Origin of the sequence: Pseudomonas batumici (assembly GCF_000820515.1) — a bacterium.
GTDB lineage: Bacteria > Pseudomonadota > Gammaproteobacteria > Pseudomonadales > Pseudomonadaceae > Aquipseudomonas > Aquipseudomonas batumici.
Window position 1 is genome coordinate 1 of sequence record NZ_JXDG01000029.1, and the last position, 47,966, is coordinate 47,966.

Annotated in this window: 56 protein-coding genes and 1 pseudogene; 24 read left to right on the forward strand and 33 right to left on the reverse strand. The window is 58.5% G+C overall.

The genetic code is table 11. The features are described from left to right. Positions 1-91 precede the first annotated feature (91 nt). The 4 genes from UCMB321_RS10935 to UCMB321_RS10950 form a co-directional block, all read right to left on the reverse strand. Positions 92-850 carry a DJ-1/PfpI family protein gene (locus UCMB321_RS10935; protein ID WP_040066414.1) on the reverse strand — a complete coding sequence of 253 codons (759 nt, stop codon included), beginning with the start codon at positions 848-850 and terminating at the stop codon, positions 92-94. A 274-nt stretch (positions 851-1,124) separates the two neighbouring features. Then, positions 1,125-2,303, reverse strand: coding sequence for an acetyl-CoA C-acetyltransferase (locus UCMB321_RS10940; protein WP_040066417.1), 1,179 nt, complete (start codon positions 2,301-2,303; stop codon positions 1,125-1,127). A gap of 14 nt (positions 2,304-2,317) precedes the next feature. Beyond that, positions 2,318-2,977, reverse strand: coding sequence for a CoA transferase subunit B (locus UCMB321_RS10945; RefSeq protein ID WP_040066419.1), 660 nt, complete (start codon positions 2,975-2,977; stop codon positions 2,318-2,320). Between the two features lie 37 nt (positions 2,978-3,014). Beyond that, on the reverse strand, positions 3,015-3,713 hold the full coding sequence (locus tag UCMB321_RS10950; RefSeq protein WP_040066422.1) for a CoA transferase subunit A: 699 nt from the start codon (positions 3,711-3,713) through the stop codon (positions 3,015-3,017). A gap of 141 nt (positions 3,714-3,854) precedes the next feature. Between UCMB321_RS10950 and UCMB321_RS10955 the strand changes: the two genes are divergently transcribed. From UCMB321_RS10955 to UCMB321_RS10975, 5 genes are all read left to right on the forward strand, one after another. Continuing rightward, positions 3,855-4,757, forward strand: coding sequence for a LysR family transcriptional regulator (locus tag UCMB321_RS10955; protein WP_040066425.1), 903 nt, complete (start codon positions 3,855-3,857; stop codon positions 4,755-4,757). Between the two features lie 69 nt (positions 4,758-4,826). Then, the gene (locus tag UCMB321_RS10960; RefSeq protein ID WP_040066427.1) at positions 4,827-5,369 is read left to right on the forward strand and encodes a DUF4174 domain-containing protein; all 543 of its coding nucleotides are present in this window, start codon (positions 4,827-4,829) and stop codon (positions 5,367-5,369) included. Positions 5,370-5,413: 44 nt separating this feature from the next. Then, entirely contained in the window at positions 5,414-6,184 is a 771-nt protein-coding gene (locus UCMB321_RS10965) for a class I SAM-dependent methyltransferase (protein WP_040066430.1), read from the forward strand. 79 nt (positions 6,185-6,263) lie between these two features. Continuing rightward, positions 6,264-6,659 carry a GFA family protein gene (locus tag UCMB321_RS10970; RefSeq protein WP_040066433.1) on the forward strand — a complete coding sequence of 132 codons (396 nt, stop codon included), beginning with the start codon at positions 6,264-6,266 and terminating at the stop codon, positions 6,657-6,659. Between the two features lie 159 nt (positions 6,660-6,818). Continuing rightward, entirely contained in the window at positions 6,819-7,604 is a 786-nt protein-coding gene (locus UCMB321_RS10975) for a sulfite exporter TauE/SafE family protein (protein WP_040066526.1), read from the forward strand. 3 nt (positions 7,605-7,607) lie between these two features. Here UCMB321_RS10975 and UCMB321_RS10980 read toward each other — a convergent pair whose 3' ends face one another. Further along, a complete protein-coding gene (locus tag UCMB321_RS10980) occupies positions 7,608-8,504 on the reverse strand; it encodes a LysR substrate-binding domain-containing protein (protein ID WP_040066435.1) in 897 nt (298 codons plus the stop codon). Between the two features lie 128 nt (positions 8,505-8,632). Here UCMB321_RS10980 and UCMB321_RS10985 point away from each other — a divergent pair, with 128 nt between their 5' ends. Together UCMB321_RS10985 and UCMB321_RS10990 are read left to right on the forward strand one after the other, a co-directional pair. Continuing rightward, on the forward strand, positions 8,633-9,331 hold the full coding sequence (locus tag UCMB321_RS10985; protein ID WP_040066438.1) for a pirin family protein: 699 nt from the start codon (positions 8,633-8,635) through the stop codon (positions 9,329-9,331). Positions 9,332-9,333: 2 nt separating this feature from the next. Next, entirely contained in the window at positions 9,334-10,200 is an 867-nt protein-coding gene (locus UCMB321_RS10990; protein ID WP_157015915.1) for an SDR family NAD(P)-dependent oxidoreductase, read from the forward strand. A gap of 82 nt (positions 10,201-10,282) precedes the next feature. Here the strand turns inward: UCMB321_RS10990 and UCMB321_RS10995 are convergent, their stop codons facing one another. The 3 genes from UCMB321_RS10995 to UCMB321_RS11005 all read right to left on the reverse strand — a co-directional run bounded on the left by UCMB321_RS10995 (position 10,283) and on the right by UCMB321_RS11005 (position 12,016). Continuing rightward, entirely contained in the window at positions 10,283-10,483 is a 201-nt protein-coding gene (locus UCMB321_RS10995) for a hypothetical protein (protein ID WP_040066439.1), read from the reverse strand. A 113-nt stretch (positions 10,484-10,596) separates the two neighbouring features. Beyond that, positions 10,597-10,788: a hypothetical protein gene (locus UCMB321_RS11000; RefSeq protein ID WP_040066442.1), complete on the reverse strand. Its 192-nt coding sequence runs from the start codon at positions 10,786-10,788 to the stop codon at positions 10,597-10,599. A 223-nt stretch (positions 10,789-11,011) separates the two neighbouring features. Continuing rightward, positions 11,012-12,016 (reverse strand): GlxA family transcriptional regulator, encoded by a 1,005-nt coding sequence (locus tag UCMB321_RS11005; RefSeq protein WP_040066445.1) that lies wholly within the window; start codon positions 12,014-12,016, stop codon positions 11,012-11,014. Positions 12,017-12,054: 38 nt separating this feature from the next. Between UCMB321_RS11005 and UCMB321_RS11010 the strand changes: the two genes are divergently transcribed. After that, positions 12,055-13,215: a DJ-1/PfpI family protein gene (locus tag UCMB321_RS11010; protein ID WP_245220778.1), complete on the forward strand. Its 1,161-nt coding sequence runs from the start codon at positions 12,055-12,057 to the stop codon at positions 13,213-13,215. A 57-nt stretch (positions 13,216-13,272) separates the two neighbouring features. Here UCMB321_RS11010 and UCMB321_RS11015 read toward each other — a convergent pair whose 3' ends face one another. The 4 genes from UCMB321_RS11015 to UCMB321_RS11030 all read right to left on the reverse strand — a co-directional run bounded on the left by UCMB321_RS11015 (position 13,273) and on the right by UCMB321_RS11030 (position 16,765). Next, positions 13,273-13,674, reverse strand: coding sequence for a nuclear transport factor 2 family protein (locus UCMB321_RS11015; RefSeq protein WP_040066447.1), 402 nt, complete (start codon positions 13,672-13,674; stop codon positions 13,273-13,275). Positions 13,675-13,732: 58 nt separating this feature from the next. Beyond that, the gene (locus UCMB321_RS11020) at positions 13,733-14,491 is read right to left on the reverse strand and encodes an SDR family oxidoreductase (protein WP_040066450.1); all 759 of its coding nucleotides are present in this window, start codon (positions 14,489-14,491) and stop codon (positions 13,733-13,735) included. Positions 14,492-14,675: 184 nt separating this feature from the next. Beyond that, entirely contained in the window at positions 14,676-15,581 is a 906-nt protein-coding gene (locus UCMB321_RS11025) for a LysR family transcriptional regulator (RefSeq protein ID WP_040066453.1), read from the reverse strand. A gap of 86 nt (positions 15,582-15,667) precedes the next feature. Further along, complete coding sequence (locus tag UCMB321_RS11030; RefSeq protein ID WP_040066455.1) at positions 15,668-16,765, reverse strand: alkene reductase; 1,098 nt, start codon at positions 16,763-16,765, stop codon at positions 15,668-15,670. Positions 16,766-16,915: 150 nt separating this feature from the next. Here UCMB321_RS11030 and UCMB321_RS11035 point away from each other — a divergent pair, with 150 nt between their 5' ends. Next, on the forward strand, positions 16,916-17,800 hold the full coding sequence (locus UCMB321_RS11035; protein ID WP_040066458.1) for a LysR family transcriptional regulator: 885 nt from the start codon (positions 16,916-16,918) through the stop codon (positions 17,798-17,800). A gap of 4 nt (positions 17,801-17,804) precedes the next feature. Here UCMB321_RS11035 and UCMB321_RS11040 read toward each other — a convergent pair whose 3' ends face one another. The 5 genes from UCMB321_RS11040 to UCMB321_RS11060 form a co-directional block, all read right to left on the reverse strand. Continuing rightward, on the reverse strand, positions 17,805-18,899 hold the full coding sequence (locus tag UCMB321_RS11040; protein WP_245220779.1) for a Gfo/Idh/MocA family protein: 1,095 nt from the start codon (positions 18,897-18,899) through the stop codon (positions 17,805-17,807). A 19-nt stretch (positions 18,900-18,918) separates the two neighbouring features. Continuing rightward, a complete protein-coding gene (locus UCMB321_RS11045; protein WP_040066463.1) occupies positions 18,919-20,130 on the reverse strand; it encodes an MFS transporter in 1,212 nt (403 codons plus the stop codon). A gap of 118 nt (positions 20,131-20,248) precedes the next feature. After that, positions 20,249-21,169: a LysR family transcriptional regulator gene (locus UCMB321_RS11050; protein ID WP_084614924.1), complete on the reverse strand. Its 921-nt coding sequence runs from the start codon at positions 21,167-21,169 to the stop codon at positions 20,249-20,251. Positions 21,170-21,190: 21 nt separating this feature from the next. Continuing rightward, positions 21,191-21,943, reverse strand: coding sequence for a maleate cis-trans isomerase family protein (locus tag UCMB321_RS11055; protein ID WP_040066464.1), 753 nt, complete (start codon positions 21,941-21,943; stop codon positions 21,191-21,193). A 25-nt stretch (positions 21,944-21,968) separates the two neighbouring features. Then, positions 21,969-23,288 carry an MFS transporter gene (locus UCMB321_RS11060; RefSeq protein WP_040066466.1) on the reverse strand — a complete coding sequence of 440 codons (1,320 nt, stop codon included), beginning with the start codon at positions 23,286-23,288 and terminating at the stop codon, positions 21,969-21,971. Between the two features lie 413 nt (positions 23,289-23,701). On the opposite strand from UCMB321_RS11060, the gene UCMB321_RS11065 reads away from it, so the two are divergent. The 6 genes from UCMB321_RS11065 to UCMB321_RS11090 all read left to right on the forward strand — a co-directional run bounded on the left by UCMB321_RS11065 (position 23,702) and on the right by UCMB321_RS11090 (position 29,628). Then, positions 23,702-24,694, forward strand: coding sequence for a lipase family protein (locus tag UCMB321_RS11065; protein ID WP_040066468.1), 993 nt, complete (start codon positions 23,702-23,704; stop codon positions 24,692-24,694). 396 nt (positions 24,695-25,090) lie between these two features. Next, positions 25,091-25,837, forward strand: a complete 747-nt coding sequence (locus UCMB321_RS11070) for a hypothetical protein (RefSeq protein ID WP_040066470.1) — start codon at positions 25,091-25,093, stop codon at positions 25,835-25,837. Between the two features lie 184 nt (positions 25,838-26,021). Continuing rightward, complete coding sequence (locus UCMB321_RS11075) at positions 26,022-26,501, forward strand: hypothetical protein (RefSeq protein WP_040066472.1); 480 nt, start codon at positions 26,022-26,024, stop codon at positions 26,499-26,501. After that, positions 26,498-28,129, forward strand: a complete 1,632-nt coding sequence (locus tag UCMB321_RS11080; protein WP_040066475.1) for a GMC oxidoreductase — start codon at positions 26,498-26,500, stop codon at positions 28,127-28,129. Before UCMB321_RS11075 ends, UCMB321_RS11080 begins: the two co-directional genes overlap by 4 nt. A gap of 19 nt (positions 28,130-28,148) precedes the next feature. Then, positions 28,149-29,216, forward strand: a complete 1,068-nt coding sequence (locus tag UCMB321_RS11085) for a ferritin-like domain-containing protein (RefSeq protein WP_040066477.1) — start codon at positions 28,149-28,151, stop codon at positions 29,214-29,216. Beyond that, entirely contained in the window at positions 29,209-29,628 is a 420-nt protein-coding gene (locus UCMB321_RS11090) for a putative quinol monooxygenase (RefSeq protein ID WP_157015917.1), read from the forward strand. Before UCMB321_RS11085 ends, UCMB321_RS11090 begins: the two co-directional genes overlap by 8 nt. A 146-nt stretch (positions 29,629-29,774) precedes the next feature. Here the strand turns inward: UCMB321_RS11090 and UCMB321_RS11095 are convergent, their stop codons facing one another. The 3 genes from UCMB321_RS11095 to UCMB321_RS11105 all read right to left on the reverse strand — a co-directional run bounded on the left by UCMB321_RS11095 (position 29,775) and on the right by UCMB321_RS11105 (position 31,841). After that, the gene (locus UCMB321_RS11095) at positions 29,775-30,479 is read right to left on the reverse strand and encodes a hypothetical protein (RefSeq protein ID WP_040066482.1); all 705 of its coding nucleotides are present in this window, start codon (positions 30,477-30,479) and stop codon (positions 29,775-29,777) included. A gap of 173 nt (positions 30,480-30,652) precedes the next feature. Beyond that, positions 30,653-31,066 carry a hypothetical protein gene (locus tag UCMB321_RS11100; RefSeq protein WP_040066485.1) on the reverse strand — a complete coding sequence of 138 codons (414 nt, stop codon included), beginning with the start codon at positions 31,064-31,066 and terminating at the stop codon, positions 30,653-30,655. A gap of 373 nt (positions 31,067-31,439) precedes the next feature. Continuing rightward, the gene (locus tag UCMB321_RS11105; RefSeq protein WP_040066488.1) at positions 31,440-31,841 is read right to left on the reverse strand and encodes a GFA family protein; all 402 of its coding nucleotides are present in this window, start codon (positions 31,839-31,841) and stop codon (positions 31,440-31,442) included. 327 nt (positions 31,842-32,168) lie between these two features. Between UCMB321_RS11105 and UCMB321_RS11110 the strand changes: the two genes are divergently transcribed. The 3 genes from UCMB321_RS11110 (at position 32,169) to UCMB321_RS11120 (ending at position 34,486) form a co-directional block, all read left to right on the forward strand. After that, complete coding sequence (locus tag UCMB321_RS11110) at positions 32,169-32,783, forward strand: hypothetical protein (protein WP_157015919.1); 615 nt, start codon at positions 32,169-32,171, stop codon at positions 32,781-32,783. Positions 32,784-32,792: 9 nt separating this feature from the next. Further along, positions 32,793-33,647 carry a hypothetical protein gene (locus UCMB321_RS11115; protein ID WP_040066493.1) on the forward strand — a complete coding sequence of 285 codons (855 nt, stop codon included), beginning with the start codon at positions 32,793-32,795 and terminating at the stop codon, positions 33,645-33,647. 134 nt (positions 33,648-33,781) lie between these two features. Continuing rightward, positions 33,782-34,486 carry a hypothetical protein gene (locus UCMB321_RS11120; RefSeq protein WP_157015921.1) on the forward strand — a complete coding sequence of 235 codons (705 nt, stop codon included), beginning with the start codon at positions 33,782-33,784 and terminating at the stop codon, positions 34,484-34,486. A gap of 270 nt (positions 34,487-34,756) precedes the next feature. On the opposite strand, the gene UCMB321_RS11125 is transcribed toward UCMB321_RS11120, so the two are convergent. From UCMB321_RS11125 to UCMB321_RS11145, 5 genes are all read right to left on the reverse strand, one after another. Beyond that, the gene (locus UCMB321_RS11125; RefSeq protein ID WP_040066498.1) at positions 34,757-35,620 is read right to left on the reverse strand and encodes a hypothetical protein; all 864 of its coding nucleotides are present in this window, start codon (positions 35,618-35,620) and stop codon (positions 34,757-34,759) included. Further along, the gene (locus UCMB321_RS11130; protein WP_040066501.1) at positions 35,613-36,026 is read right to left on the reverse strand and encodes a hypothetical protein; all 414 of its coding nucleotides are present in this window, start codon (positions 36,024-36,026) and stop codon (positions 35,613-35,615) included. The genes UCMB321_RS11125 and UCMB321_RS11130 overlap by 8 nt, the downstream gene beginning before the upstream one ends. A 357-nt stretch (positions 36,027-36,383) precedes the next feature. Next, complete coding sequence (locus UCMB321_RS11135) at positions 36,384-36,725, reverse strand: DUF6124 family protein (RefSeq protein WP_040066503.1); 342 nt, start codon at positions 36,723-36,725, stop codon at positions 36,384-36,386. Between the two features lie 764 nt (positions 36,726-37,489). Further along, positions 37,490-38,671 (reverse strand): alpha/beta hydrolase, encoded by a 1,182-nt coding sequence (locus UCMB321_RS11140; RefSeq protein WP_245220780.1) that lies wholly within the window; start codon positions 38,669-38,671, stop codon positions 37,490-37,492. Positions 38,672-39,060: 389 nt separating this feature from the next. Continuing rightward, positions 39,061-39,594 carry a carboxymuconolactone decarboxylase family protein gene (locus tag UCMB321_RS11145; protein ID WP_040066505.1) on the reverse strand — a complete coding sequence of 178 codons (534 nt, stop codon included), beginning with the start codon at positions 39,592-39,594 and terminating at the stop codon, positions 39,061-39,063. 139 nt (positions 39,595-39,733) lie between these two features. Here UCMB321_RS11145 and UCMB321_RS11150 point away from each other — a divergent pair, with 139 nt between their 5' ends. Next, positions 39,734-40,609: an AraC family transcriptional regulator gene (locus tag UCMB321_RS11150; protein ID WP_040066507.1), complete on the forward strand. Its 876-nt coding sequence runs from the start codon at positions 39,734-39,736 to the stop codon at positions 40,607-40,609. Between the two features lie 73 nt (positions 40,610-40,682). Here UCMB321_RS11150 and UCMB321_RS11155 read toward each other — a convergent pair whose 3' ends face one another. The 3 genes from UCMB321_RS11155 to UCMB321_RS11165 all read right to left on the reverse strand — a co-directional run bounded on the left by UCMB321_RS11155 (position 40,683) and on the right by UCMB321_RS11165 (position 42,247). Then, entirely contained in the window at positions 40,683-40,985 is a 303-nt protein-coding gene (locus tag UCMB321_RS11155) for a putative quinol monooxygenase (RefSeq protein ID WP_040066509.1), read from the reverse strand. Positions 40,986-41,224: 239 nt separating this feature from the next. Then, positions 41,225-41,638, reverse strand: coding sequence for an SgcJ/EcaC family oxidoreductase (locus tag UCMB321_RS11160; RefSeq protein ID WP_040066511.1), 414 nt, complete (start codon positions 41,636-41,638; stop codon positions 41,225-41,227). A gap of 12 nt (positions 41,639-41,650) precedes the next feature. Further along, the gene (locus tag UCMB321_RS11165; protein WP_040066514.1) at positions 41,651-42,247 is read right to left on the reverse strand and encodes an eCIS core domain-containing protein; all 597 of its coding nucleotides are present in this window, start codon (positions 42,245-42,247) and stop codon (positions 41,651-41,653) included. 185 nt (positions 42,248-42,432) lie between these two features. Here UCMB321_RS11165 and UCMB321_RS11170 point away from each other — a divergent pair, with 185 nt between their 5' ends. Continuing rightward, positions 42,433-43,101 carry a dihydrofolate reductase family protein gene (locus tag UCMB321_RS11170; RefSeq protein WP_209437158.1) on the forward strand — a complete coding sequence of 223 codons (669 nt, stop codon included), beginning with the start codon at positions 42,433-42,435 and terminating at the stop codon, positions 43,099-43,101. 33 nt (positions 43,102-43,134) lie between these two features. On the opposite strand, the gene UCMB321_RS11175 is transcribed toward UCMB321_RS11170, so the two are convergent. Together UCMB321_RS11175 and UCMB321_RS11180 are read right to left on the reverse strand one after the other, a co-directional pair. Then, positions 43,135-43,440, reverse strand: coding sequence for an NIPSNAP family protein (locus tag UCMB321_RS11175; RefSeq protein WP_040066516.1), 306 nt, complete (start codon positions 43,438-43,440; stop codon positions 43,135-43,137). A gap of 257 nt (positions 43,441-43,697) precedes the next feature. Next, a complete protein-coding gene (locus tag UCMB321_RS11180) occupies positions 43,698-44,318 on the reverse strand; it encodes an isochorismatase family protein (protein WP_040066518.1) in 621 nt (206 codons plus the stop codon). A 206-nt stretch (positions 44,319-44,524) separates the two neighbouring features. Here UCMB321_RS11180 and UCMB321_RS11185 point away from each other — a divergent pair, with 206 nt between their 5' ends. The 3 genes and pseudogenes from UCMB321_RS11185 to UCMB321_RS31730 form a co-directional block, all read left to right on the forward strand. Further along, positions 44,525-44,770 carry a type II toxin-antitoxin system ParD family antitoxin gene (locus UCMB321_RS11185; RefSeq protein WP_040066520.1) on the forward strand — a complete coding sequence of 82 codons (246 nt, stop codon included), beginning with the start codon at positions 44,525-44,527 and terminating at the stop codon, positions 44,768-44,770. 78 nt (positions 44,771-44,848) lie between these two features. Next, positions 44,849-45,394, forward strand: a complete 546-nt coding sequence (locus UCMB321_RS11190; RefSeq protein ID WP_040066522.1) for a riboflavin biosynthesis intermediates N-glycosidase — start codon at positions 44,849-44,851, stop codon at positions 45,392-45,394. Between the two features lie 125 nt (positions 45,395-45,519). Beyond that, positions 45,520-45,660 (forward strand): annotated as a pseudogene (locus UCMB321_RS31730) (dihydrofolate reductase family protein); the annotation flags it as partial. Here the strand turns inward: UCMB321_RS31730 and UCMB321_RS11195 are convergent. Both UCMB321_RS11195 and UCMB321_RS11200 read right to left on the reverse strand, forming a co-directional pair. Continuing rightward, positions 45,628-46,149, reverse strand: coding sequence for a hypothetical protein (locus UCMB321_RS11195; protein WP_245220781.1), 522 nt, complete (start codon positions 46,147-46,149; stop codon positions 45,628-45,630). The pseudogene UCMB321_RS31730 and the gene UCMB321_RS11195 sit on opposite strands and share 33 nt — an antisense overlap. Continuing rightward, positions 46,107-46,406, reverse strand: a complete 300-nt coding sequence (locus tag UCMB321_RS11200) for a type II toxin-antitoxin system TacA family antitoxin (protein WP_245220782.1) — start codon at positions 46,404-46,406, stop codon at positions 46,107-46,109. The genes UCMB321_RS11195 and UCMB321_RS11200 overlap by 43 nt, the downstream gene beginning before the upstream one ends. A 506-nt stretch (positions 46,407-46,912) precedes the next feature. Here UCMB321_RS11200 and UCMB321_RS11205 point away from each other — a divergent pair. After that, on the forward strand, positions 46,913-47,209 hold the full coding sequence (locus UCMB321_RS11205) for a hypothetical protein (RefSeq protein WP_040066544.1): 297 nt from the start codon (positions 46,913-46,915) through the stop codon (positions 47,207-47,209). A gap of 88 nt (positions 47,210-47,297) precedes the next feature. On the opposite strand, the gene UCMB321_RS11210 is transcribed toward UCMB321_RS11205, so the two are convergent. Beyond that, a partial coding sequence (locus tag UCMB321_RS11210; RefSeq protein WP_040066523.1) for a ribonucleotide-diphosphate reductase subunit beta occupies positions 47,298-47,966 on the reverse strand: 669 nt, incomplete at its 5' end.

Genomic DNA, 47,966 nt, shown 5'->3' on the forward strand with positions numbered 1-47,966 from the left:
GAAACACCGTACCGTGGGAGCCGGCTTGCTGGCGATGAGGCCGGTGAGTCCTGCATCGATCTTGCGGGTGCCATCGCCGGCAAGCCAGCTCCTACAGGGACGGCGTGGGTCTTAGCATCTTTATCCACTCGGCGGCCAGGCGATGGCAGTCTCCTGGCCAACGCGCGGTCAGCAGGTTGCCGTCGCGGACCACGAAGCCACGGCCCGGCTTGGTCGCGGAATCGCGTAGCAGCGCCGGCGGGCCCTGGGAGAAGTCTTTCGGACTGGCCAGCGCGGCCTTGATCTCGGACTCGACGGTTTGCGGATAGGTCCGGTAATAGCGCCCGAGCCATGGCGCGGTGATCAGCCAGGCCGCCAGCTCCATGGTCGTGGACAGCAACGCGGTGACCTTGCGCCCGTGGAGCACCGAGCGCCCGCTGTCGGGGTCGAGGGTGCGGGCCAATAGCAGCGGGCCGTGGCACACCGAAGCGACCGGTTTGCCGGCCTTGAAGAAGTGCAGGACGATGCGTTTGGCCTCGTCCGATTCCAGCAGGCTGCGCATGCCCTCGGCATGTCCGCCCGGTACCAGCAAACCTTCGAACTGCTCGGGGTCGACATCGGCGTAGGCCAGCGGCTGGCGGAAATGCGCGTCGGCGAGCATCGCGTTGTAGCTTTGCAGGTCGCTGTCGCGGGTCATCAGCATGGGATTCAGCAGGCCGAAACCGTGCTCCACCAGACGTGGATCGGCATAGGCCGGGGCGCCCAGCGGGGTGGCGAAGCGCACCTCGATCCCGGCCCGGCACATGGCCTGCCAGGGGACGCTGCTTTCGGTCGGGTCGTAGTCGGAGTGGGGGAGCAGGATCAGGATCATGCAGGCGGCTCGATGGCTACGGAGTAGTTATCGAGGATAGCAGCAGGATCGGGGGCTGGCTGGGCAGGATAGCGCCATGATTCCTGTAGGAGATGGCACCACAGCATTGTGCGTCGATACGCCGACCTGTAGGAGCCGGCTTGCTGGCGATGACGTCCGTACAGACACCGCAAGGCTCAAGGGCCTCATCGCCGGCAAGCCAGCTCCCACAGGATTTAGGTTCGGCGCGGTTGAGCGGTGATACGCCGATTTGTGGGAGCTGCGCCGTCGTGGACTAGCGCTCGATCGCCAGCGCCACGCCTTGCCCACCACCGATGCACAAGGTCGCCAGGCCTTTCTTGGCATCGCGCTTGATCATCTCATGCAGCAGCGTCACCAGCACCCGGCAACCCGAAGCACCGATCGGGTGACCCAGGGCAATCGCGCCGCCATTGACGTTGACCTTGGCCGCGTCCCAACCCAGCTCCTTGCCCACCGACAACGACTGGGCGGCAAAGGCTTCGTTGGCTTCGATCAGGTCCAACTGGTCGAGGGACCAGCCGGCCTTGTCCAGGCACCGACGGGTGGCGCTGACCGGGCCGATGCCCATGATCGCCGGGTCGACGCCCGCGTTGGCATAGGCGGCGATCTTCGCCAGCACCGGCAGGCCGAGTGCCTCGGCCTTGGCGGCGCTCATCAGGATCACGGCGGCGGCGCCGTCGTTCAGCGACGAGGCGTTGCCGGCGGTGACCGTGCCGTCTTTCTTGAACGCTGGTTTGAGCTTGCTCAGCGACTCGGCGGTGGTGCCGGCGCGCGGTTGCTCGTCGGTAGCGAAGGCCACCGGGTCGCCCTTGCGCTGGGGAATCAGGATCGGGGTGATCTCGTCGACGAAACGCCCGGCTTCAATGGCGGCCACGGCTTTCTGTTGCGACGCGGCGGCAAAGGCATCCTGGGCTTCACGGCTGATGTCGTACTTGGCCACCAGGTTCTCGGCGGTGATACCCATGTGGTAGTCGTTGAACGCATCCCACAGGCCGTCGCTGATCATGGTGTCGATAATCTGGCCGTGGCCCATGCGCAGGCCGGTGCGGGCACCGGGCATCACGTAGTTGGCCAGGCTCATGTTTTCCTGGCCACCGGCAATGATCACCTCGGCATCGCCGCAGCGAATCGCCTGGGTCGCCAGGTGCAGGGCCTTGAGGCCCGAGCCGCAGACCTTGTTCAGGGTCATGGCCGGCACCGCGTGGGGCAGGCCGGCCTTGATCGCGGCCTGGCGCGCGGGGTTCTGCCCGGCGCCGGCGGTGAGCACCTGGCCCATGATCACTTCATCGACCTGCGCACCGTCCAGGCCGGTCTGGGCCAGCAACTGGCGAATTACCGCCGCACCGAGGTCCACGGCCGAGATGTTCGCCAGCGAACCCTGGAAACTGCCCACCGCCGTACGGGTGGCAGCGACAATCACTACATCTTGCATCGCTTCATTCCTCATCAGGAAAACTGCATTTCAGGCACGTGGTCGGGAACGATCAGTTTACCCGCGGTCTTGCTGACAATCTCTTCGACGCTGACGCCCGGCGCCCGCTCCTTGAGAATGAACGCACCGTTTTCGATTTCCAGGTAGGCGAGGTCGGTCAGCACGCGCTTGATGCAGTTCGCGCCGGTCAGCGGCAGGCTGCAACGCGGCAGCAGTTTCGACTCGCCGTCCTTGGACGCATGGGTCATGGTGACGATGATGTTGTCCGCGCCGGCCACCAGGTCCATCGCACCACCCATGCCCTTGACCAGCTTGCCGGGGATCATCCAGGAAGCGATGTTGCCGTGCACGTCGACTTCAAAGGCGCCCAGCACCGTCAGGTCGATATGGCCGCCGCGAATCATCGCGAAGGATTCGGCGGAGGAAAAGATCGAGGCGCCGGTACGGGCGGTGACGGTCTGCTTGCCGGCGTTGATCATGTCGGCATCGACTTCGTCTTCGGTCGGGAAGGCGCCCATGCCGAGCAGGCCGTTTTCCGATTGCAGCATGACTTCCATGCCGGCGGGGATGTAGTTGGCGACCAGGGTCGGAATGCCGATGCCCAGGTTCACGTAGTAGCCGTCCTGCAACTCGCGGGCGACGCGCTGGGCCATTTGTTCGCGGGAAAGTGCCATGTTCTTGTTCTCCGTTAGTCGAGTAGGGGGCTGGCGATCACTTGCGCACGGTGCGCTGTTCGATGCGCTTCTCGAACGTGCCGCAGATGATCCGGTCGACGTAGATGCCAGGGGTATGGATCTGCGTCGGGTCCAGCTCGCCGGGTTCGACGATTTCCTCGACTTCGACCACGGTGATCTTGCCGGCGGTCGCGGCCAGCGGGTTGAAGTTCTGGGCGGTGTGGCGATAGATGACATTGCCGTAGTGGTCGGCTTTCCAGCCTTTGACGATGGCGAAATCGCCGGTGATGGACTCTTCCATCAGGTACGGACGACCGTGGAATTCACGGGTTTCCTTGCCGTCGGCGACCGGGGTGCCGACTCCGGTAGCGGTGAAGAAGGCCGGGATACCGGCACCGCCGGCGCGCATTTTTTCCGCCAGGGTGCCTTGCGGGGTCAACACCACCTCGATTTCACCGCTGAGCAGTTGTTTCTCGAAGAGGGCGTTTTCGCCGACATAGGAGGCGACTACCTTGCGGATCTGCCGGTCTTCCAGCAGCACGCCGAGGCCGAAACCGTCGACGCCGCAGTTGTTGGAGACCACGGTCAGGTCGCGGGTGCCCTTGCGCTTGATCTCGGCGATCAGGTTCTCGGGGATACCGCACAGGCCGAAGCCGCCGCTGATGACCGTCATGCCGTCCTCGAGCCCGGCCAGGGCCTCTTCGTAGGAAGACACGCGTTTATCGAAACCTGCCATATGCACCATCCTCTTGTTGTTTGTCGGACTCGCCGTTGGAGGTGAGTGTTGCTCCGGGAGATATATTTGTTAAGTTGATTTTTAATGGCGATTGATTGATAAAGTTCAAGAATACCCGTTTATCCAGTAGAGACCTCGTCCATGACTGTTAAACAGCTTAGGGCCTTTCTCGCCGTTGCCCAGAGCCTGAGCTTTGCCGTGGCGGGCGAGCGCCTGTATTTGTCGCAGTCGGCCTTGAGCCTGACGATCAAGGCCCTCGAAGAAGGCTTGGGCGGGCGGCTGTTCAGCCGCAACACCCGTAACGTTGCGCTGACCCCGGAAGGCGAGGTGCTGGTGCCCCTGGCCCGGCGCCTGATCGCCGATTGGGACAATGTCGAGGACGAACTGCGCCAGCGTTTCACCTTGCAGCGTGGCCGCGTGACCCTGGCGGCCATGCCGTCGTTCGCCGGCAACCTGCTGCCGCCGATCCTCAAGACCTTCCGTGCACGCTATCCCCAGGTCAATGTCACGGTCAACGACGTGATCAACGAGCAGGTCCTGGAGATGGTGCGTGAGGGCCAGGTGGAGCTGGGCGTGGCGTTTGAGCCGCAGCAGGGTTCATCGCTGGCCTTCACTCCGTTGTATATCGACCGCTTCGTTGCCGTGGTGCCGACGGATTCGCCCTGGGGCGATCAGGCGGAGATCGACTGGCACACCTTGCTCACGCAGCCTTTCATCACCTTGCAGCGTCCGTCCACGGTACGGGTGATGCTGGAAGAGCATTTGCGGGCCCGGGACATGAGCCTGCCGGTGGAGTTCGAGAGCCATCAATTGGCAACGGTGGGGCGGATGGTCGCCAGCGGGCTGGGGGTGAGTGCGGTGCCGGCGCTGTGTATCGGGCAGATGCGCGAGTTGGGCGCGCGTTGCATCACCTTGCGTGATCCGGTGGTCGAGCGGGCCATCGGCGTGCTGACCAAACCCGGCCATGAGCTGTCGGCGGCGGCCCAGGCGTTGTTCGATGTCTTGCTGGAAGAAAGATCGAGTTACCTGAATTTTGAAAAATAACTGCGTTGCTGGTGGACCTTTTGCTGCGATGCGCAATCATTAGCCCATGGATATCCGAAGGAGGTGTGTATGTTCATCCGGTCTTTGACCCTCGCCGTACTGTCCGTCGTTGCTGCCAGTCCTCTCTGGGCGGCCGATGAGGCGTCCCCGCTGGCCCTGGATCTGGGAAAGTACCGTCCACTGATCGTGATTGCGCCGAGTACGGCGGATCCCACGTTGGTCAGCCTGAAGAAGGCCATCGAAGACCCGGCCAACAAGAAGGACGTCGACGAGCGTCAACTGGTGCTCTACGAAGTGGCCCAGACCGTCGGCAAGCGTGCGGGCAAATGGATGGAACAGCCGAGCACCATGGCGCTGATTCGCGGGCTCAAGCTGGGGGTCACGCCGGAGGGCAAGTCCACGGTGATCCTGGTGGGCAAGGATGGCGAGCAGAAGATCCTGGAACACGATGGGCCGATGGCGCTCAAGGACGTGTTCAGTGCAGTCGATGCCTTGCCGGCCTCGGAGAAAGCCGCCGTTCCACCGCCACCCCCAGCGGTGCCGGAAGCCAAACCGGAGAAGGGCGCGAAAGGCGCCAAGGCCAGCAAGCCGCCCAAGGATCTGGATGACTGAGGCTGGGCGGTATTCATCGGGATCAATCCATGGAGGTCATTGCAATGTCGGGTGTTCACAAGGCTGCACAAGTCGGTTTCAGCGCTGAAGCCAAAACCTATGCTCACGGGCGTCCTGACTATCCCGCCGAACTGCTGCCGTGGCTTCGCGACACGTTGGGCATCGTGCCGGGCGGGCAGGTTATCGACCTCGGTGCAGGCACCGGCAAGTTCACGCGATTGCTGGCGGAGACCGGAGCCACGGTGACGGCCATCGAACCGGTCGATGCGATGCGCGCCGAGCTGGTCGCACGGTTGCCGATGGTCCGGGCACTGTCGGGTACGGCCGACGACATACCGCTGGAATCCCAGGTGTGCGACGCGCTGCTGTGTGCCCAGGCCTTTCACTGGTTCGCTCACGAGGCGGCACTGGCCGAGATGCACCGGGTGCTCAAGCCCGGCGGGCGACTCGGGCTGGTGTGGAATGTGCGGGATGAGTCGGTCGACTGGGTAGCGGCCATTACCCGGATCATTACCCCCTACGAGGGCGATACGCCGCGCTTTCATACGGGCGCCTGGCGCCAGCCGTTCAACGGCCGCTACTTCTCGGCACCGGAGCTGAGTCGTTTTGAGTACACACATGTGGGTACGCCCCAGGAAGTCATCATCGACCGCTTTCTGTCGGTCAGCTTCATTGCGGCATTGCCGGCGACCGAGAAGGCAGTGGTCACCGAGCAACTTCAGGCGCTGATTCAAACCCATCCGGCATTGCGCGACCGGCCGACCATCGACTTCCCTTACCGGACCGAGGCCTATCGCTGCATTCGCCTGGACTGATGCCCATTGGCCAGCTTAACTCCCACTACCGAGCAGGTCAGGATGCGACCCTGAAGAGGGGCACGGCCAAGGAGCGGATATGAAAGGCAGCTGTGCTTGCGGGGCCGTCGAGTATGAAATCGACGGTATCGACATGCCGATCGGGCATTGTCATTGCCATACCTGTCGCAAAACCCATGCGGCGGCGTTTGCCTCCACCGCGGGGGTCAAGCGCGAGCATTTTCGCTGGCTCAAGGGCCAGCAAACACTGACGACCTACGAGTCCTCGCCGGGCAAGCTGCGCCATTTCTGTTCGCGGTGCGGCTCGCATCTGATGGCCGAGAGGCCGAACCTGCCCCTGGTGATTGTGCGTGTCGCGACCCTGGATGACGATCCGGGCGTGGCGGCCGAGCATCACATCTGGGTCTCCCATGACGTGCCGTGGCTGCAATATGAAGGAATGGCCGAGCATCCGGAATGGCAGCCGGGGCGCTGACTGAATGGCTTTGCACCAATAGGCAAGTGGTTTCCCATACAGCTCGCATACCACGATGAGTTATAACGTTAGATTATAATTATATAAAGAGTCATAACGTTAGGCGCTATGCTGCCCGCCATATTGTTTGTGGTTGTGCTGAATTCGCAGGGTTTGCTAATGGATGTCGCTAATTTCGGTTTTGTCGTCGCGGGCCTGGTGGTCGGCTTTATCGTCGGAATGACCGGCGTGGGTGGCGGTTCGTTGATGACACCGATCCTGCTGTGGTTCGGTATCAACCCGGCGACGGCCGTGGGCACGGACCTGCTCTACGCGGCGATCACCAAGTCCGGTGGCGTGCTCGTGCACCGGAAGAACAGCAATATCGACTGGAAAATTACCGGCTGGCTGACCCTGGGCAGCGTGCCGGCGGTGATGTTGACCTTGTGGTTCCTGCACAGCCTGCACACCGCGCCCGAAGCCTTGAACAGCATCATCAAGCAGTCGTTGGGTTTCGTGCTGTTGCTGACGGCACTGGCGGTGCTGTTCAAGAACAAGTTGCTGGCGTTTGCCCATCGGCGTGGTGTCGATCACTCGCAGATCAGTGACTCGAAGTTGAACGGGCTGACGCTGGTGACCGGCCTGATCCTCGGCACCATGGTGGCCTTGACCTCCATCGGTGCCGGCGCCCTGGGCACGGTGGCCTTGTTTATCCTGTATCCGTTCCTGCCGACCCGGCGCCTGGTGGGCACGGAAATCGCCCACGCGGTGCCGCTGACCCTGGTCGCGGGCCTGGGGCATGCGAGCATGGGCAACATGAACTGGGAGCTGCTGGGCTTCCTGTTGATGGGCTCGCTGCCGGGGATCTACATCGGCAGCCATCTGGCCGGGCGGGTGTCCGACAGAGTCCTGCGGCCTTGCCTGGCGCTCATGCTGTTTTCCATCGGCTACAAGCTGGTGTTCTGACCGTTACCGGTTGAACCCCGCCAGCAAGGCATCCAGCACACCGCGCACGGCTGGAACCATGCCACGCCGGGAGGGGAAGATGGCGTGCAGACTGCCCTCGGGCGATGGCCAGTCGGGCAGGACTTGCAGGAGGCGGCCCTGGGCCAGATCGTTCTGAACCAGATTGCTCGGTAACTGCGCGACACCTATTCCCCTCAAGGCCGCTTCACGCAACGTCTCCAGATCATCGGTGGCCAACCTTGGCTGGTGGCTGAACACCACCGGCTGCGGCGCCTGGAAGTGCCATTGGTATTTGTCGTTGGTGTTGGCCATGGCCAAGGTCGGCATCTGCGCCAAGTCGTCCAGATCAGTGAGTGTTGCATGCTGTGCCAGCAAGGCCGGGCTCGCGACCAGAATGCGAGGAGCGCTCTGCAGGGGCAGCAGGGTCAGCTGGGAGTCATCCAATGGCAGCAGGCGCACGCGCACGGCGATGTCCAATCCTTCCTCGATGACATCGACGCGTCGGTTGGTCGCGTCGAGCATGATCCGCACTGACGGGTTGTCTACCAGATACTGAGACAGAATGGCCCTGGCCCCCATCTGCAAGACGCCCAATGGACAGCTGATTCGCACCACGCCCTGGGGAGAGGCGCGGGTCTGCTCGATGGCTGTCTTCGCCGCCCGGGCTTCCTCCACCAGGGCCACGCAATGCTGGTAGAACAATCGACCGGCGTCGGTCATGGACACCCGTCGCGTGTTGCGATTGAGCAGGCGTACGCCCAGTTCCGCTTCGAGTGCCCCGACGCGACGGCTGAGCTTGGACGTTTGCAACCCCATCGCCTTCGCCGCAGCGGTAAATCCGCCGTGATCCACCACCTTGGCGAAGAGGTACATGTTGTTCAAATCGGTCAGAGGGTCCATGGCCTGTCTCGCGGTGATCTGATCGTTCTATTTTCTACAACGTAGCATTGTTTTTTAAGCCGTTCTTCTTTGTTCGTTTCAAATTTATGCTCTTTACGCGGCAATCGGCCGCTTTTTCAGGAGCTGAAATGTTAGAGCATCGATTAAAGGCCGATCTTGGCGGCGGCGACTATGGCTGGCTCAAGGCCCGTCATCACTTCATGGCCACGGCCGACGGCAATCCCGCCCACCGTCCGCTGGGGGCGCTGGTGGTCTGGAACGACGACGAGATCGCGCCCGGCACCGGGTTCCCGATGCACGGTCATGAAAACATGGAGATCGTTTCCTACGTGCTGGAAGGCGCGGTGAGCCATCGGGACAGTGTCGGCGGGCAAGGCCGCACCGAGGCCGGTGACGTGCAGGCGATGAGTGCCGGGACCGGCATTCGGCATGAAGAGCGCAACGCGGGCAGCGTGCCGTTGAGGCTGTTCCAGATCTGGTTGCGGCCGCGGGAAAACGGTGGGCGTCCCCACTGGGGCACGCGTCCTTTTCCCAAGTCTGATCGGGCCGGTCAATGGGTCGTGCTGGCCAGCGGGATGCCTGACGATGAAAACGCCTTGCCGATCCGCGCCAATGCCCGTGTGCTCGGCGCGACGCTCAAGGCCGGGCAGTCCTTGAGCCAGTGCTGTTCGGACACTCGCCAGGGCTATCTGGTGCCGGTGCTCGGCGCGGTGAGGGTCAATGGCGAAAGGGTCGAGGCGGGGGATGGGGTCGCCATGACTCGGGAGTCGATGCTCGTTGTCGAGGCCATCGACGATACCGAAGTGGTACTGGTCGAGGTGTTCTGAGCATGAAGACGATCATCATGACCGGTGGGACTTTCGGGTTGGGGGAAGCGACAGCGCAGCAACTGGGTGCTGCCCCTGACACCCAGCTCATCTTGGGTGGGCGAGCCACCCGCTTGCCGCTGGAGCTGGCGAGCCTGGGCAGTGTCAGGCAGTTCGCCAGGCAGGTGCTCGACACCTTGGGCAAGACGAAGATCAATGCCCTGGTGCTCAATGCCGGGCTCAGCTTTCCCACGGCGGCGCGTACGGTGGACGGTTACGAGACGACCTTTGCGGTCAATCACCTGGGGCATTATCTGCTGTTGCGTCTGTTGGCGCCTGCGTTGGCCCGCGATGCAATCGTGGTGCTGACCACCAGCAATACCCATGACCCCCAGTTCAGTCCGGTTGCGCCGTTTCCGTTTGTCGATGCACAACAACTGGCCCATTCGGACCTTGGGAAAGGCGCGCAGGGCAATGTGGCATTCGAGTCCGGGTTCCGCGCCTACGCCACCTCGAAGCTGTGCAATCTGCTGACGGCGCGTGCCTTTGCGGCTTCATCGGAGGTCAAGGCGCGGCGCTTGCGGGTCATCGCCTATAACCCGGGCTATATCCCCGGCACCGGCCTGGGTCGCAATTTGCCTGCCGGAGCGCTCACGGCACCGCCCATGGCATTGAGTCCCTATTTCGCGGATGTCATGCGGATACAAGCCGGGGAAGCCCTGGCCGATCTGGCGTTGGGGCGGATTGCCCCACCGAGAGGGCGGCTTTATGCGTCCCTGGTGAGAGGCGAGCTGACTTGGCCGGAGCCGTCCGAACTCGCTCGTCGTGATGATGTGGCGCAGCAATTGTGGAGTGACAGTGCGGTGTTGGCGGGGATGGAGGGCGATTAACCGCAGTGAGAGGCAGTTACCTTCGGGAAAGAGAAGGTCGAGGCCGGTAATGCTTCAAGGCGCGTTGCGCGTTCGTAGACGATCAGCTCAGGTGCTTCATTAGCGAGACGATGATAAACACGGCCAGCGCCATGCCGGCGCCTAGTCCGAAAGACAACCAAACCTTTCGAGGATCATAGGGGGGCGTATTTCTTGCTTCTTGGTGAAACGCGGCCACGTCGGCACGCAGTTGTATCAGGTCCTCAGACAGACTGCGGGGTTCTTCGGTACGTGGGGTTTGCATGATGTTTATCCTCATTCAAGGGCGTGGTTGGAGGCATGGTCGTCCGACCGCACAACCCCTCGACTAACGGTGATTTGGCACCGACGAATGCTCAAGTCTTTGACCGCTTTTGCCTACTTGTCCAGAAATGTGAGTAGTGCGACCAGGGCGGTGATCAGACTTGCTCCAACGACGAAGGGGTAAAGCACGGTTTCACGCTTTATTTTTTCTTTTTCGGTGTTCAGCTTGCTCATTTCTGCCATGAGCTTGCGAGTTTCGACCGAAAGGTTTTCCAACTCCAGGTGTTCGCGCTCTTCTCTCAACATGGGGTCATCCATCGTCGGGATGGGGGTATAGGTTTGTGGTGCTGACAGGCGGATTTTGTACCCGTGGCGTCCATTTTTTGAAGCGTGGTGATGTTTCAGCTCGTGACCATCGCCACCTTGCGGTTAGAACCGGTCTGGTTGTCGGCGTGCTGATAGGCCGTTGCTGCCGTGGATCGCAGAGTCGAGTAGAGCTGCTAAAGGGCAGGGGGAAGCCTTACGCAGATCAGGACGTGCAATCGGAATGCGGCCCAAATCTCTTCCGGTAGAAGCCGGGTGTCGCCCCGACGCGCTTGAGAAAGGCCCTGTGCAACGCATCCATACTGCCGAAACCTGCACGTTCAGCGACGCGTGCAAGCGGCCAGTCGGAAGTTTCGAGCAGTATCTTCGCGCGATCGACACGGGCCGCTTCAATGAAATATCCAGGGGTATGGCCCGTCTCCTTACGGAACACCCGCGACAGTGTCCTCTCGCTCATGCCTGCACGCTCGGCAAGCGCCGCACCGCAGAGATCCCCGGTTGGATCGTCGATGATGCTTGCAATCAGAGAACGCAGACGCGGCGTGGCACTCGCAGGGACCTTCAGCCCTGCACTGAACTGCGATTGCCCGCCCGGTCGACGCATATAGAGAACCAGTTCGCGCGCGACTGCAAGGGCAACGGTTGAGCCGCAATCGGCCTCCACCAACGACAAGCACAAGTCTATTCCGGCGGTGACGCCTGCCGAGGTGTAAAAAGGCGGCTGCGCAATGAAGATCGCGTCGGGCTCAACCTGAATGGCCGGCCTGAGCGCCTGTAGCAATGCGCATGCGTTCCAGTGTGTCGTCGCTCGACGCCCGTCGAGAAATCCTCCCGCCGCCAGCACGAAGGCACCGGTGCAGACGCTGGCGATTCGAGGCGTCCGTGGGACACGCGCTCGCAACCACGGCAGAACCCCATCCTCGGAGGCGGCGTGACGCAACGCCGCCTCGCTGCCACCTGCGATGACGATCGTGTCCAGTTCATCAGGGAGGTCGTCGAGTGCGACCGCTCCGGCGAGCCGCAAACCGGCATGGGTGGTAATCTCGCCACCCGTGTGCGAGGCCAGCGTGATCCTGTAAGGCATGACGCCGGCGGGGCTATGGAGATTCGCTACGGCGAACACTTCCATCGGTCCGACGATATCCAGAGACTGAACGCCATCGAAGCCGATCACGGCGATCTCACGTGTCCCACGTTGCAAGTAAGTCATGGCGGAAAATGCGACTAGATTGACCTTTCAGTCATCGCATGATGCGTTTAATTTTCCCGGCAGGCAATTCAGCTAAGAAGAGACCGTTCATGCGGCAGGCTTTCCGGATCACGATCGCAACACTGGCGTTGGCGTTATTTGCATTGGCGGCATGCTCCGTGCCATCGACGCCCGGCACGACGCCCGGCCCCGACAGTCAGGCAGCGAGCGCACTTCAGGTCCCGACGCCCAAAGCCGGGCGAACGCGTCCCCTGATCGTCGTGCTGGCTGACAACGCCGGGACTGAAACCACCGATTTCGTGATTCCATATGGAGTCCTCAAGGAGTCGCGGGTGGCGGACGTACTGGCGGTGTCGACCGAACCGGGCACGATAAAACTCATGCCGGCACTTCAGGTCCGTGCAGATACGACCACCGCCGAGTTCGATGCATCGACCCCGGACGGCGCAGACATCCTGATCGTGCCGGCCATGCATCGAACGGATAGACCCTCCTTGCTTGCGTGGGTTCGTGCCCAATCGGCCAAGGGGGCCCTGGTGGTTTCGATCTGCGACGGTGCGTGGATTCTTGCCAACGCCGGACTTCTGCGGGACAGGATGGCGACTTCGCACTGGTATTCCTTGAGTGAACTCAAAAAGCAGAACCCCAACACAACATGGGTCCGAAACCGCCGCTATGTCATTGACCGAAACGTGATGACGACGACAGGCGTGAGCGCTTCGATTCCCGCGTCGCTGGCGCTTGTTGACGCCATCGCCGGGCGGGCTGCGGCCGATGCGACGGCCAAGCGGTTGGGTGTGGCCACGTGGGGCCCCGAGCATGACAGTGCGCCCTTCGGATTGAGCGCCGGTCGCGTCGCTGTCGCGGTCGCAAACCTGCTCTCGTTCTGGGGACACGAGACCGTCGAGGTGCCGGTCGAAGATGGCTTCGACGAAATTGGCGTGGCACTGACCGCCGACGCCTGGTCCCGAACCTACCGATCCGAAGCGGCAGCAACCAGTATCGCCGCAATGGTCAGGTCCCGGCGCGGCTTGCTCCTGATTCCCGCCGTCGCGTCGCGCCCGGGTCAACAGGTTTTAACGTCTTACACCGGTGCATCGGCAACCGCACTGGATGTCGCACTGGAAAACATTGCCAGTCGGTACGGTGTTGCAACCGCCGACTTTGTGGCACTCCAGCTTGAGTATCCTGAACGATGATCCATCCCAGGTAGGTGCTGATCGCCGCAAAGACGACCGAGTGCTTGCTCAGGAGCGTCAGCCTGGAAACTGATCGCCGAACATCGGATGGCCGCCAACGGAGTTTTCGCGCGTCACCTCGTCCTGGATGACATCCCAGTGTTCGACCATCACGCCATCCTCTAGGCGCAGGATATCGACCACGACCCAGTTCGTCGGTTGGCCGAGGCCGGAGAAGCGGCCGTGCAGCATGACGAAATCGCCTTCCGCTACCGCGAGCTGGCATTCGTAACGCATGTCGGGTGACGCCGTGGCGACCAGCTCGAACAGGCCCTCGCGACCTGGGGGCACATGAGCACTGTGTTGGGTATAGACGGACGACCAGAAGCGTTCGGCCGCAACCAGGTCTTTGCGATTGAAGAGGGTTTCGAAGCCTTCGAGAACGATGGCCTTGTTCTCGGCGGGGGTACGTGCGGTCATGGTCTTGGTCCTGTTGGCGATGTGAGAGGCAGGCGACCGCTGGGGCCGCCCGGCGAGGTCAGCCGAAAGCCGGCCCGTTGGCGATCATGTCGTTGAACTGATTGACCCACGCATGCTCGTTCGGACCCGGGTTGGCGCGCATCGCCTCGGCGGGTGAGACGAGGATTTCGTCCACGCCGCTCTCGAACTGCTCCATGGTGCCCGCAATGAACTGGTCGAGAGGAATGGCACGCTCTTCCTCGCTGCTATCGAGCAGTTCGGTGCGCACCCAAGGCGGCGCGATTTCGACCAGTTGGATGCCATGGCCGCGTAGCAGGTAGCGTTGTGACAAGGTGTAGGAATGGAGCGCCGCCTTGGTCGCCGAATAGACCGCCGTCACCGCCATCGGCACGAAGCCGAGCACGGAGGAAACGTTGACGATCACTGCATCGGGCTTCGCCTTCAGATGCTCGATCAATGCCGAGGTCATGCGGATCGGGCCGAGCAGGTTGGTGGTGACGGTCGACAACGCGAGTGCATCGTCCACGGGTTTGTCCGCGTGATCGAGCATCATCACGCCGGCATTGTTGATCAGCACATTCAGGTCCGGGTAATCGGCGATAAGCGTCTTTGCGGCCGCCTGGATGCTGTCCGGGTCGGTGATGTCGAGCTCGATGGCGACCATGCCGGGATTGGCGTCGAGCGTCTGCTGCAGCCGCTCCTTGCGCCGGCCGGAGATGATCACCTGATTGCCGAGTTTGTGGAACGCTTCGGCCAGGCCTTGGCCAATACCGGAGCCGCCGCCGGTGATGAAGATCGTATTGCCAGTCATACGCATGACATTTCTCCTGGAAGAGGGAAAATAAAGACCGTCCAGCGCGCCGCCCGGGTGAACAGGTCGACCGATGCGTCGTGCAGGGTGCTGGCACTAAATTGGCAATTTCGGCGGGATCTGAGTAGTCACTCTTTTTCGCTATCTTCTATGCAAGGGATGCATAGGCAATGCGGCGAGCGTCATCGACCTACAGGTTCGAAGCGTTAGCGTCCTCACCCTGGAGGCTGGCTACAAGGTGCTCGATCAAGGCGCGGCCGGCACTGCGGGTACGCGAACCATGGGGGAAGTAGGCATGCACAGGGACGGGTTGGGTCTCCCAATCGGTGAGCAGCGCGACGAGTTCGCCGCTTTCAAGCTCACGCCGGCAGGCCCAGGCCGTTGTCGACGTGATCCCCAATCCAGCGGTTGCGGCGGCGACAGCGCCCTCATTTTCGTCGGTGGAGAAGTGAGCCTCGAGCGCAATGACCCGGGTCTCTCCATTGCGCGTGAACAGCCAGCCGCTAGGGACCGTCGAGGCAGGCCCCGCGATGATTCGATGGGATTGCAGGTCCTCCGGTATCCTCGGCTCTCCGGCGGTGCGCAAGTAGGCGGGGGAGGCGAGAATGAATCGGGAGATGGTCATGATCTGACGGCTCGTGGCAGTGGAATCCAACAGATGCCCCAGCCTTATCGCCACATCGATATTTTCGCGGACCAGATCCTGCCAGTGATCGGCGAGCATGACCTGGATATGCAGGTTGGGGTGCATCGCCGCGAACGGCGCGATACGCGGAATGATTTCCCTCACGCCGATGCTCGTCGGCATGCTGATCCGCACGACGCCGCGCAGCTCTCCACCGCCGCGAACGCTCTGCTCGGCTTCTTCCACGGCTGCAAGGATGGGCTCTATACGCGATAGAAAATCCGCCCCCGCTTCAGTCGGCACGACCGCGCGGGTCGATCGCGCCAAGAGCAGCGTGCCGAGATCGGCTTCGAGCTCGGCAACACTCCTGGAGACCTGGGATTGAGAAAGACCCACTTCGCGTGCCGCGGCCGAAAAGCTGCCCAGTCGCGCCACCCTGGTGAAAAGTCTGTAGGTGAAAAGGTCCTTCATAGGCTTGGCACCTCTTTGGAAACGAAACAGGTGCCCAGGGGCAACTGAGGGCACAGATGACCCCCAGTTGCCGGCGGTGCAGCGTATCAGGCCACTTCGGTGTACAAGGGATAATCAGTGTAGCCCACCTCCGTGCCACCAAAGAACGACTCGCGGTCGTACGGATTCAGCGGCCAGCCGTTGCGCAGGCGCTCCGGCAAGTCAGGGTTGGCGATGAAGTGGCGGCCAAAAGCGATCAGGTCGGCATCGCCGGCCTCCAGGATGGCCTTCGCCGAATCACCGGAGAAGCCGCCCGCGGCGATCAGGGTGCCCTTGTAGTGTTGGCGGATGAGTTGGGACGCCACCGGATTCTGGTCCCGGCGCTCGTCCTCGGCGACACCCAGGATGCGCGGCTCGATCAGATGCAGATAGGCGAGGTCCAGCTTGTTCAGCTCGCGTGCGACATAGGTGAACAGGCCAACGGGGTCGCTGTCGGACATATCGCCAAAATTGCCGCTTGGCCCCAGACGCACCGCCACCCGATTGCTGCCCCAGACGGAGATCACCGCCTGTACGGCTTCCAGCAGGAACCTGCTGCGGTTCTCGAACGAGCCACCGTAGTTATCCGTACGTTGGTTGCTGCCGTCCTGCAGGAATTGATCGAACAGGTAGCCGTTGGCCGAGTGCAGCTCCACGCCGTCGAAGCCGGCAGCGATACCACGTTCGGCGGCAGCGCGGAAACTTTCCACCAGTTGGCGGATTTCCGCGACGGTCAGTTCGCGTGGCGGGGAGACGGGGGTCCAGCCGGACTCGGTGAAGGACAGGCCGCCGGCCACGACGGAAGGAGCCACAGGCTGGCCACCGTCCGGCTGCAGCAGGCTATTGGACTGGCGCCCCGCATGGTAAAGCTGCAGGAAGATTTTTCCGCCCTTGGCATGGACGGCGTCGGTCACGAGCTTCCAGCCCTCGATCTGGCTATCGTCATACAGGCCGGGAGCACCGAGGTAACCGTTACCATTGGCGGCGGCGATGGTGGCTTCGCCGATCAGCAGCCCACCGGCAGTGGTACGCTGGGCGTAGTACTCGGCCATCAGCGGGCCAGGAATGGCGCCCGGTTCGGCGCGCATGCGGGTCAGCGGCGCCAGGACGACGCGGTGGGCAATTTGATAAGGGCCTACTTTGATGCTCGTATGCAATTTGGACATGAAATCGATTCCTGTCAGGAGTGAGATGATGGTCGTAATATAGGTGCGCGATGGTTGAGGAAAAATAGCTCGTGAGGCCGAACATTTCGGACCGTTTTTCCGCAATCCAGCGTTGTGGGCGGGGTACTACCGGGGCAGACAGGAAAGGTGATGGAAAGTCTGAATGGCATTTCGATGTTCGTGCAGGTTGCCGAAACACGCAGCTTTACCGAGGCCGGCCGGCAGTTGGGGGTGTCGTCCTCGACCGTGGGCAAGACCATCGCCCGGATGGAAGAGCGCTTGCGCGTACGGCTGTTTCATCGCAGCACACGGAGCATCACGCTGACGGCCGAGGGGACGGTGTTCCTTGAGCGCTGCCGCCGCATCCTCAGCGAGGTCTCCGCGGCCGAGTCCGAGCTGTCGGGCCTGGCGGGCAGCCCGCGTGGGCGGCTTCGCGTGGGCACGCCGCTGCTGGGCAACCTGATGATGCCAGCCTTTGACGGGTTCATGGAGCGCTATCCGGAAGTCGAGCTGGATATCGATTTTTGCGACCGTATGGTCGATGTGATCGAGGAGGGGTTCGACGCGGTGATTCGGACCGGCGAGCAAGCCGATTCCCGCTTGGCCGCGCGCCGCTTGGGCTCCTGCGCGCATGTGCTGGTGGCGTCGCCCGCGTATCTCAAGCGCCAGGGTATGCCTGCCTATCCGCGTGAACTGGAACGCCATTTCTGCCTGCAACACAAGTTTCCCTCAACGGGAAAGCTGGAGCGTTGGCCGCTGCGGCTCGAAGCCTCCGAGGCTGAATTGGTGCTGCCCGCCACGATGACGTCGAACACCATCGAGCCCCTTGCCTATGCCGCCATCCAGGGCAGGGGCATTGCCTTCCTGCCCGTCTTCCTGGTGCGCGAAGCCTTGGAAAGCGGCCAACTGGTCACCTTGCTGGACGACTACCTGGACCGCCAGGTCGTCTTCTGGATGCTGTGGCCAGCCAGCCGCTATGCCTCACCTAAGCTGCGGGTGTTCATTGACTACATGAGTGCGCACTTGCGGATCTGATGGTTCACGCCTCCAGCGTCAGGCGCACGCCTTCGCGGTTGGATGTCTCGATGGCCTCGATCAATTCGTGCATGCACAAGGCGTCTGCGAAGGTGGGAGCCTGGTGCGTGCCATCGCGCACATCCTGCGCGTAGGCGGCATACAGGTTGGCTATTTCCTGCTGGCTGTTGTCCAGGTTGTTCTCCGACAGCCAGTTGTAGCGTGGCGGCACCTTGAGCCGTTGCAGGGGTTGAGCATCTCCCTGGGCGGCCTCGAGGGTGTAGAACCCGCTGCCGAAGGCGGTGGTGTTACTGATCCTGATATCACCCTGGGTGCCGGTCAGATCCAATTGAATGCCGTAGTTGTTGCGTTTTCCTGCCTCGATATGGGCCGTCAGCACCGCGCCGTTGGAGAAGGTACCGTTGAGCACGATTTGGTCGGCCGTCGTATGTTTCAGGACCTCGCCCGTCTCGATCAGCGTCACTTCCGGGAACTGGTTGACCGTGAGAGCGCTGATGCTGTGCGGATGGCCCAGCATGCTGAACACGGCATCGAAATAGTGACCGCCATAGATGGAGAGCAGGCTGGAGAAATTCTCCGGCGGGATGGTGAAGTGCAGGGCGGCTATGCGTTCCCGTTGGAAGTATTCGACGCTGATATGCAGCCGCACCGAACGCAGTTCCCCGATATAGCCGTCCTTTAACAGGTCGCGCACGTAGCGATAGTCCGGGTGCAGTCGACGCTGCAATCCGACGATATGGCGAACGCCAGCTTGCTCAGCAAGCTCCATCAGTTCCTGCGATACGGCCTTGCTGGGTGTCAGCGGCCATTCGCAGTACACATCCTTGCCGGCGGCGATGGCTGCCCGCACGGTGATCTCGTGCTGGGGGGCCGTGTTAAGCACGACCACCAGGTCCACTTCCGGATGGTTCACCAAGGCTTCCATGGAGTCGAGCGCAAAACGAATGCCGTGGCGCTGCGCCAGTTCGGCGGCCTTACCCAGGTCGCGACTGTGGACGGCCGTCAGCTCATAGTCGGGAAGCAGCTTGAGGGCAGGCAGGTGGCCGTACTCGGCCCAGTTACCGACGCCAATGAGACCCACTCGAATTTTAGAGGGCATGGTCATGAAGCTCCTGAACTTAGTTTGAAGGGCAAAGTTGCGGTGCGGGTCGGCGGCCGGAGGCATAGGCCAGGCTCAAGGCCGCCGCCGCGCAGAGGGCACTGACGAAGCCAAGGTGGGTCAACGCGCTGTAGCGCAACGTCAGGGAGCCGAGACCCGCACCCAGTGAGAAGCCGAGATACATGAAGGAAGCATTGAGCGACAGCGCCACCGGCGCGCTCGCCACGCCCGCCAGACCGACCAGCGTAGTTTGCTGGGCCGGATAGAAAGCCCAGTGCGCCACGCCCCAGGCCGCGATGGCGAGGACAATCGGCACCACCGCGAGCTGCTGGCCGGCAAAGTGCGGCGCCAGTGACAGGACGATGAAGGCCGTGGTGGAGGTCGCCAACGCCGGCAGGATCACCGCGCGCGGACCTTTGCGGTCGACCGCCGGGCCGCTGATGGCCAGGCCGATGGCGGCGGCAACGCCCCAGCCGAACAGCACGAAACCTATCGCCGGCCCATTGATGGGGGTGGTGGCTTCCAGAAGCGGGGCGAGGTAGGTGTAGGTGGTGTAGCTGGCCATCGCCCACAACGTGGTGATCAGCAGCGTACGCAATACCGCTGGCTGGGCCGCGGTTGCAACCCGTTGGCGCAGACTCGCGGTGGCAAGGCCGGCGCCTATTTCCCGTGGCAGTCCCATGAGCAAGCCGGCGACGGCCAGCGCGGAAAGGATCGCGACGCTGGCGAACGTGGCGCGCCAGCCCATGGCTGCACCCAGCACGGTGCCCGCCGGAACACCGAGGGCGATGGCGAGCGACAGGCCGCCGTTGACGATGGCGATGGCACGGCCACGCTGCTCGGGTGACACCACCACACTGGCCAGCGCATTCGCACCGGGTACATATACCGCTGCCGCGAGTGCCAACACCACCCGCGCGGCCATCAACGACCAGTAGCCACTGGCCGCAAAGGCCAGCAGATTGGCCACTGCAAATAACGCCATGTCCCCGATCAGCAGCTTGCGCCGATTCAGGTGCCCGGTCAGCGCGGCCAGGATCGGAGAGCCCAGTGCATAGGCCAGCGCAAATACCGTGACCAGTTGGCCCGCCACGCCGACGCTGACGTCAAGATCCTCCGCCATGCCGGGCAGCAGGCCGGCGATCATGAAGCTTTCGGTACCGACGGCAAAGGTGCCCAAGGCCAGCCAATAAAGCGGCCGTTTGCCCTTGATAAACTGGTTTGAGTCCATGGTATTCCCACTGAGAGAAAGTTGATGGACCCCAGTGTAGGAACAGATGCCGTTGGGAAAAATACGCCAGGGGTCCGAACATTTCGGGCCTGGATGTCCGTAATCAGTCAGTTGAGACTCACGGCCTTTCGAGCAAGTGCTCAAGAAACAATCTTGCCGCGCCCGACAGCGCCTCGCGCGATCTCACGCACACGCTCAGTTCGCGCGATGCCCAGGTCTCGTCCAGCCTGACCACCTTCGCCCCGTCCATCTTGTAAATATCCGCAGTCCCCTCGGGCAGGATGCCAATGCCCAGTCCGGCCTGAACCATCAGGTAGAGGGCGTCGTAGCTGGAGACTTCCATGCGGATTTTCAGTGAGCGTCCCTGGTCGTTGGCGGCCTTGATCAGCTGGAAATTCAGGTGGGTGCCGCTGCGCAAGGCGATGTATTCGTGCTCAAGGGTTTCGCTGAACCTGACCGATTGACGTTTGGCCAGCGGATCGCCATCGGGCACCAGCAACACCAGGCGATCCGTGCGAAACGGGAACACCTCGATGTCGGCGCCATGGGGCAGACGGGTGAAGATGCCGATGTCGGTGCGGTTTTCGGCCACGGCCTTGGTAATGGCCAGGCTTTGCTTTTCTTCGAGACTGACGTGAATCAGTGGATACAGGTCCATGAACGACTTGATCAAGCCGGGCAGGAACTGGGTGATGGCCGAGATATTGGCCAAGACATGCACCGAGCCACGACGACCGTGGGAGTAGTCGCGCATCTGCACGACAATTTCATTGAGGTTGTTCAGCGCACTGCGCGCCATGAACAGCAACGACAGGCCGGCGTCGGTCGGGGCGATGCCTTTGTTGGTGCGGTTGAGCAGTTTCGAGTCGAGCAGTTCTTCCAGTTCACTGAGTCGCTTGCTGACCGCCGCCGCCGCGATGTGTTCGCGCTTGGCGGCGGCAGCGATGGTGCCTTCTTCGACGACGCTGACGAACAGTCGCAACGAGACCGGATCGAGTTTCATGGGAGGTACCGGTGGGCTGACCTGAATGGCCAGCATAGTACCTCCCCGGGCATCGGCTCAGAATGCCCCGGACAACAGATGGCCGGCGTTCGGCACCTTGGCCTCGAGGCCAAGGGTTTTCAGCATCTGGTAAACGGTGGCGACCGACGCGGACAGCACCGGCTTGTCGAGGCGATCCTGGACGATCTGGATCGCCGGCAGCGATGGCATCTGCACACAGCAGGACAACACCACGCCATCGGCTTGCCCGATGTTCAGCTTGTCGGCATGGGCCACCAGGTTCATCGGGTCCAGACGACCGACTTCGAGGTTGTCGGACACTTCCAGGCTGATGGAGTCGACCACTTCGATGCCGGCCGCCTCGATGTAGTCGATCACCTGCTGGGTCAGCGGTTTCATGTAGGGGGTGATGATCGAGATTTTCTTGTAGTCGAGCATGTTCAGGCTGTCGATCAGCGCACCGGCGGAGCTGAGAACCGGGGCGTTCGACTGGTTGGAGGCCACGGTTTTGCTGAGTCGCTCCTGCGAGACTTTGTGATAACCCGGGCCCTGGCACATGATCGCCACCAGACAGGCGTAGGCCATGACATCGACTCGCGCGTCGCTCAGCTCCAGCGCGCAGCGATCACTGTCGATGTCCATCTTTTTCAGCTCCTCGGGGCTGACGTGCATCATGCGCATGCGTGAGGAGTGAAAGGTAAAACGCTCTTCCGGAAACAGCTCGTAGCGCGAGGTCAGCATGGCCGGGATTTCGGTTTCCATCGTCGTGTTGGAGCTGGGAACGATTTGGCCGATGCGAAAATTTTTCATGGGATTTTCCTTTGAACAGTGCAGGTCAGTTGCCGCTGGTGAGTTGAACGCCTTTGGTTTCCTGCAGCGTGAACACCATGACGGCGGCGATGACGTAGGAAACGGAGGCAAGGGAAATGGTGGCGGTGAAGCCGATGAGTGGGATCAGCACCGGTACCAGCTTGATGCCGGCAATCGCGCCGACCCGCCCGAAGTTGAAGCAGAAACCCGACGCGGTAGAACGGATGCTGGTGGGGAACAGTTCCGAGTACCAGGCGCCGAAGCCGCTGAAATAGCCGGTGAAGAAGCCCAGCAGCGCCGCCAGCGAACCGAGGGTGATGACGTTCTGGGGGGTGAACAACAGCTTGCCGTCGGTCAAGGGCATCAAGGTCGCCGAGTAGGCAAACACCGGCACCATGATCGCCATGCCACTGAAGAACACCGCGAACGACAAGCGCCGACCGATGCTTTCGGCCAGGTAGCCGTAGGTCAGATAACCCAGGGTGGCGCCGATACCGATCCAGATGACAAACACCGGTGCCTGGTCGATATGCACATTCAGAATGTTCTGCAGGTACGCCGGCATGAAGGTGGTGATGATCCAGTAGCCGTACATCCCCAGTACCGAAATGCCCAGGCCCAGCAGGGTCACTTTCAGGTACTGCGGGCGGAAGATTTCCATCAGCCGGCCTTTGTCGGTGTGATGGCGCATGAATTCGCGGTTGGCGAGCCAAACCGGCGATTCCTTGACGAACAGCCAGATGAACACCAGGGTGAGATAGGCCGGGATCGAGGCGTAGATGAACAGCGTCCGCCAGGACTCGGGGTTGCCGCCGTCGAGGAAGCTCCAGGCGAAAATCGCCGCCAGAAGACCGCCTCCCGACCAGCCGGTCTGCATCACCGCAAAGGCCTTGGCGCGACCGGCTGCCGGCCAGATCTCCGACACCAGCGCTGCGGCGGCAGACCACAGGCCACCGACGGCGATGCCGACGCAGAAGCGGAACACATTGAGCTGCCAAAGGCTGTCGGCAAAGGCACAGAGCAAGGTGCCGGAGCCGTAGACGAACACCGACAGCATCATGGTTTTCTTGCGGCCGATCTTGTCGGAGATATTGCCGAGGAAGAAACCGCCGATACCGGTGGCCAGCAGAAACCAGGCAACGGTGGAGACAACGTCGCCCAGGCCCACGGAAAAGGTCTTGGCGACGGCGAGCAGGACAAAGCCGAAGATGGTGGCATCCAGGGCATCGAACAACCAGGCGGCCCAGGAACCGCCCAATGTGACGTAGCGCTGGTTGGCGCTGAGTTGACCGACGCCATCGACTAAAGACGCACTGGCCGTGGAACTGGCCTCTAGGGTTTTCATGATTGAACCTCGTGGGTCTGAACTTATTATTTTTGGAAACTCGTGCGCCGACGAAGGTGATCGGCAGACGAACGCTCATCTGCGACCGATGTTAGGAGGGGAGGGAGGCGTCGTATATCAGGCATTCACGAGCTTGCCATCGCCAATGGCGATGGTGAGGGAGGGGGCTGGCTGAGGTGGCTCGTTGACACGGCGACCATCATGACATTGCGGCGATGCATTCGTTCAGCGCATTGCACTCACGCTTCAAAAAACTGCGACTACACTCGGTCTTGCTGGCCCAGAAGGATCGACGGCTGCCATAGGTTTTCGTTGGTCCCTGATGACTTGTATGGTTAATTCGTGCCCTCAACTTCGGCGTCCGGATTAACCACACAGGCCACTGGAAACTTTCTTCGAGACAAGGAGCAGTCATGACTTCGCTAGACTCACTTCAGCAAAGGCAAATCAGTCTTACACACGCTTTCGTGGTCAACAATGCGGCGTTGTATTCGCAGTCCTGGAAAAACATGAAGAATCCTACGCCGAGTCAGGTTAAAGACAATATTCATTCGCGTCTCAATGCCTCCAAGGTAGGCGGCGGTTATGGCGTGGCCTGGGGCCCCGCTCTGGTGATGGATGGCGAACACGTAGCGCACATCACAGCGGTGCTGATCGGCGGAAAAAATGAGAACGACATCGTCGTGGTGACGAGTGGGACACTTAAGGATTCTTTAAAGGATCAGGTGGACGATCTGGATATTTTTCCAATGGTGCCATTGCAGAGCGTTATCACGGGCTGCCAGGTGTGGGCGAACATCGCGCAGGGAACTTCAGATGGGGCGAACGCGATATTGACTACGGCATCCACTATCGGTTCTGAGGGCACGCTGTGCGATTTTCTAGGGAAGCAGCAAAGTGGGGCGACGATCCGATTGGTTGGACATAGCCTTGGCGGTGCGCTCATGTCGGTGGTCGCGCTTTATCTGAAAGACAAATTTCCGGGCTTTAAATTTTATTGCGAAACGATTGCTGCGCCCACGGCTGGCGATGGTTTTTTTGCGAGCTACTTCAATCAGCAAATGGCCGGTAATGCGCTACGCATCTACAACACTTTGGATGTTGTTCCGATGGCGTGGTGCGCAACTTCTCTCGATTACTCCCTGACGCTATATGATGCCGACCCCATTGATGAAACCATGAGGAACAGGGTTTGTAAAAAAATGGATACGATTATGACCAATAATCTGAACTATACGCAATGGGGAATGGGCAGCGCGAACATGGAGCTGCGGCTCTGTGGGCAACTTCAATCCAAGTGCACAGGTTATGAGTCTCAATCCGGATATCAGCACATCTACGAGTACATGACACTGCTGGGCTTGCAGCTCGGCGATATACCGATGCCGCCACCGTTTGGCAGCTAGTGCGATAGTCTCGTCGTTCAGATGTTCGAGTTGCGGTTGCCGAGATTTCTTCCGGAAAGTCTACACAACTGCAACTCGCTCATCCGGACGCCTTTTTTGCTCGCGACAGTGCTTAAGCAGACGCGATGTGGTCGGTGAATTCATCTCTCGCTTATTCGTACATGGGCAGGGGGAATACCAAGCGGACTTCCCGGAACAAGGCAAAACGCCCTACCGAGAGCTCGGTTGGGATAGTTAATCGAGAGTCTGCAAGAAAATGTGGTCCTACTCATCAAGGAGCTAACTAAATTCGATCGGATTCAGGTGGACACTCACACGAGGCAAATTGCTACTACACTGCCTTTTGGCCACGGAGTTTTTATGGCCATACCCCACCGTGATTTCAAGGAGTGAATCATGTCTTCCGACTCAAATCTCACGTGCAATTTCACCGTTTCCAGCAGCCTCGACATCGGTGTGTCATTCGAAAGCGCCAACGGCGGCGGCAGCTACGGTGGACAAATTACAGTCTTCACCCCCGCCACCGCAGGGCCTGTGACGACCGGTTTGTGGGATAACGATGGCAATGTGTTCTTTACGCTTTATCTAACGGATAACCCTGACATCTACTGTGTGATCAATTCAGGATCAGAGCCAGGTTCCTGGGTGCCGTACGTCACGCTAGGCCAAGAGTCTGGCCTGATCTGCGAAATAAGCAGTCCGCAGCCCGTCGGTGAAAACAATTACAACTACACGCTGACCGTGACACAAGCAGGCGCCCAAAAAGCTGCAGTCACCGCCACACCGGCTCCTCAACACGCCGCAACCATGGTTCTACCTGCCGGTGGAATGCAGGCATGGACGCGGATCATGCAGGGCGACTCACCGGTACCAGATGAAATCAATCCGGGCTCGCCGATCGTGATGGCTTTTGCCCGTTACAGCAACGGAACGCTGGTGGCGGGCGGTGTGTACAGATCGGACTCCTCGACCGACTACAACATCAAGTTCATGTGGGTGTTCGATAGCGAGGGTAATCAATACCCAGGCTGGCCTATCGACGTGAGCGATGACGAGGACTTCTTCAGCCAGTCATACACCTTTTCGCTCACTTCCAATCCACAAGAGTTGTATCAGCTGAACATCGTCGAGAGGCTGCTGTAGGAGCGCCCATGATGGCCAACTACATGTTCTCAGTCGGCTTGTTCGATGCGAGTTCCGGCTCCAACGCCCTGCAAGCTCACTGGGCAAGCCGATCACGCTGATGCGCTATTTGTCCGACCCTGCCATGAAGCGCATAGCGTCCTGTGGCGGGTTATTCGACAGATTGTCATGGAGGAAATCACGCATGTACCAACAACAGGTCAACCACCCGGCTAACCTGGGCGTCCAGCCCTTAGCTACAGAAATTTATGAGGCAATGTTCGAACTGTTCGAGCAAATCTGCAGTTTCTGGGGCAATCTGGACAACCCGCAGCAGTTCAAATCCCGGTTGTTCGTCTTTATGGACAATCGCATCAGGCTGCATCCCGAATACAGGAGTATTTATAGCCACGCCAAGCTAACGCTGGACGAGTTGGTCAAGAGTATGGGCAAGGCAGATGCTTATAAGACGCTGTTTACCGACACGGCCGCTAATCAGGCTCCGCCGGAAACACCGCTGGCCTTGACACGTCAGAAGGTCTCCAACGAGTTCATTGCATTCCAGGTCTCGCAAGGCGGCTTCAAGGCGTTTACCGGCGCTGTCAATTATCCCGGTTATATTGCCGGTGCCTTCATCCCGGGTGAGCCTGCTCCCTATAGAACGATCGAGGAGGCGGCAAAATGAATACCGACGTCCTGATTATAGGTTCCGGCGTGGCCGCCACGGCTCTGGCCAACCGTCTGCTGCAAGCTGATCCCACTCGCGCTATCTTGATCCTTGAGGCGGGTGCCAAGGTCAAGATGCAAGACCAGGCTCTTTGGGATGACTTCATGGTCTCCGGCAGCTCATACTCAAAGCTGCCCTACTACAAGTACAACGACCTTAACTACCCGGAACGCGACGCCCCCGGTGAGAACCTGAATATCGGCGCTACCTTGGTCCCGCTGGCCGGCGCAAGAGTCATGACCTATGGTGGATCCACCATCCATTGGGGGGGGTGGAGCTTCCGGCTCAAGGCAGAAGACTTCAAACTCAAGAGCAATACTGGCCAAGGTGCTGATTGGCCGATCAACTACGCCGAGTTGGAGCCCTTCTACAACCAGGCAGAGTGCTATATTGGCGTCTCTGGTGATTCCAAAAACCAGGACCCGCCGCGTTCGGCACCTTATCCTTTTCCCGCCTTCCCTTACACGCTGGAAGACCAGCCCGTCCACAGTGCGATGACTGCGCTCGGGATGAGCACGGCCAATGTCCCGATCGCCCGTCACGGTATCACCAACACCACTTCCCGCCACGCCCCTTGCAAGACCACTGGCACCTGTAAGTATTGTCCATTTGGCGCACGCTACGCTGCCCCGAACTTTCTTAACGACATGACCCACTGGGGCAATTTCCCCAACTTCCGAGTCATGGACAATTGCGTGGTCGAAGAAGTCATCATGTCGTCCAAGAACCGCACCAGTGGTGTCACCTACTTGGACAAGATGAGCGGCCAACACCTCACCATTGAAGCCAATACGGTGATTGTGGCCGGTGGCGCCATTGAAACGCCGAAGCTTTTGTTGCGCTCGTGCTCAGAGTACTGGCCCAACGGCATCGGCAACGATCATGACCTGGTAGGCCGCTATTTCGTCACCCACCCTTATTTCGTCTTCACCGCCACTGTCAACAGCAACCCGGAGTGGTTGCAGCCTGAAATGGACTTCCCAACGCTGTGCAGCCGCTACTTCGACAGTCCGCAAGAGCAGGCCAAGGGGAAGTTCATCCTGATCAACCCGCCTAGCTCGTTCATGCCCCTGGTTAACGGTAAGACGTTGAGCATCGCCCAGATGATGCAAAACGGCATGCTGCGGCAGGACATCGAAAACGCGGTGAAAGGTTCGGCTCAGGTTCAGATCCATGGCATGGTTGAAATCCCCAGTGATTACAAGAACCGGGTGATGAATCTCGATATCCGTAACCGAATTGGCCTGCAGGAAACCATTGTGGACTATTCCCAGTCGGCGGATTTCAACACGCGCATGCAGGAGATCGGCGCCCATGTGGGCAGGATATTCGAGGCAATGGGCGCCACACTCTCCGGGCCCCCCTCCATCTCCTGGCGTGCCGATCACGCGGCCTGCACCTGCCGCATGTCAGACAACGAGCAAGAGGGGGTTATCGATAAAAACCTCAAGCTCTTCGGCGTCGACAACCTGTATGTCTGCTCGAACGCTGCATTTCCCAACACTGGAGCGATCAATCCAACTTTGACGCTCACGGCGCTGGCGTTACGACTGGGCGAGCGCTTGGCAGCGCCGGTGCAACCATGACAAAGCGAGGTCAATCCATATGAATACGTTGGAACAGGAAAAAAGTAAGCTGAGTCATTGGCTGCACACCGCCATGACCCTCGAACTGTCCACCATCCCCCTCTACATGACGGCACTGATCAGCATTAAGCCTGGCAAGAACCGGGTTGCTGCCAACATCCTCCGCAGCGTGATGATGGAGGAGATGCTGCACTTGTCTCTCGCGGGAAATCTACTTTCTGCCATCGGTGGCAGGACGACCTTCACTGCAGAAAACATTCCTTCCTTTCCTTTGACACTCAAGTTCGATGGAAAAAGATTCAAGGATCGGGAGTTCGAGGCCAATCTTGCCCCATTCAGTCCGGACAACATCGAAATATTTGCCGAGATCGAACTGCCTGAGGGGTGGCGGGAGCGGCCCCAGCTCAAGGCTGCCCTGAAGCTTGATGTGCCGGGCTACACCATCGGTGAGTTCTACGATGAGATTGCCAAAAAGCTAGCATCCCTCTGTGAGGTCTACGGTCAAACAGCTGTCTTCAATGGCAATCCCGAACACCAATTGGGTTTGAACTACTATTGGAGCGGTGGCGGCAGACCGATAATAATCAATGATCTGGAGTCGGCCCAGCGTGCTATCCAGGTCATCGTTACTCAGGGTGAAGGCGTCCGCCATGAAGTGTATGACGACGACCACGACTATTTCGGCCAGCCGGAGCAAGTGGCCCATTTCTTTCGCTTTCGAGAAATCCAGTTCGGCCGTCACTATCAGCCGGGAGATAATCCCCGCCAGCCCCCCACCGGCCCTGCGTTTGAGGTTGACTACAGCGAGGTTTATCCGATCAAGGCCAATCCCAAGTCGACGGATTACGTTGCCGACCCTGCCATGTCGACACTCAATGACGAGTTCAACCGCCTCTACTCGCTGATGCTGTACCAGATTGCCGAGGCGCTCAACGGCGCATCCGGTGCGATGTATACCGCCATCCTAAACAGCATGCACGATATGACCGCTACCGCCCTGAAAATGGTGGCGACGCCTATCGCAAACGACCCCGAAGGGCGCAATGGCGCTCCCTCCTTCGAATGGGTCGAACCCGCAGTTGACTGAAAAGGAAAAAAACATGATCACGTTGATCTCCCGCTGGGAACTGCTGGATGGCTGCCCGACACAATTGAAATGCGAGCTGGACAGCTTGGCTGACAAAGTCAAGGCGGTGGAGCCTGACACCTTGATGTACCTGGTTCACCTGCAGGCACCTGGGCCACTCGACTCCAGTAACAACCCGATCGAACCGCCGCCACCGCTGATTCCACTGGCGGGACAGAATGAAGTCATCTTCCTGGAAATCTACAAGGACGAAGTCGCCTTCAGCCGCCACGTCAATGGTCCGGTTTTCCAGGCCTTCCTGAAGGGATATGGCAAGTACTTCAAGCAGGACCCCGAAAGGCCGGGGTGGCCGATTACCAAAAATGCGACCCTTAGCCGCGTTTCCGGCTTTATCCGCAACGCCGCCGACTAAGCCGGTGCAACTTGCCGGGCCTGCTGCCAATCAAAGCGGCAGGTCCGCCTCCGGTTGCTGAAGGGCGAGGCCGCTCCGACATCATTGATGCGTTGCACCGAGGCCGCCGGAACGGCGCAGCGGTACAAGATCGGAAAATGTGTTGGCTAGTCCGGAATAACCCGGTCCTCGTCGTAACCCATCCGACCGCCGCCATGCTGAATGAGCAAGTTCACACCGTTGCTCTGTATCGAAGCCTCGACGTTCATATAGATCGGTGTCATTAACAAGCCGGCCATGTCATCTGTGTCCAGAGTCCGTAGCAGTCTGCCTGTTTTGATCTCAATCTCCTTGATCGACTTCATCGTGACGTAGGGCTCTTGGTATGTTTCTGCTGGGGCCTGAACGCCGTACACGCCCAGGAACATGCGATCCTTGGTGTGGGACCACATCGGGATTTCAACGTTGCCTTCAAGCAACTGGTTGTTCTCGCCGGTGTTATCCAGGCGGCCCACCTGTTGCAGGTTGATCGGCAAGGTCCGCTTACCATCACTCCAGGTCCCGCTCGCACCCTGGTCAGTCACAGTCAGTGTGATGGGGCACTTTTTGTCAGGCTCTTCGCAGAGCTCCAGTTGGTTTTCAGCCTGTTGCTTGCCATGCAAGGCAATCGGAATGCGATGCTCATCATAGTAATAACTGCCATCGACCTTTCCGGGATTATTCTGTAGCAACCACACATACGTCTGCAGCGACATATGCACCGAATGGCTGCCCAGGGTTCCGGTGTAGTTGCGAACCTCGTACCAGCCTGCCCACCCTGGCAATGGCAGGCAGGTCAGGAGCAGGAGCGACAGTGAGGTGATTTTTTTCATGAGGGTGATTCATTCCGAGTGTCCATACAAGGCGTCGGCAGTTTAACCAGATTGTTGTCAGTACCGATGAAAATCTGACCCGGCCTACCGGCTGAAAACTGAACCGCTTGGGCCAAATGTGGATTGTGCGAGCGGAGGCTTGCGGTAGTCCGGGGATACGCAGCAGTCACTTTCTAATAGCTCGTATCCTGCCCACCCATAATGTTCGCTCTGCTGGTTGAGCGACGACCGTCACTGTACTCCGTATCCTGTCCACCCATGATGTTTGCTCTGCTGGTTGCGCGACGACCGTCACTGTATTCCGTATCTTGCCCACCCATAATGTTCGCTCTGCTGGTTGAGCGACGACCGTCACTGTATTCCGTATCCTGCCCACCCATGATGTTCGCTCTGCTGGTTGAGCGGCGACCGTCACTGTACTCCGTATCCTGTCCACCCATGATGTTCGCACGGCTGGTTGAGGTTGTACCATCGTCGTATCTACAATCGTAACCGCCTGTAATATTTTCACTGCAACTGTCGGCAAAGGCTGGATGCAGCGAAGAAGCAAATAGAATTGAACCCAGCAGAACCACCTTGAATTTCATGAACGTTCCTTACGGGAGGTTTCGAGATCACTGGCAAAATAATCAGGCTCACGCGACCATGCGGGAGCGATTGATTTATTGGTATACGATAGAAAGTATGAATAGTTTGGTATCTCGAACTCCTTGATCAAGCCTAGGTAGAAAGGGCAGCTTCGCACACCCGTTTGTATCAATGCGGCATGGCAGCATGCCACTATCCATACAGACTGAGCCCCCCACACTAAGTTTCCGCTACGAGAACATATTTTTAGCAAGCCCAACCTAGGCGCTTCATACAGTCACTGTTCCAGGCAGGGTGAGACGCGGTACTTTCGATAATGTCCACTTGGGTCGATTACGGGCATTCGTGACAGGCTGAAATCGCCCAAAACGGTTACTGGAACTGTGGCCAATGATCCTGAATTTCGTACCATGTTGCCTTGGACATCACCTCTATATGTTTCTGCTTGTCGGACGTGAACATGGAGTCCAGCGTCCCCATCGCTATCGAGATCCACTCGGCGTACTCACCTTGGCTTCTCGACCAGAACAGCGACGAACCGCACTCGGCGCAGAACTGGCGAATGACTGATTCAGAGGATTGGTACGACTTGATGCCATCAGCGCCTTGGGCAAGATGCAGGTCGCTACGCAACACGCTGCCGTAGCTGGCAAACGCTGCTCCATGGCTTTTGCGGCATTGGCTGCAATGGCAGTGAGAAAGGGCTTTTGGTCGTGAGTGGATTTCGTATCTGACGGCGCCGCAAAGGCAGCTGCCCTGAAAGATGTCGGCCATATTGGATGCCGTTTGACAATGAAGACGGCAATTTAACCTGCGAACAGTTTCGGTGTCGACCGACCGCTTCTGGCTGATTACTGCCTGTCGCCGTCATCGGCAGTAATGTGCAGTTCTCCGACGATCATGGTCATGAAGCGAGATGGTTAAATCCGATGCAATCGCTGGCCAGATGCAATGCAAATGACGAGTCAGGTCGAATGCAAACAGGTGGTCATGTGGAGTGCAATTCCGCACCAGGGCGCTGAAGCTGGCGCCGCCGCCCCCTCAGTGACGGAGCTGCATTCATGTTAAAGTGCCATCTTTCTATCGATTAAGTACGCTCGCATGGATGCCACGTTTCACCGCTTTAGCTGTTTTCCATTGCTCACTCTCACCTTGGCGCTTTCAGGATGCCAAACCACCGGGCTTGGGGAACCCACGCCGCCGGCAATCTCGCCAGGGCTTGAGGTGTTCAACGCTGTTTTGAACGAGACCCCAGAGCCGAGCTCAATCGTGCGTGAAGGGGGGCTGATCAGTTATGTCGTGATCACGCCGCCGGGACGGGAACACCGCTATCTGGCGAGTTTCGAGTCCGATTGCAGTCAGCCCACTGTACAGATGCTCTTTCGTACTTCCAGGGGAATGGTGCCGTTCTCTGATGGTCCAAGAGCGCGTGCCGAGGCGTTCGGACAAATACCGGCCGAACAAAAAAAGCAGTACCTGCAGAGCACGCAACTTAAACAAGTCTGCGCTCAGACCGCCCCCCCCGACTGGCGCGCATTCGCAACACCCGACCATCAGGACTGGCAACTGATCGACCGCGCCAGCCTGAAGGTGAGGGGTGATGAGGTCACGTTCTGGAGCGCCCGAGTTCCGGCCAGCGAAATGCTGACGCCCGACAAAGAGGCCTTGTATCGGCAGTCACGACAGCGGTGGACAGCCAACTGTTCACTGCAATAGCTCACCCCCTTGAGTGTCTTCTACCTGGGCGCGAACAGTCACGTCATTGCTGGAGAGATACAGGCAAAACCCGGCCCCAATGGCCAGAGCAGTCTGGACGCTGATGAACGCCAACTGCTTCAGTTAGCATGCGGCAGACAGCAGTCACTGGACCAGTACGCGCATTATGAAGGGCGCGAGCAATCACCCTTTAAATTGCCGGCACCGGTGATCGCGCCCTCGATCGTGAAGGCCATCGAGGCATTGAACATGCCCAAGCCGGAGAAAAGCATCCAGCGCCTGCAACTGGTGTTCAACGACATGGCCGAGGCAAACCGACCAGGGCCCTATGGCTTGGGGCGCCTGGGGAGCGACACACTCTACGAGTCGAACGAGGCGGGCAAGCTGTTGGTCGAGCGCCATAAAGTCTCGAGAATCCAAGAGGTCAAGGTCAGCTTCCGAGGCCTGATGACCCTGGGCAAAAGTAACTCCAACCTCTATGGGCATGAAAGGGATGGAGTCATCGTCGACGACCGTGCACCTGCCACTGACCTCAGATTCGAGGGCGACTGGGCGACGATGCCTATCGGTGCCCAGCTTCGATACACCGTGCAGATACCTTTCACCACCTACGATAAACGTAAGGTACCTGAGGACTACGGCTTCACGTGTAACGTTGAATCGCAACGGCCTGCCAGCGCCTATCACCCGAGCCTGATGGGTAACGCAAAGGTGCTCAATTGCACGGGCAAGGACTACGACTGGGGGAAAGGCATCGGCACTTACGCCTACCTGGAGACGTATGGACTGTTTGTGCCGGTCGAGTATATCGGGAACGGCCCGTTCAAATGGTACGGGAAGTGGACGATCAAAACGGTGGAGTGACGCCCGCGGAACGGGAGGCCTGGCTTCCCGATCCAGTTCAACATTGAACGCCATCAGTGACTCAACCCAGTACCACTGCCTGGAAGCTCAGGCACGAAATGAAAATTCATAGGCAACGTCGAAAGGATCTCATGGTGTCTACCCGCTACTGTGTCAAAGCCGCGTTCTTCCTCCTGATCAGTTCACTCTTTTTGAGCGGTAGTGCGCTCGCGCAATCCGACGATATCCAGACCGCCATCAAGCAGGGCCAGGTCTTCGCCGACTTGAAGGCACTTGAGACATTCCTGGCCCACGATGGTGGTTCAGTGAGCGGAGCCACCACCGGCGAACTGTCTGGAATAGGTGAAGTGCAGGCCATCACCATCAGGCACACGGAGCCCTTGATGAGCCTTCAAATAGCCTTGCTGGCACACGACACCAATGGCTCTCTGCGAGTCATCGCTCAGACCAAGGTCGTCTCGAGTGGCTACCTTGAAGCCACCGCCCGTATTGAACGGGGCAGCTTGTTCATCGATCTGGATGCGATAAAGGGCGCCTGGGGAGGCTATCAATTCAAGCAGCAAGCCGATGGGAGGCTTCGCCTTATTGGTATCAAGCTCCACCGCGCGAGTGACAGCGGCGAACCGGACCACGATCTCGTCGCGGTGGTCGACACGGACTTTAACCTGGTCACGGGCAAGATGCTGTTCAAGCGAAAAGGGGACCCGCGCCCGCTCAAGGCCCAAGTCCATGGCCCAGCCTGCTATTTCGAGGGTTTCGATTTCGACTTTTATGCCTGCGCCACGTCTATGAAGACCGCCGATGGAACACCGGCAGACGATTTGATGAATACGCCGTGAGAAACTTCACGGGAATTGGCTGAAAGATGACGGCGCACCTGGATGGAATGGACATCAGGATTGCCTGGGGGGCTCACAGAGTGATCCCCGGGTGTTCGCACCCACCATCCTTCAGTCATCGAGAGTGGTGTGCCATAAATTTCGTGACGCTTAGTTCTATCTTCTCGATGTCTTGATGATAGACAGTTTTGGGGCGACCTCTTGCTGGCTGCTGAAATGGCCAGCTTCCATAAGAGGGGGGAGGCTCGCGTGCGAGCCCGAGCGCAATGTTCATTTAGCTTCGGTTGTGCCAATCGAGCTGTTGCACATGGCAATCAGGTTTTTTTTCTGTGTCTCGTCCGTCGTGCTTTTGATCAGATTCAGGCATTGCTCCAGAACAGCATATCGCTGCAGGCCCTGCGTCAGGTTTTGTGCGGCAACGCCGGTGGAAAACATTTTCCCCAGGTGATGTGAAACGCCTGAGGCGCTGTCGCCTTTAATCCCTGAATCAAAGCTTCCGAATACAGACATGGCGTCCTGCTTGGTGATGCTCAGCGCTTGGCTGATCTCTTTTTGCTTTTGAGCCACTGCGGCTTCTGACGTCTTGATACCCTCGTCCACGGGGATAAGGGTTTGCTGTACTTCCACAGGCGTCAGTGTTTGGTTGGATTTGAGCTTGGTTTCTACGTTTGGGGGTAATGAGACCAGTTCAGACAGCCGCTCAGATAGCAGTTTATTGCCTGGGGTCGGTCCATTTTCAATCAGGGTTTTGTGTTCGAGAAGTTGGGCTTTCGCCGATTTCAGCAGCGTTACCTGTTGGTCTTTTACGGCCAGTTCTTTTGTCAGTTTCGATACGGTCTGTTGTTGCTCCGGGGCTGTACCGGTTTGCCCCGCTTGGGGGCCTTCGCCATAAGTTGCATAGACGGGTTTGATTTCAAATGCATTATTACCTTCAGCCGCTTTGGACACGGCCAATGGAACATAGGCGGCATCGATGTTCTTGAATCCTAGGTTCATGCTGACGCCCGTCGACTCAGTAGTTGGCGCTGAAATATCAATACCCAGTACCTGCTTGGAGGTGTACACCAGAGGCGCTTGCTGCAAGGGTGAGCATCCACTGATCAGAAGGCTTGTGGTTAGGATGTATTTATTCATGGCGGGCTCCTCGGTCGGGGTAGAGGCACAGGGTGTTGATGTCGACCCCGGCCGCTTCAAGTGTGGTCCTTAACGCGTTGATGGCTTCGGCGCTGCTATTGATGAACACAGCCGCGCATTGACCGGTGGGTAGGCTCAGGAATGTTTCTTTGCTGAAGCCGATGGAGAAGCCAGTCGGGCCACTGATAATCCCAACGCCACGACTTTCCAAAAAAAGAGTTTTTTGAGGTTCTGTGGTGTCGATGGTGTAGATGGGCAGCCCGTAATAGGTCTGAACCAAGGCACCATGGTCATAAATGTTGATGACGCTGCAGCCCGATAGCACTGCGGTTGCCAAAAAGCCTGTGCCAATTGCAATGAACCACTCGCCGGTCTTGATTGACTTTATGTCCGGGCTGTTGTGCATTGCGCATCCTTGCTGATGAGGCTTGCTGTGAGTCGTTGAGCACCGTGGAGCTTGGGTTTGAAAAACAATATAGACGTGTTTTTCAGTGGCTGTGGATACCCCTGCATATTTCTTCAAGCAGCGTTGAATTTTATGCGGCGGCGGGCGAAATTTTTATGGGGTAACGCGGATCTGCTTGCTATCCCGGAAATGGTTGGACACAGCCTGTAGTGGTCAACTAATCCCGGACACGACGTTCGGTTTTCTCGGCCTGAGCTGGTGTCAGGCGATCGCCTAATAGGGCTGATGCGGCTATTGAGCTTCATACTCAAATGAACGGGAAGTAGTGCTTCCCGTTCTTCTCTCGTTTGAGGGCTGTCAGACGCTGACTGCTTGCTCATTCAGCACCGAGTCCATCTTGAGTTGTGCCAGCTCAATCAGATGCACCACACCCATCGCCACCTTGCGGTGTGAACCGGTCTGGTTGTCAGCGTGTTCATAGGCCGTGGCCGCAGCGGATTGCAGAATCGAGTAGACGTTGACCAGGGCCTCTTCCTGATGCCTGGGGTCAGGTAGATGGTCATGCAGTACTTTGTTTGGGGCGGGTTTCGAGCCTGCGTCCGGACCGAGGTTGTAGTGAGACAAAACCCGGTCGGCAATACGAGGGTCGATGGTTTCAACGTTGGAGGTTGGGGGCGGGTTGGGGGTAGGCTTGAACATAGTACGAGGTACTCCAAGTGCATGTTTTGGAGCCGTCACCATCGCTACCAAACGATTTAAGGGTGGCGGCCGTACGCAGGTTGGTAGACCGGTGCACTAGGAACCCGGCGCGTCCGCGGACGCCCTGCGCACGACCACCATAAAAGCTGAGGCCGAAAAAAAGCGCCTTGCTCAAGGTGGCGCTTTGCGCCTAGTTACACCGAGGGCTACCAAACCCTGTCACTGATATGCAGTGATAACTCGAAGATAGCCACCGGTGCGGGCAGGCGCAAGCGGTCAGGATTTTCTAGGAAATTTCAGTCAAGGGAAAGAGAGTTCTCTTGCAGGTCGCGAAAGAACTGGTTGTCCGGGGACGAGTAAAAAATGATTCCTGTCAGGAAGCGCTGTGGATCTGGAGGGCTGAACTGAGGTGGGCGCGCTCGTAAGGGCACTTCGATGAAGGACCACGTCGAGGGAGTCGTCCTCCAAGGCTTCCAGAAAACCAATCTGCGATCTGCTGATAAAGAACAATGAGCCCAATTGGGTTTCCATCAGGCGCTTCTGCGGATCATCTGTAAAGCTGGTCTGAACAATCGCACCAATTTAAATGGGCGAAGAATGGAATCTCAACAGCGAGGTCAGCAGCATGGCAGCCGAAACCAAAAATCAGGGACCTTCATACCGCTTGGGCTATAGGCTAGGGCGGTTCTCTGGTCGTTACCTGAGGTCTGAGGACATTGCCATGTGTGGGCGTGACTCGGCTTACGTCACGCCTTACAGTCGTTTTAGGGTTGAAGAACCCAGTATTTATTTGGGGGGATAACGTGGAAGCCATATCTTTTGTTGGCTCTCAAGTTCTCTCCAATCATATAGTGCATGTCTCCCAGTACTCGGCTTGAATTTCCATATTTTGAATGCCCTAAAATGTCCTCTATACTAAGTGCTTGGGTAATGTCGATGGAGTCAATGCCTGGATAAAAAAAGCCGGCGGGCCCACTAAAACCTAACATGTCACGATCTGCCATGTAGGAGCTGGATGAGAGTTTAAGTGCTCTATCATCTGATGACATGTAGATTGTCGTTCGACCAAAATCTGCAAACGAGTCCTTGTAGGTCTTGAAAAAGGTTTCTCGTGGAAAGTCAGGCGCTGCCAGTATTATATTTCCAAAGTGTTGCTTGAAAAATTTGTGATTTTCAGCGTAAAGACTGGTCAGTGCTGGTATAACAACTTTTGATCCCATGCTGTGTGCCAAAATATGTATTCTTTTTCCGTTGTTTGATGCGGCTAGCTTTGAAAGGAAGTTCTTGAAGTCATCAGTTGAGTCAATGGCTCTACCGAAGTCACGATTGTACTTTAAAGGTTCGCCAATAGAGGGCCAGCTAAAGACGAATGTCTGAAGGTTTAAGTCTAGGTCGTAAGATACTTGAGCGGCACGCTTGATTGAGTCTTCGAATTTGACGTTGAATCCATGCACAAATAGAAGAATATCTCCCTTGCTCAGCTGGTCGTCAGCCTTGAGGCTTTTGAAAAAATCAGCCTCGGATAGTGCCTGGGATTGGCTGCTCTCGATTGAGATGATAGGGTCGTTTTTTTCATCTTTGAGGCCGGCCTTCATCAGTATTTTAAAAAAAGTGCTGTGGGAGTCTTTATAGCTCCCACGCTCTCTGGCGAGTGGGATTAATACGACCTCTTGACCGTATGATAAAGAATTTTTAGACGTGTCGATTTCAGGCAGGAAACCACCCTCTGCATTTTTTCTTCTGTTGGTCGCATATTTAACTTTTATTGCAGCGTATTGCTCAAGGCCGTAATTGATTTTCTCTGATAAAGTAACAGTTTCAGCCTCTGGTATGGCGGAAGGTTTAGGTTCGGGTGGAGGCTTTACTGATGCGCAGCTACTAAGCAGGAGTGATGCGAGTACTAGAGAGAATAATTTTTCCGGTTTGGTTGCAAAAAAAATGTCCATATTCTTGAACCTGAAAGGGGAGGGGCTGTGCAAGTATAGGTGGCTTTTGAGAGCAGGTAGTTTAGTTTTACATAAACAAGGAGTCCGTATGACTACCTGCTGAGTAGCATCCCTTCTGAAATGAAAAGGTGACAGATTTATTTTCTACCCTGGACAACGGATTTTGGCTGAAGGCCACCTGCGGGGACGCGGAGGTTAGCCGAGGTCGGATTCTGCGTAAAATAAATTTGTCCCGCTTTTCGCCCACTGCCACTACCACGTGGCCGCGCAGAACGGAGAGGCTGGTCGGTCTTGAGTCAGTCGCTGGTTTCGATTTTGTCGTCGATCATGCTGCCGACCTTTCGCATGGAGATGAGCCCCACCCGGCGCCGGACGAGGCTCAGCCGGGTTTACTTCAGGGCAACCCTGGGGAAGTCCAACGGAACATCCAGGGCGACGTTGATGTAGTTGGTGAACAGATTCAACGCCACATGGGCCAAGAGCTCGACGATCTGCTCATCATCAAAGCCCGCTTCCCGCAGGTTCGCCACATCGGCGTCGTTGAGCTGTGCCCGATGCTCGACCACCTTGAGAGCGAAGGTCAGTGCCGCGTCAGTTTTGCCATCGGTGGACAGCCCGACCTGCGCTGCCGACATGTCGGCGGCTGAGGCACCGGCCTTCTGGCCGAGCACCGTGTGGGCCGCCAGGCAGTATTCACAGCGGTTGCGATTGGCGATGGCCACGGCAATCTGCTCGCCCAGTTTTGCACCCAGCTTGCCTTTGCCCAATGCACCAAAGGCACCCCACATGCTCTGCAAGGCCGCCGGCGAATTGGCCACCGCCTTGAACATGTTCGGGGTGGCATCGAAGACTTGCTGGATCTGCGCCAGAAGCGGCTGGCTGGCGGCAGGGGCGTTTTGAGTTTGAAGGCTGACACGGGACATGGCTATCTCCTAAGGTTGGGAAAACAACCGGCGAGGGGATGGATGGGTTAACCCCGCCGGGTAACGCGAGGTCGCAGTATAAGAAGACGTTCTGTATGATTGGGATCAATACGTCCGACAAACATACCAATTGGTTCATATGAGCAATCTGCCGCCTCTTGACCGTCTTTCCGGCATCCTCGAACGCTTCCGCGTCCAGGCCGAGCTCCATCACTCGGGTGCGCTGTGCGGGATCAGCCACTTCGACGCCCGCGAGGGGCATGGCTACCTGCACGTGCTGCGTCGCGGTGAGCTGGAGGTGCGCCATCCGGGCAGAGGTGAGTTGCCCGCCTCGATGCGTTTCGATGAACCGACCCTGCTGCTGTATCCACGCCCCGTTACCCATCGCTTCCACAACCCGCCCGAGGAAGGTTCCGACTTCACCTGCGCGCGGCTGAATTTCGACGGTGGCGCCTACAACCCGCTGGCACGGGCGCTGCCGGCGTTAGTGGCGATACCGCTGGCGCGGGTGTCGGGTCTGGAGCTGGCGCTCGAACTGTTGTTCGCCGAAGTCGATCACGCGCGCTGCGGACAGCGTCTGCTGGTCGACCGGATCTTCGAAGTGGTGGTGATTCAACTGATGCGCTGGCTGCTCGATCACCCGCAGGAAGCCGGCGTGCGCCCCGGCTTCATCACCGGGCTGTCGGACCCGCGCCTGGCCCGCGCGCTGGTGGCCATGCACGAGGCGCCCGGGGAGAACTGGTCGCTGGAGCGCATGGCCGGATGCGCCGGCATGTCGCGCACAGCGTTCGCCAACCACTTTCGCGAGGTGGTCGGCCAGACGCCCGCTGACTATCTGGGCGACTGGCGCATGGCACTGGCCCAAGGACGGCTGCGCGCAGGTCAACCGATCAAGCTGCTGGCGGAGGAACTGGGTTACGCGAATCCATCGGCACTGTCGCGCGCCTTTACGGCCAGGGTCGGCCTGTCGCCACGGGGGTGGTTGGCGAAAAGCTTGGAGGAGGTGGGCATCTGAAGGTTTTTTATGGAGGTGGGGGCCGCTATCGACCCCAAGCATCTGACCGTGATGACGGAGCGGCTCGATCGCACTAGGCCGGGATCGTTGATCCAAGGTGCAAAACGGTCGCGGGGCCTGCCCTGAAGGTCGGACTGTATGCGTCAGCTGCAATCATATGAGGCGTAATGTCATGAGCTTCCAGGGCTGATTTCGACGCCCATCGCTCGATCAAAACAAATTGGTCTTCATTGTCGGCGACCCTATGAAGGTCGTATTGCAGACACCCTTCTTCATTTCTGACAAGTGGGGCAAGTTTTTCAAATGCATCAATTTGCTCTTGTCCTCGCCCCGCCTGCGTAGAAATCAAAATGACTAGCTTCACTTCATTAGACATAAACATGCTCCATGCCGGTGTTCAGAAATTTGATTGCACATTGGTGCAGGCTATCAGTGTGATCGTCAGGGCAGGAAAGCATGATTTCGCCTTATACAGCAAGCTGGAGCAGGGCGGGCTCAACCGGCCGACGCAACAAGCTGTTGTAAGCGATCGGCCGGCGTTTCAAAGTTCAAGGTTTCACGTTGCCGCTCGACATTTTGCAAGGGCGACCTGTTATTCCATCGCCCGAGGTTTCGCTAATCGCGCAAGATCGCCTCACCGGTCCGCGGGTTTGTCAGGGTCACATTCTCCAGCGCTCGAATGCGCCAGATCTCGTCCTGTCTCGTCAGCACGGCGAGAATCAGCGTATCCACTGCGTGTGGTCCGGCCGGGTGAGCGGCGCCGGCCGCCAGGCGACTCCAGAAATGTATGACTGCCACCCCGTCGGCGATATGAGCCATATCGATGAGTTCGTTCTGGAGCGTAGAGTCACGATAGATCGTTTCGTGAATGGGAACGTGGAGCGCCACGATCTCTTCAATGCCCCGGACATAGTGGCCGAAACGATTCACGAACGTCGCATCTTGATCGAACAGGCCACCGAGAGCCACCATGTCGTGGCTGTTCCAAGCCGCTTGGAACGCACCGGGTGCATCTTCAGGTCTTTTCATCTTTGCGACCCTTCAGTCAGTTTCTTTCCGCACCGAGCGTCTGACCTCAGCCTGTATGGCATAAGCCGGTGCCTCCACAGCATTGAAGTCTTGTGTATAACGCTGGGCAAATCCTTCTACCCCCCATTCCTGATACTGCTGCACATGCTTTAATTCGTGGGCCCAGAGCGCGACGTTCTGTTCTGCGGTTTGAGCGTCCTGGAAGACAATGATGTCGATCAGCGTCACGGCACCGACATCGGGGTTTTGCAGTATGGCATTGGCGGCACTGAGTTGGCTGTTGTCGCTGACTGTGTAGCGCGCGGCATCGAGGACGCTGGGGGCGTACCAGCGCAGCAGTTGCTCCCGGATGTGCGGTGGAATGGGACGGGTGCCGGATTTGGCTGCTTCAGCGCGGGCTTGGGTCAGCCACAGCGCCAGGGCAGGTGCCGCGATCCGGTAGATACCACTAGGCAGGGGGCCGAGCAGCGGTCCCAGGTCTGGCAGACAGATGCAGCTATCCAGGCACACTTGTTTTTCGCCAACTGGGCAGGCATTGGTCTGGGCTGGGACTTCAAGAGTCAGGCAAAGAATACACAGCGCCACCAGGCGCGTGATGATGGGCGGCATTGGGCGCTCCAGGGGCGGATGCAGCGCGAACAATGGGTCACTTGATCGACGACCCCGCGTAGCTTTAGCGTAGTCCCGAACTAAGCGCTCCCAATAAGCGACAGACCACCTTTCCTGCGACTGCAAGGGTGACAGATTCATTTTCTACCTAAAATAAACCTGTCTCACTTTTCCCAAAGGAAGGCATGAAAATGACACGCGTCCGAGTTAATGGCTTTACGATCTCGCTTGACGGATACGGAGCGGGTCCGAATCAGGGCATGAGTCATCCGCTCGGCGTGGGCGGGACAGATTTGCACCGCTGGTTGGTCCCGACACGCACGTTCCAACGGACCCTATTTGGCGTCGATGGTGGCACAACGGGGATCGATGACGACTTCGCCGCGCGGGGCTTCAAGAATGTGGGCGCCTGGATTCTCGGAAGAAACATGTTCGGGCCGATTCGCGGTTCCTGGCCCGACATGAACTGGAAAGGCTGGTGGGGGGACAACCCACCCTATCACGTTCCCACTTTCATCTTGACTCATCACGCGCGCCCGCCCATCCATATGGAGGGCGGAACGACCTTCTATTTCGTCACGGGCGGTATTCACGAGGCGCTTGACCAGGCGCGTGACGCAGCCAACGGCATGGATGTGCGCATTGGCGGCGGAACTAACACTATCCAGCAATATCTGCGTGCGGGCCTCATCGATGAGCTGCACATCGCTATCTCGCCGGTCCTGCTGGGCGGGGGAGAGCGACTGTTCGAGGGGATTGACGCGCGCGCTCTAGGATACGAATGCGTTGAGTTCGTCGCGTCGGAGAACGCCACCCATGTTGTACTCCGACGCCAAGGGCACAGTGACGGCTAACAACCGGCTGCAGCGCGCTAAGTGAGTCATTTTTCAATCAAGTACGGGGCGAAGGAAGCTTCGTTCGTAGCTCAGTATGAATTTTTGCTCGGTAGCTTGAGCGACCAGTTCAACGCACTCTGGATCCGTTTCAGCTTCCTTACGATATCGCTCGTAATCTGCAAGACTGGAGAAGCTGAATAGGCAGTATGCGATGTTGTTAGCGCCTTCTGCGGGCAGGAAATAGCCATGATGGTGTCCTCCCATGCGGGTCACGACCTGTATCCAGCGCCGCGAATAGCTTTCGAAAGCAGGGACGTGGTAAGGGTCGATTACATACTTGACGTGACAAGTGATCACTCGATCATTCCTTTGGAAGTGGGCGAATCTCTATTCTATACATGGCACAAGCTAAATCGTCGATTGCCACTATGGGGCGGTTGTCGCCGGAATGGCTTTTGAAAGTTGGATTGGGCTGTCGTGATGAGTTGAAAGGCCGTTAATGACCGATTCCTGTCTGCCGCGACCGGTTGAATCCACAACTCCATAGCGGACATAGAAGAGCGCCCCGGGTGTTCGGGGCGCTTGGCAGGTGTTGGTGGTGGATCGGTAGGCGCTCAGTGGTGCGAGAAGTACTGCTTCAAGCCATACACGAGGCCGGCGAAGGGCATGCCGAGCGCAGCGTAGACGGCCTCGGCTTCGGGCGCGGCGTTGTCGGCCAGCATCTCAACGGCGACGTTCGAGTAACCGACGGGGATCACGCCGGCCTGCAGCATGCGCGCCACGCCCATGTCGACTTGCGTCTGGGTGAATCCGCCGGAAGCATCGATCACTGCATAGCTGTTGTAGCCGTCGGCAATGGCCGAGATCGCCGGGAAAGCGAGGCAAACGTCGGTCGAGATACCCGTCACGATCAGTTTCTTGCGGCCGGTCGCCTTGACGGCATCGACGACGCGCTGCTCGTCCCAGGCGTTGACGGTGGTGCGCTCGATGCGCTGCACGCCCGGCAGCGCTTCGGCGAGTTCGGGGATCAGCGGCCCCCACATCTGCTCGGTCGTCGTGGTGACGATGATCGGCACCTTCAGCGCCAGCGCTGCCTTGGCCAGGCCGACGACGTTGTGCTTGAGGGCCAGTGTGTCGATGTCGCGCACGCCGGTGTAAAGGCCAACCTGATGGTCGACCAGTAGCAGGATGGCATTTTCGCGAGTCAGGCGTTCGTAAAGATGGGGCGAGTTCATGGCGAGGCTCTCCGGGGCGGAATGCCTTGACATTATAATCCGAGAACAATTAGGCAAAGATCTGAGGTCCCTGACAAGCCTCAAGGAAAGCTGATGGGCCACGTCGTGGGAATGGACACGCTTTGACATGACGCTCCACGAAGCGCGATATCGCACCAATAGTATGATGATCTGAGTGCTATTGATCACCTTCTGGAGGCTAAATCATGGGAGCCGTGCGTAAAACCATCACTGTGACTGATCAGCAAGACGGTTGGATCAAGGCGCAAATCGACGCTGGCCGTTACACCAACGACAGCGAATACATTCGCGACCTGATCCGGCGCGACCAGGGGCGTAGCGCTGAACTTGAGGCTATTCGTGCTGCGTTGATAGACGGTGAGTCGAGCGGGGAGCCTCGCCGATTCAACGCTGACGAATTCAAAAAGAGAATGTTGACTGCGCATGGCTGAAAAACGCTTCAATCGAGATTTACCCGGCACATCGTGGTAAACCTATTACGTCAGCAGCTAGTCGCTAAGGAAGCTCCATTGCACGACTCCAAATACCTCGAAGATCTCCGCTCCCGTTTCAACTCTGGAGCGGCGCTAGAGTATGTCTTTTTCTGGGGGCACCAACGAAGCAAGAAGGGTATCACTGCTTCGTGCTTCAGCCAGTGGTTCAACGCCGAGTTCATCGTCGAGGGGCAATGTTACCCAACGGCTGAGCATTTCATGATGGCCGAGAAGGCTGCCTTATTCGGCGATCAGGAAGTTCGTGCTCAAGTGCTTCTGGCTCCCACCCCTAACGCCGCCAAAACGCTTGGCCGCAACGTGCGCGGATTCAACGATGAGGTTTGGCTGCAACATCGATATGCGATTGTCGTTCGGGCCAACCAGGCCAAGTTCTCCCAAAACCCGGAGTTGAGCGCTTTCCTCAAGGAGACCGGCTCTCGCATTATCGTTGAGGCCAGTCCCGTAGATAGCATCTGGGGGATTGGGCTCGCTCAGGACGATGAAAACGCGAACAACCCCGATCTGTGGCGTGGGCTGAATCTGTTGGGCTTCGCGCTTATGCAGGTCCGTGACGAAATCTAATTAGCCCGTGGCACCAGCGCCGAAGTGCTCCGGATTCAGGGGCCGCCAGAGGTATTTCAAGGGGGCGTACGGAGCCAAGTCCAGTCGACCCCATGGCAGATATCTGACGACTTCAGCAATGTCTTCGTGTGGGCCTCATCGATGAGCTGCACGTCGCTATCTCGCCGGTTCTGCTGGGCGGGGGAGAGCGACTGTTCGAGGGGATTGACGCGCGCTCTAGGGCAACTCGATATTCATTGCAACGGCAGCATCATTGTTATGGGTGAGACACTGGGGCAGGGGATGAAGCCTGCATGTCTGGCATAAAAATCCGCGAGCCTGTCGTTCAAGGGATGGACCAGCACAGCGGTTGAACCCACTGTCTCGGATGCGCTGATGCACCGCTCAATTGCATCCTGCAGCAGGTCGATGGCGTAACCATTACCTTGAGCAATGAGGCTGATGCCCATTCGGCCAATGATGGTGACAGGGTGCTGCCCGGGAGAATTACGTTGTCGGCTCTTCGGCACTACGGATGCGCGCATGACTGATCCGTTGGACAGGGTGTAGTAACCGACGACCTTCAGGGTACCTTTGAGGCAAATCACATAGACCACCGCGTGTTTGGCGGCTTGGGCCTTATGTGCTTTTTTGACGAGGTACTCATTGATCGAGCTTTCACCACAATCGAAATCGTTCAGATCGTGTTGTTCACTTAACCTTGCTGGGGCACTCAGCTCCAGCGTTTTGGCCTTGCCAGGAGTTTTTGCAGGCACTGGTTCCCTCGCACCGGGTTGGATTCCAAAGCTTGCTCGAATGAGTCAAACGCATCCTCATCGAGTACGAACAACCGCCTGTCCAGAATGACCTCTTCCGCTTTCTGGCAGGCTGCTTCCAGAATGAAGCTGGTACGGTCACGGCCTGATAAGGCAGCAGCGATATCAATCAAATTTCGTTTCTTGATGTCTGCCCGCATATTGATGGGTACGGGCTTTTCTTTCGTCGGTTCTGGGGGGCTGGTCTTCAGCATCATGAAACCCTCTATGGGGGCGCTCTCTATCGTCGGCAGGCTGAGCAGACCTGCGGCACAATCGTAGCATTCCTGTATAGCAGATGTAAGTCCTGTGTATCTCATTGATATATGAGTCTTGCCTTGAGTTGTGTTCGATTGTTGATGCCTGCCAAGCGTTGATGCACGTGTAGATTGCACGCGGATTTTGTAGGCGTCCACACGTCGACACCTGCTGAAACAAAGACTTTTGGCGGCGTGGGTTGGGTGGATTGACGTCCAAGACGTTCGGAAGGTGCTTACAGAAAAACGGATTTTTCCGAGCATTTCGCTTTCTGATACCGATGGCCGTGCTGTTGTACCCTGTGCCTACCTAGTGGTCGGAAAATTCGACAGCTATCTGACGGCTTTGGCGAATTGCTTCGATGGAGTGGGGCGCTCAAGCTTGGGTCTGTTCCCCGGCTGATCCCGGAGAGCCGGGTTTCGCAGCCTGACGACATATGGAATTCTTCATGATCAGGAGTTCCAGCATGAATAGCGAGCACCCCTCCAGGCGCTTCGTCCCGATGGACAGCGTCTCCACCCAATTCCCCGTTCTCTACATTGATCGCCATGCCCCGCTGGTTGATCTGCACGCCTGCGTCAGCGAGCGCATGCGGGCGGTCAACAAGTTGATGACCTTGTTCACCTGTAGCCGACTGAGCGATAGCGATCCGCGAGACCTGGGAAACATCGCCGCGATTTCGCGTCTGTTGCTACAGGATGCCAGTGACGTGTTCGACGTGATCGAAGCGCGAGGGCTGGAAGCGAAGCGCATGGCTTCATAACGCAGTGCCCAGACACAAACAAAAAAGCCCTGAACAAGTTCAGGGCTTTTCGATTGTCCAGTCTATTCACCCAAGGTGAATACCTGCATCAATCCCAGCTCAACGCCCCGCCAGTCTGATACTCGATCACGCGGGTCTCGAAGAAGTTCTTCTCTTTCTTCAAGTCCATGATCTCGCTCATCCACGGGAACGGGTTGGTGGTGCCCGGGTACTCTTCCTTCAAGCCGATCTGGCTCAGGCGACGGTTGGCGATGAACTTGAGGTAGTCCTCCATCATCGCCGCGTTCATGCCCAACACGCCGCGCGGCATGGTGTCACGGGCGTATTCGATTTCCAGCTGGGTGCCCTGCAGGATCATCTGGGTCGCTTCTTCCTTCATCTCGGTATCCCACAGGTGCGGGTTCTCGATCTTGATCTGGTTGATCACGTCGATGCCGAAGTTCAGGTGCATGGATTCGTCGCGCAGGATGTACTGGAACTGCTCGGCCACGCCGGTCATCTTGTTGCGCCGGCCCATGGACAGGATCTGGGTGAAGCCGCAGTAGAAGAAGATGCCTTCCAGCACGCAGTAGTAGGCGATCAGGTTGCGCAGCAGTTCCTTGTCGGTCTCGACGGTGCCGGTCTTGAATTCCGGATCGGAGATCGAACGGGTGTACTTCAGGCCCCAGGTGGCCTTTTTCGCCACCGATGGAATCTCGTGGTACATGTTGAAGATCTCGCCTTCATCCATGGCCAGCGATTCGATGCAGTACTGGTA

Bases quoted from the DNA above. Each gene is read 5' to 3' on its own strand.
- UCMB321_RS10935 (WP_040066414.1), bottom strand. From the start codon at position 850: ATGATCCTGATCCTGCTCCCCCACTCCGACTACGACCCGACCGAAAGC.
- UCMB321_RS10940 (WP_040066417.1), bottom strand. From the start codon at position 2,303: ATGCAAGATGTAGTGATTGTCGCTGCCACCCGTACGGCGGTGGGCAGT.
- UCMB321_RS10945 (WP_040066419.1), bottom strand. From the start codon at position 2,977: ATGGCACTTTCCCGCGAACAAATGGCCCAGCGCGTCGCCCGCGAGTTG.
- UCMB321_RS10950 (WP_040066422.1), bottom strand. From the start codon at position 3,713: ATGGCAGGTTTCGATAAACGCGTGTCTTCCTACGAAGAGGCCCTGGCC.
- UCMB321_RS10955 (WP_040066425.1), top strand. From the start codon at position 3,855: ATGACTGTTAAACAGCTTAGGGCCTTTCTCGCCGTTGCCCAGAGCCTG.
- UCMB321_RS10960 (WP_040066427.1), top strand. From the start codon at position 4,827: ATGTTCATCCGGTCTTTGACCCTCGCCGTACTGTCCGTCGTTGCTGCC.
- UCMB321_RS10965 (WP_040066430.1), top strand. From the start codon at position 5,414: ATGTCGGGTGTTCACAAGGCTGCACAAGTCGGTTTCAGCGCTGAAGCC.
- UCMB321_RS10970 (WP_040066433.1), top strand. From the start codon at position 6,264: ATGAAAGGCAGCTGTGCTTGCGGGGCCGTCGAGTATGAAATCGACGGT.
- UCMB321_RS10975 (WP_040066526.1), top strand. From the start codon at position 6,819: ATGGATGTCGCTAATTTCGGTTTTGTCGTCGCGGGCCTGGTGGTCGGC.
- UCMB321_RS10980 (WP_040066435.1), bottom strand. From the start codon at position 8,504: ATGGACCCTCTGACCGATTTGAACAACATGTACCTCTTCGCCAAGGTG.
- UCMB321_RS10985 (WP_040066438.1), top strand. From the start codon at position 8,633: ATGTTAGAGCATCGATTAAAGGCCGATCTTGGCGGCGGCGACTATGGC.
- UCMB321_RS10990 (WP_157015915.1), top strand. From the start codon at position 9,334: ATGAAGACGATCATCATGACCGGTGGGACTTTCGGGTTGGGGGAAGCG.
- UCMB321_RS10995 (WP_040066439.1), bottom strand. From the start codon at position 10,483: ATGCAAACCCCACGTACCGAAGAACCCCGCAGTCTGTCTGAGGACCTG.
- UCMB321_RS11000 (WP_040066442.1), bottom strand. From the start codon at position 10,788: ATGTTGAGAGAAGAGCGCGAACACCTGGAGTTGGAAAACCTTTCGGTC.
- UCMB321_RS11005 (WP_040066445.1), bottom strand. From the start codon at position 12,016: ATGACTTACTTGCAACGTGGGACACGTGAGATCGCCGTGATCGGCTTC.
- UCMB321_RS11010 (WP_245220778.1), top strand. From the start codon at position 12,055: ATGATGCGTTTAATTTTCCCGGCAGGCAATTCAGCTAAGAAGAGACCG.
- UCMB321_RS11015 (WP_040066447.1), bottom strand. From the start codon at position 13,674: ATGACCGCACGTACCCCCGCCGAGAACAAGGCCATCGTTCTCGAAGGC.
- UCMB321_RS11020 (WP_040066450.1), bottom strand. From the start codon at position 14,491: ATGCGTATGACTGGCAATACGATCTTCATCACCGGCGGCGGCTCCGGT.
- UCMB321_RS11025 (WP_040066453.1), bottom strand. From the start codon at position 15,581: ATGAAGGACCTTTTCACCTACAGACTTTTCACCAGGGTGGCGCGACTG.
- UCMB321_RS11030 (WP_040066455.1), bottom strand. From the start codon at position 16,765: ATGTCCAAATTGCATACGAGCATCAAAGTAGGCCCTTATCAAATTGCC.
- UCMB321_RS11035 (WP_040066458.1), top strand. From the start codon at position 16,916: ATGGAAAGTCTGAATGGCATTTCGATGTTCGTGCAGGTTGCCGAAACA.
- UCMB321_RS11040 (WP_245220779.1), bottom strand. From the start codon at position 18,899: ATGCCCTCTAAAATTCGAGTGGGTCTCATTGGCGTCGGTAACTGGGCC.
- UCMB321_RS11045 (WP_040066463.1), bottom strand. From the start codon at position 20,130: ATGGACTCAAACCAGTTTATCAAGGGCAAACGGCCGCTTTATTGGCTG.
- UCMB321_RS11050 (WP_084614924.1), bottom strand. From the start codon at position 21,169: ATGCTGGCCATTCAGGTCAGCCCACCGGTACCTCCCATGAAACTCGAT.
- UCMB321_RS11055 (WP_040066464.1), bottom strand. From the start codon at position 21,943: ATGAAAAATTTTCGCATCGGCCAAATCGTTCCCAGCTCCAACACGACG.
- UCMB321_RS11060 (WP_040066466.1), bottom strand. From the start codon at position 23,288: ATGAAAACCCTAGAGGCCAGTTCCACGGCCAGTGCGTCTTTAGTCGAT.
- UCMB321_RS11065 (WP_040066468.1), top strand. From the start codon at position 23,702: ATGACTTCGCTAGACTCACTTCAGCAAAGGCAAATCAGTCTTACACAC.
- UCMB321_RS11070 (WP_040066470.1), top strand. From the start codon at position 25,091: ATGTCTTCCGACTCAAATCTCACGTGCAATTTCACCGTTTCCAGCAGC.
- UCMB321_RS11075 (WP_040066472.1), top strand. From the start codon at position 26,022: ATGTACCAACAACAGGTCAACCACCCGGCTAACCTGGGCGTCCAGCCC.
- UCMB321_RS11080 (WP_040066475.1), top strand. From the start codon at position 26,498: ATGAATACCGACGTCCTGATTATAGGTTCCGGCGTGGCCGCCACGGCT.
- UCMB321_RS11085 (WP_040066477.1), top strand. From the start codon at position 28,149: ATGAATACGTTGGAACAGGAAAAAAGTAAGCTGAGTCATTGGCTGCAC.
- UCMB321_RS11095 (WP_040066482.1), bottom strand. From the start codon at position 30,479: ATGAAAAAAATCACCTCACTGTCGCTCCTGCTCCTGACCTGCCTGCCA.
- UCMB321_RS11100 (WP_040066485.1), bottom strand. From the start codon at position 31,066: ATGAAATTCAAGGTGGTTCTGCTGGGTTCAATTCTATTTGCTTCTTCG.
- UCMB321_RS11105 (WP_040066488.1), bottom strand. From the start codon at position 31,841: ATGGCCGACATCTTTCAGGGCAGCTGCCTTTGCGGCGCCGTCAGATAC.
- UCMB321_RS11110 (WP_157015919.1), top strand. From the start codon at position 32,169: ATGGATGCCACGTTTCACCGCTTTAGCTGTTTTCCATTGCTCACTCTC.
- UCMB321_RS11125 (WP_040066498.1), bottom strand. From the start codon at position 35,620: ATGAATAAATACATCCTAACCACAAGCCTTCTGATCAGTGGATGCTCA.
- UCMB321_RS11130 (WP_040066501.1), bottom strand. From the start codon at position 36,026: ATGCACAACAGCCCGGACATAAAGTCAATCAAGACCGGCGAGTGGTTC.
- UCMB321_RS11135 (WP_040066503.1), bottom strand. From the start codon at position 36,725: ATGTTCAAGCCTACCCCCAACCCGCCCCCAACCTCCAACGTTGAAACC.
- UCMB321_RS11140 (WP_245220780.1), bottom strand. From the start codon at position 38,671: ATGGACATTTTTTTTGCAACCAAACCGGAAAAATTATTCTCTCTAGTA.
- UCMB321_RS11145 (WP_040066505.1), bottom strand. From the start codon at position 39,594: ATGTCCCGTGTCAGCCTTCAAACTCAAAACGCCCCTGCCGCCAGCCAG.
- UCMB321_RS11150 (WP_040066507.1), top strand. From the start codon at position 39,734: ATGAGCAATCTGCCGCCTCTTGACCGTCTTTCCGGCATCCTCGAACGC.
- UCMB321_RS11155 (WP_040066509.1), bottom strand. From the start codon at position 40,985: ATGTCTAATGAAGTGAAGCTAGTCATTTTGATTTCTACGCAGGCGGGG.
- UCMB321_RS11160 (WP_040066511.1), bottom strand. From the start codon at position 41,638: ATGAAAAGACCTGAAGATGCACCCGGTGCGTTCCAAGCGGCTTGGAAC.
- UCMB321_RS11165 (WP_040066514.1), bottom strand. From the start codon at position 42,247: ATGCCGCCCATCATCACGCGCCTGGTGGCGCTGTGTATTCTTTGCCTG.
- UCMB321_RS11170 (WP_209437158.1), top strand. From the start codon at position 42,433: ATGAAAATGACACGCGTCCGAGTTAATGGCTTTACGATCTCGCTTGAC.
- UCMB321_RS11180 (WP_040066518.1), bottom strand. From the start codon at position 44,318: ATGAACTCGCCCCATCTTTACGAACGCCTGACTCGCGAAAATGCCATC.
- UCMB321_RS11185 (WP_040066520.1), top strand. From the start codon at position 44,525: ATGGGAGCCGTGCGTAAAACCATCACTGTGACTGATCAGCAAGACGGT.
- UCMB321_RS11200 (WP_245220782.1), bottom strand. From the start codon at position 46,406: ATGATGCTGAAGACCAGCCCCCCAGAACCGACGAAAGAAAAGCCCGTA.
- UCMB321_RS11205 (WP_040066544.1), top strand. From the start codon at position 46,913: ATGAATAGCGAGCACCCCTCCAGGCGCTTCGTCCCGATGGACAGCGTC.